The following is a 57671-nucleotide window of genomic DNA, read 5'->3' on the forward strand; positions in this document are numbered from 1 at the left end:
CAGGAAGGCCGACCGGCCGCAGCCGTTCGCTCGGGTGATTATAAACTGGTGGAACTGTATGAAACCGGTAAACTCGAATTGTACAACCTGAAACAGGATATTTCCGAGCAAAAAGACCTCGCAGCCACTTTGCCGGACAAGACCAACGAACTGGCCGCTTTGCTCAGAAAATGGCGGTCGGAGGTAAAGGCTAACATGCCCGAACCCAATCCGGCTTTCAAAAAACCGTAAAATACCCCCAACCCCTGAATGGGGCTAATGCTTCAGTCAAAAGCCCTATTCAGGGGGTTGGGGCAAAAAACCGAATATGAAAAAAGTAATTTGTTTGTTATTTTCCTTAAGTCCATTTGTTCTATGGGCTCAGCAGGTACCGGATTTCGACTACGATCCCCACATCGACCGGCCTACCTACCCGAAAGCGCAGGGGCCGCTGGTGCTGGTGGACGAAGCGCATCACAACTTCCACACCATCGCGGGCCGCTATAACGCTTTTGCCAAGGTGCTCCAACGCGACGGTTATGCGGTGAAACCCAATACGCAGCCGTTCACGAAAGCCGGTTTGCAGGGCGTAGCGATTCTGGTGATCGCCAACGCGTTGCACGAACGCAACGTCACCGACTGGGCCAAACCCAACCCGTCGGCGTTTACGGCGGACGAAATCCGGGTGCTGAATGAGTGGGTCAAATCCGGTGGTTCGCTGTTTCTGATCGCCGACCACATGCCCATTGCCGGAGCCAACGAAGACCTCGCCAAGTCCTTTGGGTTTACGTTTTACAACGGCTTTGCTACCGACACGACGAGCGGTCTTTTTCCGGGTACCAAAAAGGAACTGGATATTTTCCGCAAAACAGACAACACGCTGGCGACTCATCCGATTACGCAGCGTATTACCGAAGTGGCCACCTTTACCGGGCAGGCTTTTACGATTCCGCCCAAAGCCATTTCTCTATTGACGTTCGACGCGAAGTATCAGGTCTTGCTGCCCGATACCGCCTGGAAATTTCACCAAACTACTCCGCGTGTCCCGATCAAAGGCTTTTCGCAGGGAGCGGTGTCTGCGTACGGCAAAGGGCGACTGGCGGTTTTCGGGGAAGCCGCGATGTTTTCCTCCCAACTCAAAGGCAGGGACAAAATACCGTTTGGCCTGAAATCGCCGGATGCGACTCAGAATCAGTCTTTTCTGCTCAATCTCATTCACTGGCTCGACCAGCGACAACCGCGTTTATAACCAACTTCCATGAAACGAATTCTGCTGAGTTTTACTTTTCTGACGTTGAGCCTGGGCCTATCGCTGGGCCAGTCCAAAAACCGTTCGTCAACTCAAAAACCGAATATCATTCTGGTGATGGTCGATGATCTGGGGTACTCGGATTTCGGCGCCTACGGGTCGGAAATCCTGACGCCTACCATCGACAAACTGGCCGCTGAGGGTCTGCGGTTGCGGGAATTTTACAATAATTCCATTTGCGCACCCACGCGGGCGTCGCTCATCACCGGCCAATACCACCACAAGGCCGGGGTCGGTTATTTCAACGTCAATCTGGGTGTACCGGCCTACCAGGGTTGGCTCAATAAAGAATCGTTGACGTTCGGGGAGGTGCTGAAACAGGCGGGTTACAACACGTATCTGTCGGGCAAATGGCACGTGGGCAACGACAGTTTGTACTGGCCCAACCAGCGCGGTTTCGACCGGTTTTACGGGTTCATCGGCGGAGCCAGCAACTTCTACGACATCAGTCCGTACAAGGACAGAGTGCCGCCCGTCGAACTGGTCGAAAACAACCGGCGCATCAACCTGGAGCCCGGCAAATACCTGACCGACGAAATCACCAGCCACGCCATTTCGTACATCAACGAGTCGAAAAACAAACTGTTTTTCCTCTATCTGGCGTACAACGCGCCCCACTGGCCGTTGCAGGCTCCCGCCGAAGACATTGCCAAGTATAAAAACCGTTACGCCATCGGCTGGGATTCGCTGCGGAAAGAACGGCTGGCGAAGCAGGTCAAGCTCGGGATTGCCAACCCGAAACAGACCGTGGCCGCCCACGACCCGGAAGTGATTGACTGGCAGAGTTTAACGTTCGACGAACAGCAACTCTGGCAGCGAAAAATGGAAGTTTATGCCGCGATGGTCGACCGCGTCGATCAGAATCTGGCGCGGCTGCTGGCGGAATTGAAACGGCTCAAAAAAGACGATAATACGCTGATTGTGCTGATTTCGGACAACGGCGCGCAGGGCGGTTTGATCCCGACCGGTCGGAAACGTCCCCGGAGTTCGGGGCCGATTGGTTCGGCGGGCTCGTACGATTACCAGGAACAGAACTGGGCGTACGTATCGAATACACCGTTCCGCAATTACAAAGCCACGCCCTACGAAGGCGGCATCAGCTCGCCGTTCATTGCCTGGTTTCCGAAGAAAATCAAGGCAGGAACCCTGGCCAAAGGAACCGGCCACCTCATCGACCTCGCCCCTACTTTTTATGAACTGGCGGGTGCTGCGTATCCGGCCACGTTCAACGGTGTCAAAACCAATCCGCTGCCGGGTGTTAGTCTGACAAACCTGTTGTTTCAGCAAACCGAACTACCCGCTGACCGGGCGCTTTTCTGGGAACGCGCGGGCAATCGGGCGGTGCGTAAAGGCAAATGGAAAGGGGTATCCATTTTTCCGCAAAATAAGTGGCAACTCTTCGATCTGGAAACCGACCGGGGCGAAACCGTCGACGTGGCGGCTCAAAATCCCGACGTGGTCAAGGCGTTGAACGCTGACTACGAAGCCTGGGCCAAACGAACGGACGTCGAACCGTACGAAAAACTGCGCCCGGTCGTTCAGGGCGGCAACCCTATCAACAACCCGAACGCACCAACGCAAAACCGCCCGGCTTCCCGGATCGAGTAATCCCTGAAATTCCATGAAAACGAATCTGTTACAAAAAATAGCCGTACTCGCGCTAACCGGCAGTATACTCACATACACCGGTTTTGCCCAAAGCCCCAAGCCCGCTGCCAAACCCAACATCGTCTTGATCATGGTCGACGACATGGGTTATTCCGATCTGGGGTCTTACGGGTCGGAGATCCAGACGCCGAACCTCGATCGGCTGGCCAACGAAGGCTTGCGGCTGCGCGAGTTTTACAACAACGCGATTTGCGCCCCAACCCGCGCATCGCTGATCACGGGCCAATATCCGCACAAAGCCGGGATCGGTTATTTCAACGTCAACCTGGGTACCCCGGCGTATCAGGGTTATCTGAACAAACAATCGCTGACCTTCGGCGAAGTGCTGAAACAGGCCGGATACAGCACTTTGCTGTCGGGCAAATGGCACGTTGGGAATGACAGTCTGGTATGGCCAAAGCAACGCGGTTTCGACCGGTTTTACGGGATTCTGGGGGGCGGATCGAACTACTTCGACGCGGGACCGATGCCGACGGGCCGCAACTCGCCGGTGGTGATTCTGGAAGACAACCAGCGCCAATACCCGAAACCCAACTCCTATTACTTCACCGACGAAATTACGAACCACGCCCTGACGTACCTGGACGAGCAGAATCGGGAAACCAAACCGTTCTTTTTGTACCTGGCCTACACCGCTCCGCACTGGCCGCTGCAAGCCTTGCCGGAAGACATTGCCAAATACCGGGGCAAATACGACGCCGGTTGGGATGAAATCCGGAAAGAGCGCCTGGCCCGGCAGGTGAAATTGGGCATCATCACCCCAAAACAGGCCGACGCAGCCGCCATCCGCGATGCAGAAATTCCGGATTGGGACGCCCTGACGTTCGAGGAAAAACAGCTCTGGAAGGCCAAAATGGAGGTTTATGCCGCCATGCTCGACCGGGCCGATCAGGGCGTCGGGAAGCTGTTGGCAAAGCTGAAGGAACTCAAAAAAGACGATAACACGCTGATTATTTTCATTTCCGACAACGGCGCACCCGCCGAGGATGTGGCCCACTGGGGGCCAAAAGCCGGGCGCAACAGCGGACCGGTCGGCACAGCGGGTTCGTTTGAGTCGCAGGGCAAAAACTGGTCGTACGTGTCGAATACGCCGTTTCGGTCGTTCAAGGCCTTTTCCTACGAGGGCGGCATCAGTTCGCCCTTCATTGCCTGGTTTCCGGGAAAAATCAAACCGGGACGGCTCGAAAAAGGAACGGGCCATCTCATCGACATTGCCCCCACGCTGTACGAAGTGGCACAGGCACCCTACCCGACTTCTTACAACGGAACTACAACGCACCCACTACCCGGTGTGAGTCTGGCGAAGCTGTTGTTTAACGAAAAACCGCTCGACCCAAACCGCCCGATTTTCTGGGAATGGGCCGGCAACCGGGCGGTTCGGCAAGGCAAGTGGAAACTGGTTTCCATCTATCCGAGCTACCAGTGGGAGCTCTACGACCTCGAAGCCGATCGGGGCGAAACCCAGAATGTGGCCGCCCGGAATCCGAATCGGGTCGATGCGCTTTCCGTGCTGTATTTTGACTGGGCCAAACGCAACGATGTCGTCGATTACGACAAGATCAAACCGCAGCAACCGTTGTTGCCCACACCCAGAAAACCGTCGGTGGGAAACCGGAATTTTTAACCATTCAGGCTCCTTTCAATACCCATTCAATCATCTTCAGTGCTCTACCTTTCCATAGAATCAATTCAATAAGTACGTTCAACACTAACTTTACACAACTATGAAAACCTTGCGCTTTCTATTCATCTTCGGCTTGTTTCTACAGGTAAACAACTACTTGCACGCTCAAAATGCTGAATCGAATTCATTAGTATCTTTCGATGCTTTCGAAGCCAAACTGGTGCAGGCGGGTCAACGCGCCCAGATTCTCGACGCCCGTTCGGAAGAAGAATTCCGGCAAAACCACCTGAAAGGCGCAACCAGTTTTAACGTAGCCGACGAAGCCGATTTTCAGAAGAAGATCAAAAATCTGAACCGGGAGAACCCGGTTTTTATCTACTCGATTGCCAACGGGCGCAGCGGGCAACTGGCCAAACGGTTGCGCGAAGTCGGTTTTAAAGATGTGACCGAACTGCCCGGTGGTTTGAGCAAGTGGATCGGCTCGGGCCGGGCGGTCGAATCCACCGTCGGGCCGGGGCTGACGCTGGCGGCTTATCAGGCCCAACTCAAATCCGACAAGCTGGTGCTAGTCGATTTCGGCTCACGGTACTGCGGTTCCTGCAAAAAACTGGCGCCGACGGTCGATGAAATCGAAAAAGAACAGGCTGCAAATGTGAAAGTAATCCGGATTGAAGCCTACGAAAACAAGAGCCTGGTGAAAGAGCTGGGCATTACGTCGCTCCCGACGCTGGTGCTGTACAAAGGTGATCAGGCGGTTTGGAAAAAGGCCGGAGTGACGCCGAAAAGTGAAATTCAAGCCAGTATTTCCGAATCCCTCTAGGTATTCCGCTGTCGCGTGTCATAAGGGCTATGGGTCCTTATGACACGCGGTAGATCCGTATAGACTGTATTCTCCCACACTACTGCCCCTTTGGCAGCACTTCCTGTAATTTCAGGGCAAGCTTTTCGGGCTGTTCGCGCATGGAGTAATGCCCGCCTTCAAATTCATAAATCTTCCAGCGTCGCTCCCGTGCTTTGTTTAAGCCCATTTGGTCGTTCAGGCGGTTGCTTTTTCCGTTCTTTGTCATCACGATAAACGCGGTTGGGATTCTTTTGACAAGGGGATTATTAATTTTCACAGGAATTGAAGGCACTGGAAGAGAATAAACTGATCACGCGCACACTTTATGACAGCATGCCCGTTACCGTAGAGTATGCTTTGATGCCCCTTGGCATGTCCTTGCGCGAGTTGCTGAACGAACTGCGAAACTGGGGTAAGTATTTCAGAAACGAGATTATTGGACACTTGTAAAAAGCGCGGTTGATCTCCGCTACATGACTCCTATAACTACGCGACATTAATCTATTTGAAATATAGACATTGTCAATTAGTTTTCAGTAGTTTGCGCTTTGTAACCATTGATTAGGAAATCCATCGTATCGATACCTCCACCCGGACGGTTGGCGTCTGGGGTCAAAGACTAAAACGCAACTTTTCAGTGTCCAGGCTGACCTTCCTAAACTCGACCATTTTTTACCTGGTAGTACTTCTCATCCTGATCTTTGGAACGGGTAACCTCTTGGCGCAATCGCCAGATACCGTGCGCCGGGAGGTTACCATCGACTTTGAGGTAAGACCCCGGGCCGAATACCGGGATAATTTTAGGTGGACTGCCGCAGATTCGGTTATGCCTGAGCTCTTTGCCACGCAGCGAAACCGGTTCAGCATTACGTATCGATCTACTAAACTGCGCTTGCATGCATCCCTTCAGGAAATCCACGTCTGGGGAAAATCGGGGCAATTTTCCCGCGTAGGTACTGTAAATTTTTTTGAACTGTATGCCGAGCCTACCATCGGCAATTACCTTTCTATCAGAATTGGCAGACAAGCGTTGTCGCTCGACAATGGCAGGATATTTTCGGCTGCACCGTGGGGCCAGCAAAGCCGCGCGCACGAGGGTATTCGACTCTTTTACAGGAAAAAACTGGAAACGGATCTAACCCTTTTTTTTACCAGACCCTATGACAAACAGTTTGATCCTGCTTATTCGCCAGTGGCTGCCCATACCTACAAATTTCTTTTTGTCCATCATCTCAAACACAAACTCAGTAATCTCATTACGTTGACGACTATCAATGCAATGGACGTGTTCCGGAGAACGACCGGAAGCAGGCCATTCTACCAGCGAATAACCAATGGCGGACGGCTGGAATTTTCCCGGAACTGGCTTTACGGCACGGTGAATGCGTATTATCAGTACGGGCAAAATGCCGCTTCGAAGGCAATTCGCGCGTATTATATTCAACCTGAAATCAGTGCCAATACCGGCAGAACCCTATTTCGGCTAGGTGCCGAAATCCTGAGTGGTGACAAGAATGCGGTCTCAAAAAATGTATCCAATTCCTTCGTACCGCTCTATGGCGTAGCCTGGAAGTTTATGGGCAACATGAATTTATTCACTCGGTTCCCGGCGGATGTGAATGACAAAGGGTTGGTTAATCCTTATCTGTTCATTATTTACCAGGCTGGTAAAAAGCTTTTTCTGCGAAGCGATGCCCACCTGTTTTATTCACAATATCTCTTGTTGAGTGAAGGCCGGGAAATCAGAGGTAAATACCTGGGCTTTGAAAGCGACTTGTCTCTGACCTATAGACCGGTTAAAGCCCTAGAAATCATCTACGGATTTTCGTTCACTTTTGCTGACAAACGTATGGAGTTATTCAACAAGGTCAACGATGCAGGAAAAATTCCCGTATGGAGCTATCTGATGGTTTCCTATGCGCCCCGTTTAATGAGTCGGAAGTGGTTGAAGTTTTAATTCGTATGAGGAGTTTAAGGTGGTACGTCCCAAAATCAAGAGAAAGCAAAAATTGACGCAAGGAGAGCCATAAGCGAAAGTCCTGTATCAATTGGCGTTACCACCCTTTAATAGCCCCTCCTTTAAAAATTTCTTCGGCGGCTTTAACGACCTCATCGGATTGGTACGCCTTGACATACTTCTTTACCTTGTCCTCATTCTTGTTATCTTCCCGGGCCACAATCAGGTTGACATAGGGTGAATCTTTCTCCTCGATCAGCAAACCGTCGCGGGTTGAAATAAGACCAATCTGGGCCGCGAAATTGTTGTTGATAATGGCCAGCGTAACGTTTGGGTCGTCCAGAATTCGGGGTAGTTGGGGCGCTTCCAGTTCCAGAATCTTGAGTTTTTTCGGATTTTCTGCAATGTCAATGACCTTGGGCAGCAGGCCAACCCCGGGTTTGAGTTTGATTAATCCGTATTTCTGAAGCAGCAGCAGGGACCGGCCACCGTTGGTTGGGTCGTTGGGAATGGCGATGGTAGCTTCCGGTTTTAACGCAGCCAGGCTTTTGATTTTCTTCGAATAACCCGCAATCGGATACACGAACGTACGGCCGACGATAGCCAGTTTATAACCCCGTTGTTTACTCTGTGTGTCCAGGTACGGCTTGTGCTGAAAGGCATTGACATCCACATCGCCATGAGCGAGGGCTTCATTGGGAACCACGTAGTCATTGAAGGAAATTAACTCAACCTCAAGTCCATAGCGCTCTTTGGCAACCTTCTGCGCTACCTTCGCCACTTCGTATTCCGGTCCAACGGCAATACCAACTTTAATATGATTCGGTTCGGAATCCTGCGTTGATTGCTGGCTGCAATTCCACAGAATAATTGGGAAAATAATAAGAAATAACGATAAAAGAAGTTTGTCTGTTTTCATGGAGGATGTATGGTTGGTGATCGACGGGTATCGCTATAACTCGAATGGAAAGATCAGGTGTTTGATTAGCGGTGATCCACGCGTTTGGCCAGGTAGTTACCGGTAATCTGGATGATAAATACCAGCAAAACCAGCAGGATCAATACCGTATTCATAATAAAAGCATCGTAGCCGATATACCCATATTGGTACCCAATCTGTCCTAATCCCCCCGCTCCGACCGCTCCCCCCATGGCCGAATACCCAACCAACGTAATCAGGGTAATCGTGGCGCTGTTGATCAGGGATGGAAGTGCTTCGGGCAAAAGAACTTTATAGACGATTTGAAAGGGAGTTGCCCCCATGGCACGGGCGGCTTCAACCACCCCGCCCGGAACTTCGATCAGGCTGTTTTCTACCAGACGGGCAATGAAGGGGGCCGCTCCGACACTCAAAGGAACCAGTGCCGCACTAATGCCGATGGACGTGCCGATGAGCGAACGGGTGAATGGAATCATCCAGACCAGCAATATGATAAAAGGAATTGAGCGAAATGTGTTGACCAGACCGGAGAAAAAGTAATGGAAACCCCGGTGCTGCAGGAGTTGACCATTTCGGGTCAGGAAAAGCGAAATGCCGACCGGAAGGCCGAGCAGAAAGCCGAAAAAGCAGGAAGCCAGGGACATCAAAATGGTTTCGCCGGTGCCTATCAGAAGAAGGGATACGATGGGATCAGACATAGCCGAGTAGGTTAACCGTGACGTGGTTGTTACGCAGGAACTCCAGGGCGGCCGGGTAATTTTTCCGATTGCCCGAGAGTTCCGTCAGAATAAATCCTATGTTCTGTCCGCCAACCTGATCGATTTGGGCACTAATAATTTTGGTGTCGATGCCGTATAAGCGCGCGACCTGTGACAGGAGCGGTTCGCTGGCAGACCGTCCCGTAAATTCCAGCTTCAGAAGGGCCGTTTGGCTAGTATCGTCATTCGGCCTCAGCCGGTATTGATACGATTCCGGAAGTTCGAAGTGTAAGGCCGAGCGAATAAAAGTCTGGGCAAGTTCCGTCCGGGGGTTGGCAAAGATGGCTTCAACCGATCCCTGCTCCACGAGTTTCCCCTGACTGATCAGGGCCACTTCATCACAGATGGATTTAACGACGGCCATTTCATGAGTAATGAGCAGGATCGTCATCTTAAATTGCTGATTGATCGTTTTTAACAATTTCAGGATGGAGCGGCTGGTGGCGGGGTCCAGCGCACTGGTCGCTTCATCGCAAAGTAAAACCTTCGGATTACTGGCCAGCGTACGGGCAATGGCTACGCGTTGCTTCTGCCCACCCGAAAGAGTAGCCGGGTACTGGTTCACTTTTTCCTCCAGTCCGGTTAGCTTCAACAATTCGTTAACCCGCTGGCGAATGAAATCTTTCGGACGCTGGTCTAATTCGAGCGGAAAAGCCACGTTTTCGTAAACCGTCCGGGAGGCCATCAGATTAAAGTGCTGAAAAATCATTCCGATCTCTCTTCGCTCCCGGGCCAGTTGGGTCGCAGTCAAGGCCGTGAGGGTCTTATTACCAACAATCACTTCCCCCTGAGTGGGACGTTCCAAAAGATTGACGCAGCGAATCAAGGTACTTTTCCCGGCTCCCGAAGGGCCGATCACCCCAAATGTCTTACCGGGCGCCACCTTGAGAGAAATACCGGATAAGGCAACAACCGTTCGGCCTTGCTGATGAAATTCTTTAGTAACGTTGTTTAATTCAATCATTCGGGTAATGTAAAAATCAAAAGACCGGAGCGGTGTCAAATGTTCTGGAACGTAGTTAAGAAAAAGGAATGGGAGTAGTAGAATTGAATAAAGCAGCGAAAAGGACCACGCGAATGAAAAGTCACACCCGCGTTGAAAAACAGGGAGTTAATAACCAGTAAATCCATATATAAACACCGCATAACTGGCCGCAATTCTAACCATAAATATACTCTAGTAATTCCTTAGACAAAGTAAAGTACAGAAAGGATAAATTCCTAATGACGATTTGATGAATAACATTTCTTTCTCAACACGCCACGACTAGATTAAGAAGGTGTGAGTCATACCCCTCTCGCCTATTTCTTAGTCTAAAGCTGCCTTAGAACGGTTTGGGCTTTGCGGTTTTCTTCAGGGAGGTGAATGAGCTTTTGAATAAACGAGAAAGAGCCTCACAGAGAACCGCTTGATGACCAGCACCTTTACTTTTGTATTGACAAAAAATGGAGGAATTAACCAGTTAAACCTATTGAAATCTATGGATACCAGCAGATCTCCTTTTATACTGGTAGTGGGAGGAACAGGAACTCAGGGTGGTAACGTTGCGCGGGAACTTTTGGCCTATGGTCACCAGGTGCGGGTCCTCTCAAGGAATCCGGAATCGTTTGCTGCTCAACAAATAGCAGCGAAGGGAGCAAATGTCGTGAAAGGTGATTTGGGTGATTTTAATGCCCTTTTACCGGTGATGAAAGATGTTACCGCCATTTTTTCAGCACAATACGCCGATCCTTTTGACCCATCCATTGAGCCGCGCAATGCCAGGAATCTGGTGCAGGCGGCTCAGGAAATGGGTGTTCAGCAGGTCGTGCATACTTCGATATCAGGCACCACCGTCTTTCCAAGGTGGGACAAGCATCCTTCGCTGGCCAGTCTCTTTGATCAAAAGTATGCCATAGAAGAACTGGTCCGCAACGGCGGTTTTCATCACTGGACCATTTTACATCCTTGCTGGTTCATGGAAAATTTTGTTGAACCTTTAGCGACTCTCATGGCCCCTGGGTTAAAATACGGAAAGCTTTTTGGCATCATGCATCCCGACACGCCCTTGAAGATGAATTCTGGGGCAGACACGGCCCTTTTTGCACGATCTGCCTTCGAAGAGCCCGACCGTTTCCATGCCAAAGATATAAACATAGCCGCTGAAGAATGTTCATGGAACCAGATTGCTGCTACCCTAAGTAATGCACTCGGTAAAGAAGTTACATACGAACAGGTAACGCGGCAACAAGCCATTGACCGGGGGCTGCTAAAAGAGATCGTTAACGGAATCGAATGGTTTGACGAAACTGGTTTCGGATTTGATTTGCGTGAAACCTTGCACTATGGCATTCCACTAAAAACATTCAGGCAATGGGTAGATGAAAATAAGAATCGTATTGTTGTTGATTAAACTTGTCTTTAATGGACACAGAAACGAAAAGACCCGCAGAACTGATAAACTTTGCGGGTCTTTCTTAGGTCCACACGATAAATGATAACGATAGTTCCGTCCAGAAACGAACAACTCACATTCAGTTATTCAGGGGTTGCGTCCTGTCACTATTTAACCGAAGCTGAGTCGTGCATCCATCACATCCAGAAAGACCATATTCTGGCCTACATCTATTCCGGAGAATTATCGGTTCACGATGGTATAAACGAACATACTTTCCACGAAAGAACCTGTGTTTTTATCCGCAAGAACCACCGCATCAAATTTTCGATTTCGGGCGGTTTGAATAAACACATAAGAATCGCGTTTCTGGTTTTTAACCGCAATTTCCTGCTGAATTTTTACCAGCGCATTGACAAGGCATGCCAATCCGACTCTAATGCTGGTTTCGCCGACAGTTTTCTATCAATTCCCTCCGGACTCGATATCGAAAGCCTGTTCTATTCGTTGACCCCTTACTTCAATACCGCTGTACCGCCATCGATACAGGTCATGAGGCTTAAGCTAACCGAGGGAATATATGCCCTGTTAAACGCTGATAAACGTGCTGCAGCCGCCTTATTCGATTTTATTGACCCGTGGAAAATTGACATTCTTGATTTTCTTAATGAGAATTTCATGTATGATCTTTCACTGGAAGAAATTGCATTGTATACCGGAAGAAGCCTTGCCGCCTTTAAACGGGATTTTAAAAAAATAAGCGATCTTCCCGCAATGAAGTGGATAATCAACAAACGGCTTGAAGTTGCCCATCAGCAACTAAAAGAAGAAGCCAGGGAAGTTTCAGATATCTACCTGAACCTGGGCTTTAAAAGCCTCTCCCATTTTTCAACCGCATTTAAGAAAAAATTCGGAAATTCGCCGACAAAATAACCTCTGGCCTGGCGCCATTCTGATGACCATTTACTTGCTGGATGCAACGGCTAATCCAGCGCGTATTTAGCTTGAAGTTTTCGTACTTTGGCCCACTCGCTATAAAGATGATTATATAACTCAGATTGTAACCATCAGCACACACGATCATTCATGTCTGATAACACCCCATCGCCTGCTTCACAACTTTCACCTGACGAGCAAGACAAGCTCCGGGAATTAACCACGCAGAGCTGGAACCTCGAATTAGCCATTTCCGGCGTTGCGATGTTCGCCATCCTGCAATTGCCCGATCTGCTGGAGTCGGCCTTCAGCTACCTCCGGTATAATTTCATGACCCACACCGATGGCGCAGCGGCTATGTTGCCGTCGCTGGCCTACAGCCTGATTCGGGCCACCTGTCACGTTTTGTTTGCGGCTTTTCTGGCCAATTTTGTGATGCGGGCTTTTTGGGTGGGTCTGGTAGGTCTGCTGGCCGTTTTTCCTTCAGGCATCCAATACGACCGTATTCCGTTCTCTACGCCTTATGCGCAGCGACGCCTGGCCGACGAGCTTGGCCCACTGGACCGCTATATTCTCTGGCTCGACAAACGCTGTAACATCGTGTTTGCCCTCGCTTTTCAATTCGTGTTCCTGCTGGTGGTGGTAGCCCTACTCTACGTGCTGGGCTTACTGATCTACCTCGTTGTTCAACCCAACGTACCTGCCAACGTCTGGTTTGGGGTCAAAATGGCTTTAGGCACGCTGGTTGCCGTGTTCTACATCGCCATTATCTTGTTGAATCAGAAGAAGGTTAAACAAACCCCCAGGGGCATGCAACTCAACTACCGGCTGATGAAGATGGGGCAACTGATGCTGATGGGCATGTACAAACATACCTCCTATGTTACCAATACGTTTTACAGCAATATCCGGCCCGGCAGGTTATTTCAGACGGCAGCGATTTTCATGCTGGTATTTTTTGTAGTGTTCTTCCTCGAATACTTTAACGATATCTCACGGACCAACGGACGGGTGTCGTTTTTTAACAGCCGACATCTTTACTCGGCCCGAATCGATAGTCTCTACATCGAACCGACGGCCTATGACAACCAGCGCCCCGAGGGTGCGTTTATTGGTGTGGCTTCCATCCAGTCCGACGTGATTCGGGAACCGTACTTACGCTTGTTCATTGCCTATCCCAAATCGCTCGACAAGCTGTTCAGGCAGGTTGCGCCCGAACCAGTCTGGAGCGATACGCTGTCGAGGCAAGCGCGTCGGCAGCAGTATGCTTCCTGGAGCAACCAGCAGATCAACAGGCTGATTCGCATCACCATCAACGATTCAGTCTGCGCCCGGCCCAACCTGCTGTTTACCCAGGCCGGGAGCCAGGAGCAACGCGGCTGGCAAACGGTATTGGTGCCGGGCAATCTTAAAACAGGCCGCAACCTGCTGCGCGTGGCCCTGCAAGATCCCCGAAAAAAAGAAGCCGATGAACTGGTGATGATTCCATTCTGGTATGTACCTGAACCCTAACCTACCCGCCCTTCATTAGCCAGACCGATCTGCTTCGAACGCAAATAGCCCATCCTTACTGAACAAGAGCTATTTATGGGGAAAATGCGGTGGCTCGTTTACACTTCGAACGTATTGCCTTCAGCGACCCCTTATTGAGGGGCACAACCATTGAATTGGACACTTTATTCAGCCCGCAGTCTGTCGGCGGGGTTGGTCAGCGCGGCCCGGTAGGTGCGCCAGCCGACGGTCGCTCCGCCCAGCACCAGCAACACGGCTACACACACCCAGAGTTTCCAGAGCGCCATCGAAACCGAAAATTATCTAAAACGATCGGGTTTGACGTACATGATCCTTAAAAATACACTCTATACCGAGCGTGGCAGGTTACGATCTGTTTAACAAGAAAGAAACCATACGGGTTGTTTTTGCTCCGTAATAATCGGTTATTAAGAAAAATTATCCACGAACCAAGTGAATTCACCGGCTGAACAGGACCAGAAGGGCTTCATCCGCGTACGCGGGGCCCGGCAGCATAATCTTAAAAATATCGAGGTGGCCATTCCCCGGGATGTGCTGGTGGTGTTTACCGGCATCTCTGGTTCCGGCAAATCATCCCTGGCGTTCGGTACGCTTTACGCCGAAGCGCAACGCCGGTATCTGGAATCGGTATCTCCCTACACCCGGCGACTTTTTAACCAGATGGCGGTTCCCGAAGTCGACGCCATCGAAGGCTTACCCCCGGCCGTGGCCCTGCAACAGCAGCGCGGTACGCCAACCATCCGCTCGTCGGTAGGCAGTGTCACGACGCTCAGTAACCTGGTGCGGATGCTGTATTCCCGGGCCGGCGATTACCCGCCGGGCCAGGGAATTCTGTACGCCGAATCCTTTTCCGCCAATACGACGGAGGGGGCTTGCCCGACCTGTCACGGGCTGGGCAGCCTCTACGAGGTGACCGAGGAATCGATGGTGCCTGATCCGTCGCTCACCATCCGGGAGCGGGCTGTAGCGGCCTGGCCGCAGGCCTGGGGCGGTCAGAACCTGCGCGATATCCTGGTGTCGCTGGGCTACGATGTCGACAAACCCTGGCGGGAGCTTCCTCAAAAGCAACGCGACTGGATTTTGTTCACCGAGGAGCAACCCGTTGTTCCGGTTTACCCTGGTTATATCCCCGAGCAGACCCGACGGGCCATTGCACGCCAGGAGCCACCCAATTATATGGGCACCTTTAGCAGCGCCCGGCGGCACGTGCTGCACACGTTCGCCAATACGCAAAGTCAGTTGATGAAAAAGCGGGTATCGGCGTTTATGCTCCAAACCCGTTGCCCAACCTGCCAGGGGAAACGGTTGCGGCCTGAATCGCTGAGCGTCACCTTTGCGGGACTGGATATCATGGACCTGTCCAAATTACCCCTTAAGCACCTGGCGACGCTGCTTCAACCCTATACCACTGACCCGAATGAATCCCAGCCCGAGCGGGCGGAAGTGATTCGGCGCATCACCACCGATCTGGAAGCCCGTCTCCAGGTGTTGCTGCAACTGGGGTTGGGGTATTTGTCCCTGGAACGGAGCACCCCGACGCTATCGCCGGGTGAACTGCAACGGCTGCGGTTGGCCACACAGCTGTACTCGAATCTGTTTGGAGTGGTGTATGTGCTGGATGAGCCTTCGGCAGGCCTGCACCCTTCCGACACCGAAGCGCTGCTAGCTGCACTGTCGGGTTTGAAACAGGCCGGTAATTCCCTGTTCGTTGTCGAGCATAACCTGGATGTAATCCGGCAGGCCGATTGGCTGGTCGATGTCGGACCGGGAGCTGGTGAGCAAGGGGGGCAAATTCTGTACAGCGGCCCACCGGCGGGCTTAGCGGAAGTTAACGCATCGCAGACCCGACCCTATTTGTTTGATTCGAAAAAAGACGCCCTGGCGCCCCCCCTTCGCCCTTCGGACTGGCTTCAGTTGGCCGGGGTAAACCGCAATAACTTACAGGGGTTGGACGTAGCCATTCCCCTGGGCGTGCTGACGGCGGTGACCGGCGTGTCGGGCTCGGGCAAGTCCACCCTGATTAGTCAGGTGCTGGTCGAACTCGTCGCAGCCCATCTGGGGCAGTCATTGACCGATGAGGAAGAAGGCGATTCGATGGAGGAGGAAAGACCTGTCACGACTGGCGGTCAAATCATCAGCGGCCTGGAGCGCATCAAGCGCCTGGTCCGGGTCGATCAAAAGCCCATTGGTCGAACACCCCGCTCGAACATGGCGACCTATACGGGCCTTTTTGACACCGTCCGGAAACTGTTTGCCGCCACCCCGACGGCCCGCGAGCGCGGCTACGATGCCGGCCAGTTTTCGTTCAACGTGGCGAAAGGGCGATGTCCACACTGCCAGGGAGAAGGGTTTGTGATGGTCGAACTTTTGTTTCTACCCAGTGTCTATAGACCCTGCCCGGTTTGCCACGGTGCCCGCTACAATGACCAGACCCTGGAGGTCCGTTACCGGGACAAAACCATCGCTGACGTGCTGGCCATCACGGTTGATGAAGCACTCGCTTTTTTTCAGGAAGAACCGATGGTTTTACGCTCGCTGAGAACACTGGGCGAAGTGGGACTAGGGTACCTGCGACTGGGCCAGCCTGCCACGGAGTTATCCGGCGGAGAAGCCCAGCGGATCAAGCTGGCGACCGAATTGCAACGCATCACGAACGGCTCTACGCTTTATATCCTCGATGAACCCACCACCGGTCTGCATCCGGCCGATGTGGACAAACTCCTGGGGCAGCTTCGCAAGCTGGTGACGGGTGGCAATACCGTCATTGTGGTGGAGCATAGCATGCGGGTCGTTCGGGCCAGCGATTGGGTCATCGACATGGGACCAGGGGCGGGCGATGAAGGTGGTCAGGTGGTGGCTCAAGGAACGCCGATGGACGTAGCACAGCAGCCCGGTAGCCGAACCGCACCGTATTTAAAGCCGTATCTGTAACTGCGGTTAATTGGTAAAAGGACCGAATGGGTAACGGCGGCTAAATTTCATCGATCTGACCGGGTTGAAAAGTGCTCTTATTTTTCTTAAAGTTCTGTACTTTATAGCTACATACGCTTATCCTATCCATTTCAGCAAATGCCGTCGAAGCGGCAACTTTTACGTTTCGTTAACATTCTTTTACCAGCCCTTAAACGCATCTCAGCACAAAGATTGGTAGGTTTGTTGAAACAGGGTTTTACTTTAAATTATAGAAAAATGAAAAAAATAGTTGTATTTATTCCGGCTATCCTGCTGGTATCATTTCTACTAAATTCTTTTGTGCTAAAAGAAAAGGAGGTAAAAAAGAAACCGCTAAAAGAGGAGAAATCAGTGGGGATTGTCAACATCCTTTTCAAATCTACGGATGGCGGACAAACCTGGCAGGACATTAGCAAAGGGCTGCCTGAAAAATTGCAGCGAGAAGGTGTACGGGGCGATGGTTTCTTCGCCAATGACCGTGGGATCTATTTACGTGCCGGAAATGGGGTTTATCACAGTGAACCAAATGCCACCACTTCTTTTTGGACCAAAGAGACGTTCCCCAGTCATCAACGTAACATTGTCCCTGGCAAGAATGGAATCGTTGCCTATAATTTCAAGGGTCAATTTTTACAAAAAATAAACGGAACGAGTGATTGGTCAGCCGTATATACGGATTTTCAAGAGCAAGCCTTACGTCTAGACAGAACGATCGATTATTATTACACAAACTATAAAGTAAAATTTGTACGCACCGTTTTTGAAACGGACGGAGGCACCGTTTTCATCGTTTCCAGTAACAGCCTTTTTAGATCAACGAACCAGGGAAAAACCTGGAAACAAGTGCATGCTGGGGGTGGGGCCATGCAATTGGTAGAGTCAAACGGTGTACTGTTGGCTACCTACCGAGAGGGAATAGTAAGGTCTACCGATGATGGTCAAACCTGGGATCGGGTGCTCAGTGAAGGGGGTGTTGGCATCGCTGCGGAGCGTATCGATGGCGGATTTGCTGCTATCGTAAACAACCCAATAACCCAAACAAACAGCCTGCACATTTCGCGGGATAATGGAAAAACCTGGAAGGCCTTTGGTGAAGGCCTTCAACCTTCCTTGAGTAGTTTATTCATGAAAAAAGTAGGCTTACTTGAATTTTCACCGGAAATTTTATCCATCAAACAAATGGGTAAGTATTTACTGTGTGGTCGCTCAGATGGTATATTTCGGTCATCAGACAGGGGCAAAACATGGCAACAACTCATCCTTCCTCCTACCGAAAATTATGGCTTCAATGTATCTGTTTCGGGCAACGTGATTTATGTTATCCCCAATAAAGGATGTTGAAAAAATCTAAACTCAGAGATAAGGTGTATATTGTCTCTTCAGTCGCAAAAATTCAACCACTTGCTTACTCCTTACCCGCACTCGCTTCGTCAAAAAGTCGCATCGCCATCAGCCCGTTTCCGACAGCACCGCCGGCACGAATCGCGGCTGCAATGAATACGGTTTCGGCAATTTCTTCGCGCGTGGCACCGGCCTCCACGGCATTCTGGATGTGGGATTCAATACAGTAGGCACACTGGGTGGTCAGCGCGACGGCCACCGACATCAGTTCCCGGTACTTGACGGGAATGACGCCATCGCTGCGTTCCGCCGTGTATTTCAGGTTCAGGAAGGCAGCAGACTCTTTGGGAGCAGACGAAAGGAGCGTGTTCGTATACGCACGGTCTTTCGGGGTTTGGTATTCAGCCATAGTAGTTTAGGAAAATAGTAGTATCACGGCAAGCGCTAAAACAAGAGCTTGAGAGTGTGAAGGCAAGGTAAAAAAAACAAACGAATTCTCATATATAGGTAATATCAATATAAACCCTGACGGCTCTCATTCCGTCAGGGGGGCCGTGCGAATCGTGTCCCGAAACCGCTCGATCCGGCCGAGGTCGATCTGGTTCAGCCCCCATTTTGCCAGGACGTCGGGTTTGCCTTTCAGTTCGTTCACCAGCCGGGTGAGCGTCGTCTGAATAATCTCTATTTCTTTAGGAGTCGTTTCAATCGTTACTTTCATCGTTTCGTTGATTAGTCGATCAAAAATGGTCAAAAATTTTGTCAGTATACGCCGAATACCGCCCGGAATTTTCCTTTTTGGCAGATTAAGACCAAACGTTAGTTTACGGTATGGTTCCCACGATCGGCAGGTCAGTATGAAAACCAGCACCTTGTCTTTTGTAGACATCCCGCCGGAAAATGCGGGCAAAAAAGGCCCTGTTCCTGACTCCTAAAACCCGACCCCGTGAAAAAACGAACCTTTCTCAAACTGTCGTCGTCTCTCCTGGCGACACCCTCACTTTCAACCCTGGCAAACTGGATGGCGGATGAAAAACTTAGGAACTGGGCGGGCAATCTGCACTACAGCACCACCCGGCTCGATCAGGCTAAATCGCTGCAACAGGTGCAGAAACTGGTCAAAGGCTACGAAAAAATGAAGGTACTGGGCACGCGCCACTGCTTCAATGGCATTGCCGACAGCACCACCCAGTTTGTCTCGCTGGTAGAAATGAGCCAGGTGCTTTCGCTGGATGCCAAAGCCAAAACCGTCACCGTCGATGCCAATATCAAATACGGCGACCTGGCTACCTACCTGGATGCCAAAGGATTTGCCCTGCACAACCTGGCTTCGCTGCCGCATATCTCCATTGCCGGGGCCTGCGCAACGGCCACACACGGTTCGGGCGCGAAAAACGGCAATTTGTCGACGGCCGTGGCGGCAATGGAACTGGTTTTGGCCAATGGCGAAGTTCGAACGTTGTCGCGGGCGAAAGACGGCGAAGCGTTTCGGGCGGCCGTGGTGCATCTGGGCGGTTTGGGAGTCGTCACCAAAATCACCCTCGACATTCAGCCAACGTTCCAGATGCGGCAATATGTTTACGAGAATCTGCCGATGACGCAGTTAAAAGAGCATTTTGACGCCATTGAAGCGAGTGCCTACAGCGTGAGTCTGTTTACGGACTGGCAAAAAAACCGGGTGAATGAAGTCTGGCTGAAAGAACGCGTCGAAAAAGGAAAACCGGCAGCCGCCAAACCGGAGTTTTACGGAGCCAAACAGGCGACGAAAAACCTCCACCCCATCGCCGAACTGTCGGCCGTCAACTGCACCGCGCAGATGGGCGTGGCCGGTCCCTGGTACGAACGACTTCCCCACTTCCGGATGGGATTCACGCCCAGCAGCGGCAAAGAGCTGCAATCGGAATATTTTGTTCCCGCCCGCAATGCCGTCGAAGCCATTCTGGCAGTCGAGCGGCTGCGCGACCACATCAGCCCGCACCTGATGATTTCGGAAATCCGCACCATCGACGCGGATTCATTCTGGATGAGTCCGTGCTATAAACAGGCTTCCGTAGCCATTCACTTTACCTGGAAACAGGATTGGGCGTCGGTAAAAAAGGTGTTGCCGATGATCGAAAAAGAACTGGCGCCTTTCAAGGCGCGTCCTCACTGGGGAAAACTCTTCACCCTCGCTCCTGCTACCCTGCAATCCCGTTACGAAAAACTCCCCGAGTTCAAAAAACGAATGGCCGACTACGACCCGAAAGGCAAATTCCGCAATGCGTTTCTGGATATGAATTTGTTCGGGAAATAAGGTTACGGTTTACGGTATTCAGTTTACGGTTTACGGTGGCTGACGCATTCATAAATAACGAATATTAAATAGCGAATAACGAACACTGAATGCGTCAGTCAACCGTAAACTGAATACCGTAAACTGGTCAAGCTGCCGCCGGATCGTTCACGGTCCATTTCCGGGAAACCGCCAGGAGGCCGAGGAAGGTGATCAAACCGTTGAGAACCAGGCGCTCGAAGCCGAATTTATAACCATTGAACCACTCGACTGAATGGTTGTTGATGAACAATGTCAACAGCGGAGACGCGATGCAGATTAGCGGTACCAGGCCATCGCGGACGGGGCGGTTCGTGAATAATCCGAAGGCATACAACCCCAGCAAAGGGCCGTAGGTGTAGCCCGCCAGATCGAAAACCGCCGTTACCACATCCTGGCTGTTCAGGCGGTTGAAAATGATGATGACTACAAAAAACAGCACCGAAAAACCGATGTGAACCCAGTGTTTGATGCGCGCCCGCTCGGTTTCCGGACGACCTTCCACGTTCATGAAGTCGATGCAGAACGAAGTTGTCAGGGCGGTTAGCGCGGAGTCGGAACTGGCGTAGGTGGCGGCCGTGATGCCCAGCAGAAAGGTGATGCCGACCACCATCCCGAAATGGTTGAGAGCCAGCATCGGGTAGAGATCATCGGTTTTGGCCGGAATCGCAATGCCTTTGGTGGTGGCGTAGATATACAGCAAAGCGCCCAGCGACAGGAATAGAAACACGACGACGGAGAACGTTCCCGTAAACCAGTACATGTTTTTTTGCGCTTCGCCGATGTTCTTGCAGGTCAGGTTTTTCTGCATCAGGTCCTGATCCAGACCGGTCATGACAATGGCGATGAAAATACCGGAAATGAACTGCTTGAAGAAGTTTTTCGGGTCGTTGGCGTCCCAGAAAAAGATTTGGGAATAATCACTTTTCGTAATCGTCGACATCATCTCGCCAAAGCCCATCCCCAGATCGCTTGAAATCAGGATGATGGTCAGAATAACCGCCGTGACCAGAAACGTGGTCTGGAGTGTGTCCGTGACGATGATGGTTTTCACCCCCCCTTTGAAGGTATAGAGCCAGATCAGCAGGATGGTGATGGCTACCGACACTTCGAACGGAATCCCAAAGCTGTCGAAGATGGCAATCTGCAACACGCCAGCCGCGATGTACAACCGAATGGCCGACCCGACCGTCCGGGCCAGCAGAAAGAAACCCGCCCCGGTTTTGTACGACCAGAAACCAAACCGCTTTTCCAGGTACCCGTAAATCGAAATCAGGTTCATCCGGTAATACAAGGGCATCAACACCGTCGCAATGATGTAGTAACCGACGACGTTCCCCAGTATCACCTGGAAATACGAAAACGCCTTACTGCCAACCGCGCCCGGCACCGAAATGAACGTGACGCCCGAGAGCGACGTGCCAATCATGGCGAAGGCGACTAAATACCAGGGTGTCTGACGGTTAGCGGTGAAAAAAGTATTGGTATCGGCTCCTCGGGAAGTGTACCAGGAAACCGTGATCAACATGGCAAAGTAAGCAATCAGAATCGTTAACGCGATGTTGGGATTCATACCGTGTGGGGCAACTTTTTAAGTAAACAATGGGTTATAATTCTGGAGGTTTTGTTATTCCACGGATGAATAAAGCGTGGCAAAAGCGGCCAAATTTTCGTAAATTTGCTAAACAAACAAGAAAATTCGTGTAATGCAACCGTTCGAAGAAAATGACGTCGAGGTATTGGAAGAAGTTGTTGATACCGACCTGTATAATCTGGTGGTCTTCAATGACGATGTGAATACGTTCGATCACGTCATCGACACGCTGATCGATGTCTGCGATCACACGCCCGAACAGGCCGAGCAGTGTACCGTTATCATCCATCACAAAGGAAAGTGCCGGGTCAAAAATGGCTCGTGGGAAGAACTGGTCCCCAAACGAAACGAAATCTGCCGGAGAGGCATTTCCGCCGAAGTATTGAAATAATATTGAATTGCGAACGCTGATTTGCTTATCCTGACTTCGCTATTCGATATTCATTATTCATTATTCGTTATTCATTTAAAACGCACTCAACTTGGAGTTTCCTTCCAAATTAATAGAAGACGCGGTCAACGAGGTATCTAAATTGCCGGGAATTGGCAAAAAAACCGCCCTCCGGCTGGTTTTGCACTTGTTGAAGCGGGATGAAGAACAAACGAAAAGTCTGGCGGAAACCCTGATCGCCATGCGGTCGAAGGTGAAGCACTGCCGAAAGTGTCACAACCTCTCCGACCACGACCTGTGCGGTATTTGCGCCAGCCACAAACGCGACCGTTCGCTGATCTGCGTCGTGGAAGACACCCGCGACGTGCTCGCTATCGAAAACACGGCGCAATACAAAGGCATGTACCACGTGCTGGGCGGCATCATCTCGCCCGTCGAGGGCGTTGGTCCCAGCGACTTAAAAATCGAATCGCTGGTCGAGCGGCTCCGGAACCCCGACAGCGATGCGGTCAAGGAAATCATTCTGGCCCTCAGCCCAACGATGGAGGGCGACACCACGGCATTTTACCTGCAAAAGAAACTCAAAGGGTTTTCCGTAAAAATCTCGACCATTGCCCGCGGAGTCCCGATTGGCGGTGATCTCGAATACGCCGATGAAGTGACGCTGGGCCGGAGTATTCTGAGCCGGATTACCTACGAGTAAAAACGTCCACTTTGTTCTTTACCGGTTTTACGGTTTTCAGGTAGTCGTAAATCGCTCCCAGATCCTGCTCCGACATCCCGGCATACATCGACCACGGCATGACGGTATTGAATCCATTCCCCACGTCGGGTGCTTTGAACGTCGTTGGGTCGTAGGTTTTAAACCGGGCGATGAATGCAGCTTTTGTCCAGGTTCCGATACCGGTTTCCGAATCGGGGGTGATGTTGGCCGTGCGAAGAATGCCATTCGCCAGTTTGATTTCCGTGCCTCCCGCAAAAGCGGCTTTTTTCGTCATTCCGCCCATCCCCCGGCGTGTGTGGCAGTCGGCGCAACCGGCCATCGTAACCAGATACTTTCCGTATTCCGCCCCGGTTTTTTCAACGGGCATCGTCTGAAACCGGGCTTTGTGCGGCATCATTTTCATCGCCAGTTTGATCGGTGCAGCGGGTTTTGATTCGGGTACGGCATTTTCCACCGGCTCCAGCGTTCGCACATAAGCCAGAATCGACCGGGCATCGCTCTCATCCATTTTCCCGTAATTGGCGTAGGGCATCAACGGAAACAGCGGTTTTCCGTTTTTCGAAACGCCCGCCGTCATCGCCAGCAATAGCTCTGTATCGCTCCAGTTTTTCAGCGCAAAGGGTGTGATGTTTTTGGCGTAATACGTTCCCGGCAACCCGTAGTTTTTGCCGAATTCTGCCCCTGCGCCACCCAGCGTTCCCGACACAACCGGCCCTGTCAGCCGGGAATAATCCCGTTTGGAATGGCAATCCATACAAACCGCCACGTGGTTGGCGAGATAACGACCGCGCTCGATCTGGGCCGTTGCGGTAGGGAGCGTGACGGTCCGAATGCGACCGCTGGCCGGCGAGTAGGCCTTGGGATTCACGCAGCAACTGATGGCAACCGAAAAGGCCGCCAGAAGCAGGAACGAAAAACGATTCATTTCAGGAGTTGTTTACTGTGCCGCAATACTACGAAACTTCCCCTTTTTCATCCGCATCGGATTCTCACTCTTGAGCGAACGGAAACCGAATTCCGTGACGTTTGTTGCAAAAAAGTCGCTTTCTTTGCGAATCATGAAAACATTGCCGTTTCGGGCGTGTTTTCCAACAAACCGGGTATCTCACCTCAAACTATTTAGATATGAATCGCAGTGAGTTTTTAAAAGTAGCCTTTGGAAGCGTCCTCACCCTGAAAGCCCTCCAGTCGTCGGCCTTTGCCGGGTCGTTCCAGGCCGAAGGGCCCTTCAAACTGGCTCCGCTCCCCTTTGACTCGGGTGCGCTGGAACCGCACATCGACAAACAGACGATGGAAATCCACCACGGCAAACACCATAAAGCGTATGTCGATAACCTGAACAAAGCCGTAGCCGGTTCTGCGATGGCGTCAATGTCCATTGACGAACTGGTGAAAAAGATAGACAGCAGCACCCCCGCGGCCATTCGGAACAACGGGGGCGGCCACTGGAATCACACGTTTTTCTGGAACATTCTCGGTGCCAATGGCGGCAAACAGCCTTCCGGCAATCTGGCCGAAGCCATCACCAAAAAGTATGGTTCCTTCGATAAGTTCAAGGAAGAATGGGCCAAAGCGGCAACGGGCCGTTTTGGTTCCGGCTGGGCGTGGCTGATTGTCAACGGACAAAACATCGACATCGTTTCAACCCCCAACCAGGACAACCCGCTGATGGCGCTGGCCGAGAAGAAAGGTACGCCGATCCTGGGCCTCGACGTGTGGGAACATGCTTACTACCTGAAATACCAAAACCGCCGTCCCGATTACATTGCTGCGTTCTGGAACGTGGTCAACTGGGCGAAAGTCAATGAGTTGTATAATGCTGCCATGAAAGCCTGACAGGGCAAATCCATTATTTGAGCCTACCGGTTTGGGAATGTATACGGTATACATTGCCAAAAACCGGTAGGCTCAACTGCGTTTTTTACTACCTTTGCGCATTGACTAAACGGAGGGCATCAACAACATGAGCGACATTCTTTATGACCAGATTCCGTCGTTGGATCTGGCCGATTTCAAGTCCGGAGATCAAGAGCGGAAGGCGAAATTTGTCCGGGATTTGGGAGCGGCTTTTAACAACATCGGTTTTGTCTCCATCCGAAACCACGGTTTAACCGACGAATTGACGGACAATCTTTATAGCTCGGTGAAAGATTTTTTTTCGGCCGGCGAAGAAACCAAGAAGAAATACGAATTCCCGGAACTACACGGCCAGCGTGGGTATGTGGGCAAGAATAAAGAAACGGCGAAAGGTTTTAAAGTAGCCGATTTGAAGGAATTCTACCACGTCGGACAACCGGAACCGATCAACGGGATGCCGGAGAATGTATTTCCGGACGAATTCCCGGATTTCAAAGAAAATACCGTCGTTGCTTACCAGACCCTCGAACAGGCGGGTCGGACGCTGCTGCGGGCCATTGCCCTGTATCTCGAACTGCCGGAAGATTATTTTGAGGACAAAGTGGACCACGGCGACAGCATTCTGCGCGCCATTCACTATTTCCCGCTAAACCCCGATCTCGTTCAGGAAGGGGCCGTTCGGGCCGCTGCACATGGCGACATCAACCTCATTACGCTCCTGATGGGTGCCAGCGCCGAGGGGCTGGAAGTGTTGCGTCGCGACGGTAAATGGATTCCGATTACGGCTCTCCCTGATCAGGTGATTGTCAACGTCGGCGACATGCTCGACCGCCTGACAAACCACAAACTGAAATCGACCATCCATCGCGTGGTGAATCCGCCCCGCGAAAAAATGAACAGCCCCCGGTATTCGATTCCGTTTTTCATGCACCCCCGGGGCGATATGGACCTGACCTCACTGGAAAGCTGCATTTCGACCGAAAACCCCAAGATTTACGAAGATATGACCGCCGGTGCTTTCCTCGATGAGCGTTTACGCGAACTGGGTTTGAAGAAGAGTTAAATTCTGGTATCTTTCGTTCGAGTTACCCGCTTGTTTTTGTCGTACCGTGACCAGCCCCATGCCGGTAGTCTTCCGGTTCACGGTACGACAGAATAACGATCTTCGTGTATGGCCTCTTACCTTTCAACGCTCTCTCCTATCGCTCCGGTAAGGCGCATACGCTATATTATTTTCCTGAAAGACGTCCTGATTCTGGCCTGTACGACCTTTGGTGGCCCCCAGATTCACCTGGCGATGATGCTCGACCGGTTTGTGGTGAAACGGCGTTACCTGACCGAAGCCGAATTGATGGAGTTGAACGCCCTTTGTCAGATCCTGCCCGGCCCGACTTCCACGCAAACCGTTACGGCCCTGGGGTTCAAAATCGGCGGTCCCAACCTGGCGTATTTGACATTGATTGTCTGGGCGTTTCCGGGTGTGATGGTCATGACGCTGGTGGCCATTGGCATTTATTACGTTCAGCAAAACTCCATCTCGCTGAATTTCACCCGGTTTATTCAGCCTATGGCCGTCGGTTTTCTGATCGTGGCCGGTTACCGAATTGCCAAAAAGGTGATTCTCAACCAGATGGGAATGGTATTGGCCATCATCTCGGCCCTCACAGCCTATGCCTTTCCGTCGCCGTATATCACGCCCGTTGTTCTCGTAGCAGGCGGTTTTGCCACGGCTTTTGCCTACAAGAAACACGAGAAGATGGAAAAAGCGCCATTCAATATTCAATGGGCCAACTTTTTTCTCTGGATTGGTGTCCTGCTGGCTGCCGCTACGCTGGGGGCCATCACCAAATCGCTCCCCCTCCGCCTGTTCGAAAACTTTTACCGCAACGGTAGTCTGGTCTTCGGCGGGGGGCAGGTGTTGACACCCATGCTCTACAACGAGTTCGTCGAATTCAAGCACTACCTGAGTCGGCAGGAATTTCTGTCGGGTTTAGCCATCGTGCAGGTTACACCGGGGCCGGTTTTTTCGTTTGCGTCCTACATCGGGGTACTGTCCATGCGGGATGACGGGTTGAGCGGTCAACTGCTGGGCGGTTTTTCGGCCACCGCCGGTATTTTCCTGCCCGGCACCTTCCTGATATTCTTCGTGTACCGGTTTTGGAATCAACTGAAACGCTACCGCGCCGTTCGGGCTTCGCTGGAAGGAATCAATGCCGCCAGCACGGGGCTCACTGCATCGGCGGCCATTTCTCTGTTTCAACCCATGGCCGAAAACGGGCTGTCGGTCATTGTGGTTGTTGTCACGATTTTACTGCTGGAATACACCAAAATACCGCCCTACCTGCTGATTGTTACGGGACTTTTCGCCGGTTTTCTGGTTTAAACCACTTGCTCCCGACCTGCCTCCGGCCTGGTTTCTCAAAAGTAACAGGGACTGACTCATTTGTGACAGCCTTTTCGGGCGTTGAAGCCGACCTTTGATCTATCCAAAACGGATAACCAAACCAAAACTTCACACGCCATGAAAACGCTTATCAAATCCCTGCTCGTCGCCTTTACCCTGACGTTGATTACCGTCTCTGCTTCTCTGGCTGAAACTCATAAACCCATCGGCCGGCCCAAAAATGTAGCTTCTTTTAAAAGTAGTATTTATACCACCCGTGAAGGAAAAGTTCAAATTGCTTTAAACAAAGAAAGCGGTGGCTCTGTGATGGTTCGGCTCACCAATAAGGCCGGAGCCGAATTCTTCGTCCAGCAGTTTGGCAAACGTCACCAGGCTTCCCGGCTACGGCTGGACGTCAGTTCATTGCCCGACGGAATCTACCAGATCGCCATCACCAATGGCGTCGAAACCACCACCTACGGACTGACCCTGGGCAGCCAACAACAAACGGGTCCGGTTTCCCGCCTGGTGGCTTTCAACTAAATCGCATTGCCCCAACCTACAAATGACTGATTATATCCACCCGGAACGGCTGACTCTGCAAAGCGTTGGCCTTTTTTCATTTGTAAAAGTTTTCGATAACGCATGAGAGCTGCCGACCAGCAACCGGGCCGCTATTGCTCCAATGCTAGATAACGGCTTCCCTCGCAAACTTCGCCCGGTACTCCAGCGCTTTCATTTCCAATAATCGTACTGCATATACCGGGCCGTCTCGTCGGCGACGGTTTTGCCCAATAGCCTTCCGACGACGTACAGCGACATGTCGATGCCGGCTGAAATCCCTGCCGAAGTAATGATTTTTCCGTTATCGACAAACCGCTCAGAAAGGCGTAGTTCGGTATTCGGGGCGGCTTTTTGCATGCCATCGACCGCCAGGAAATGCGTTGTAGCGGCCAGACCGTCCAGCAAACCGGCTTTGCCGAGGATAAACGATCCGGTACAAACCGACAGGACCAGTTCGGCGGTTGCGGCCGTCCGGCGAACCCAGTTGAGCACCGCCGAATTGTCCATTTCCCGCCGGGAGCCGTAGGGCGTTCCGTCCGCGTGCTGACCACCTCCGCCCGGTACAATGATGATATCGGCCTTTGGATGATCATTGAGCAGATAGGTTGGGTTCAGACTGAGACCATTGCGGGCATAAACCGGTCCGCGTTCAGCCACCGTAACAACCCGGAAAGGTTTGGGGTCGTGGTGCCGACCGGCCACACCAAAAACTTCGAAGGGTCCGGCAAAATCGAGCACTTCGATTTCATTGAAGAGAAAAATGGCAACCGTGCGCATGAGCAGAAAAAGCGTTCAGGTAAAATTAGAGTTCCTGCGGGATGGTTCCAAATTTCCGAAAGCAATACATTCCTGTATTCCCCGGCTGATCCCTGTCATCTGGCTGTCCGCCACGTTACTAATCCAATGCAACAAAACCCTGCAAGCAATAAACCAGTTATTTACAAAAGAATGTAATAACCCCGTCTATTGAGTACATTACGGGGACTGGCTTCTGAAACATAAAAACTGGAAATGATGAACGAGAAAAATGGACGGAAAGCAGCCCGAATTTTATTAGGGGGTAGTTTGCTATTTGCCGGTATCAGTCACCTGACTTTTGCCCGGAAAGAATTCAAGGCGCAGGTTCCGGATTGGGTGCCTCTAAAAAAAGACGATACGGTTCTGTATTCCGGTTTGGCCGAAATCGCATTGGGCAGCAGTCTGGTATTTACGGGACAAAAGCACGAACAAAGTATCGGAAAAGCTGCAGCCTCATTTTTTACGGCTATTTTTCCCGGTAACATCTCCCAATACGCCAATAAACGCAGTGCTTTTGGCCTGAATACGGATAAAAAGCGGTTTTTACGGTTATTTTTCCAGCCTGTACTGGTTTATTGGGCTTTAAAAAGCACGAATAACCTTTAATTTCGAATGATAAATGTAAAATGAGGAATGTTGAATGTAAAAGTGCAAGGTCTAACGATACTTTTACATTGAAAATTCTCCATTTTACATTTGAAATTCCCTTAATAGCCCGCCCTTACGATGAAGACCAAAATACTCCTGGTGGATGATGAAGCCGATCTGGAAACCCTTTTTCGGCAACGTTTTCGCCAGGCTATTCAAAATGGAACCTACGAGTTTGTGTTTGCCCGGGACGGCCGACAGGCCCTCCTGATTCTGGAACAGCAACCGGACATCGACCTGATCCTGACCGATCTCAACATGCCCGGCATGGACGGCCTAACACTGTTGAACCGTCTTCAGGAAATGAATTCTCTGGTGCCCGCAGTAGTCCTCACAGCCTACGGCGACATGACCAAAATCCGAACTGCCATGAACCGGGGTGCCTTCGACTTTCTAACAAAACCCATTGATTTCGAGGACCTTACAATCACCATCGAAAAGAGTAGCCGGTACATTCATCAGTTGCGCGAAACCCATGAATCGAAGGCTGTCGACGCCATGAAAACGCGGTTTTTCACCAACATTACCCACGAATTGCGTACCCCGCTTTCGTTGATCATTTCTCCGGTCGATAAACTGCTGGAAACCGGCGATTTGCCGGAACACCTTCACCCGCCCCTGGTCACCGTCCGCCGGAACGCCCGGCAAATCCTGCGGCTCATCAACCAGTTGATGACACTCAACCAGCTCGAAGCCCGGCAAATGGAACTGGTCGAGCAGGTGGGCGATTTGCCCGGTTTTGTGAGCCAACTGGTGGATTTGTTTCGCCCCTCGACGGACGTCAAGAACCTTACTCTGGCCTATGAAACGGATTTACCCGCTGGTAATTACCGCTTCGATGCAGGCAAGTGGGAGACGATTCTGTTCAATTTGCTGACCAACGCCATCCGGTTTACGTCCGTCGGTGGCATCACGGTTTCACTCCACCAGACACCTACCGGGGGGCGTCTGGCCGTACGCGATACCGGCATCGGCATAACCGCCCATAAATTGCCGCACGTCTTCGATCGCTACTATCAGGGTGATAATCAGCGTATTCGGGCCAACGACACCACCGGAGTCAGTTTGGCACTGGTGCGCGAACTCACCCTGCGGCTGGGCGGCACCATTGAGGTCGAGAGCCAGATTGAAGGGGGCGTTGAACCGTCGGGAACGGTTTTCGTGCTGGAATTGCCCATTCACCGTACGAATGGCGAGGAAGGAATCCCGCCGGTGGAAGCTCCTTCGGTAGCGATCGATCTGCCCGCCCGTGCCGGGGATTCGCCCGGTAAAAATCAGACCGGCATTGCGGATCTACCTCCTCTCGTGTTGGTGGTTGAAGACAACGCCGAACTGCGGGAATTTATGGTGGCCGAACTGGCCACGACCTACCGGGTTCGGTCGGCAGCCAATGGCTACGAAGGCTGGATTCTGGCGAAAGAAGAACTTCCCGCTATCATTATCACGGATTTGATGATGCCGCGCCTGGACGGACACGGCCTGATTGAGAAATTAAAGGCCGATCCGGCCACCGACCACATTGCCATTGTCTTGCTCTCGTCGAGTGCCGACGAAACGCATCGTCTTCGGGGGCTGACGCTGGGGGCCAATGATTACCTGACCAAGCCTTTTCACCTGGGCGAACTGCGGCTGCGGCTGCGTAATTTGCTCATTCACCAGCAACGGTTGCAGGAATATTACCGCCAGCAACTCGCCCAACCCGACAGCGCCACCCCGCTCCTGAGCGTTGGGGACGAGTTTTTGCGCCGTTTGTACACCCTCATCGAGCAGCACCTGGATGATTCGACGCTGAGTGTTGAATGGCTGGCCGACGAACTGGCGATGAGTCGAAAAGCCCTGTACTTGAAGGTACACAACCTGACCCATCTGTCGCCGGTGGAGCTGATCCGGCAATACCGCCTTCGCAAAGCCATTGATTTGCTTCGCCTGGGACACAGTGCGGCCGAAACCGCTTATCTGGTGGGTTTTGAAACACCCTCTTATTTTACCAAAGTCTTTCGGGAGTTTTACCACCAAACCCCAACTTCGTACCGTAAAGGCTGACGGTTTTCGACGCAGTTAAATATACTGAAACTTTAGTTATTGATACCCACGCGCCTGTAAGTGAAACAGTTCAGCATACCGACCCGCTTTCGCCAATAACTCCGTATGGCTGCCGATTTCCAGTAACTGCCCACTTTCCAGCACCAGAATCCGGTCGGCCATTCGGACGGTCGAAAAACGGTGGGAGATGATCACCGCCGTCTTGCCTTCCGTCAGGCGGGCAAACCGCTGGAAGACTTCGTATTCGGCGCGAGCGTCCAGTGCCGCCGTGGGTTCATCCAGAATCAGGACTTCCGCATCCCGCATGTAGGCCCGACCCAGCGCGACTTTCTGCCACTCGCCCCCCGACAGCTCCACGCCTTTTCCGAAACTGCGGCCCAGTTGTTGTTCGTAACCGCCCGGTAATTTGGCAATGACGGTATCGGCCAGGCTGCGTTGTGCGGAGTTTTCGATCCGGGGCTGGTTGGTTCGTTCGTCGATGTCGCCCACAGCAATGTTGACACCTGCCGACATTTTGAAGCGGACATAATCCTGAAAAATCACGCTGATGTTCCGGCGCAGGTCGAGCAGATCATAGTCACGCAGGTCGTGCCCGTCGAGCAAAATCCGCCCTTCTGCCGGATCGTAAAGCCGCGCCAGGAGTTTCACCAGCGTCGTTTTTCCGGCTCCATTTTCGCCAACCAGCGCCAGTTTTTCGCCGGGTGTCAACGTAAAACTCAGGTTACGAAGCGCCCAGCGATCCGAGTTGGTGTACTTAAAACCGACGTTTTCAAACACAAACCCTTTCTGGATTTTCGACGGAAAAGCCAGCGGTTTTTCCGTCGAATGAATGAGCGGTTTGATCTCAAAGAAATCAAAGAGATCCTGCAAATACACGGCCTCCTGGGTTAAACTACTGAATTGCAATAAAATACCTTCCATCGATCCACGAAGTTGCCGGAACGAACCCGCCAGAAATGTCAGGTCACCAATGGAAATACCACCATTTACTGCCCGCGCCACAATCCAAATGTAAGCACTGTAATACCCCACGGTTCCGATGATGGTCAGACCCGTTCCCCAGCCCGCCCGCCGAATGGACAAATCCCGGTTTTTCAGGTAATATTGCCCCGACAGGCTCCGAAACCGGTCGATCAGGAAGTTCGACAGGCCAAAGATTTTGACCTCTTTCGCCGTTTCATCGCTGGCTCCCACAAAACGCAGATAGTCGAGTTCGCGCCGTTCGGGCGTCCAGCTTCGTGACAGCGAGTAGCTTTTCTGGTTAAAATAATTGTCGCCAATGAAAGCCGGAATAACCGCCAGGAGTAGCAAAAGCAACAGCCACGGATTATAAACCGCCAGGCCTGCCGCCAGAAAACCCACCGAAATCAGTTCCTGCACCTGCCCAAACACGCCGGAAAGCAGGAAAGAACGGCCCGTGGTTTGTCGCCGGGCGCGTTCGAGTTTATCGTAAAACGTAGCATCTTCAAACTGTTCCAGATCGAGCGTAGCCGCGTGTTCCATAAGCCGGACGGATGTTCGATTGGTGACCAGATCACCCAGCAAACCGTCGAGCAGACTGGTCAGCCGCCCCAATGCCGTCGAAAGAATGGCCAGGCCAAACTCCGCTCCAACCAGCATCCAGAGCCATTCAGCATCGCCACCGGTTTGGCCCGACAACCGGATCACTTCGTCAATGATGAGTTTTCCAATGTATAACGTCAGGGCGGGCATGGCCGCCCGAACCAGCCGCACGGCCGCATTGCCCAAAAACAGGGCGGGTGACGCCTGCCAGATCATGCGAAAAAAGGCCGGCAAATTACGGAGTGCCGCAAAACGGTCTTTCCAGGAAAGTTCAGCCTGACCTTTTTCGCCGGTGACGCGGCCGGGAAAGTCCGGGGTGGGAGTTTTTGCCATAGTAAACATACATTACCCGAACCAAATTGGTTCTTCGTACAGCCGGAGTTAGTACCTTACGGTTTTTCCGGCCGTCTGGCAGTCCGGATTACCAAAAATCATATCAAAATACCCCAGCTAACCATGAACAAAAAAGGATTTGTGGCCGTATTTGAACACTTCGCTACCGCGGTTACGAAGGCCACGGGCAGTTCAACCGCCTTTCTACTCGCCTTGTTAAGCATTATTGTCTGGCTCATTACCGGGCCGCTTTTTGACTATTCCGATACCTGGCAACTGGTGATCAATACCAGTACCACGATCATCACTTTTTTGATGGTTTTTTTGATCCAGAAGTCGCAGAACAAGGATTCAATGGCTATTCAACTCAAACTGAATGAACTGATTGCTTCACACCACAAAGCCAGCAACCGGCTGCTCAACATTGAGGATTTGTCGGAAGATGAACTGGTTACCCTGCATCGTTTTTACGGAGTTCTGGTTGAAAAAGCGAAAAAGGAGAATACCGTAACCGAGTCGCATTCGGTGGAGGAAGCGGAAGAATTGCATCAGGAAAAAATGCAAAACCAGGGAAAGGACAAAACCAGAAAGAAAAACGCGTAGACTTACACTAGCGTATAATTTCGGTATTCGCCTATTCGCCAGCCGGTCAGGTTTTCGACGGCTTTCAGGAAGCGGTTTTTTAATGAGAGTTTCTTCTGCCGGATGTCGAAGTCGAACTGCCAGTTCATTCGCTCGATCCGGGCCTGCATGACTGCCGGGTGCGTGCCTTCAAACAAGGCCAGGGAGTCTACCCCCCGGTAGTCAAATCCTGCTAGCTCTTTGCGGGTCTGGGCCATGTGCTCGTCGTTGTGCCAGTATCGCCCGAAGTTGCTGAGTTTGTCAGCTTGCCGGTCGGGCGGTTTTACCCAGCCGTAGTGATACACCGTAGCATCAACAGGCTTTACGTTGAGCTTCCGGTTGTCGCGGGTCCGAAAACCCTGCGCATCCCGGTAAGCCACCACGTTACCGTTGTTGCGAATAATGCGAACCTCCCGGCGATACCAACGGCGCGAATCCCCCACATACCGATAAGAACCGTAGAAGTGCTGGTAGTTAAGCAACAACCCTTCCACCTGTGCATCTTCTTTGTACGTTTTCATCGCATCCCGGATAGCTGGCAGGTATTTTTCGTGTACTACTTCGTCACCCTGGATGTAAAACGCCCAGTCAGCATCCGGGGCAATTGCGGCCAGTGCCTTGTCGGTTTCGACCGCCAGCACGCGTCCTCCTTCGCGCAGTGAATCGTCCCACACGGTTTCAATGATCCGAATTTTATCGGATTGAATCGACTGTATCAGGCTTAGCGTTTGATCTTCGGAGCGACCGACGGCAACCACAAACTCGTCGCATAGCGGGAGAATGGACTGGATGGCTTCCACAATCGGGTAATCGTATTGCAGGGCATTGCGGATGAAACTAAAACCGGAAACCTTCATTGCCATCCGCTTACTGGTATCTGAATTTAGTCGGACTCGGCGTAAAACGAAACATAATTTCGTGAACACTTTTCTGAACGTAGAAAGGGTTTTCGACCTGTTTGCTGCTCAGGGAATAGCCGACGCGAATGCTCTTCGATAGCTCGTACTCTGCCAGGGCCACAATATAGTTCAGCGTCGCAAACTGAGAACTGTTGTTAGCCCGGTAAGATACCCCCAGACCCAGTTTTTCTTCGATCCAGACTCGGGCGTTCAGGTCGATTCCGAGGGGATAGCCGGTTTGCTGGGTCAGTAGAATGGAGGGCAGAAAATCAACCCCTGGGCTTGCAGCAATGCGTCCGCCGAAATTAACGAACAAGGGACGCTGATACCGAATGGCGGCACTCTGACCACCGGCCAGTGAAATCGGGCGGTTCACCAGTTCGGGCATCGACACACCGGCCCAAAACCGTTCGGCTTCGTAATAGACCCCGGCACCAACGCTCGGCATGGCTTTGTTGATTCCCGTGCTACTGGCCGGATCGTAAATGGGAATGACGTTGATTCCGCCCGAAGCGCCAAAAGACAGTTTCGCCATGGACGGCAACGTGATCCGGTAGGCCAGGCTACCATAAAAACCGGTGGCTGAATAAAGCCCCATCCGGTCATTCAACGCCTGAAAGCCAATGGCCACTTTTCCACCCGACAGCGCGCCGTCGGCTCCGAACGACTGCGTGATGCGGTTGAAACCCTGTCCCTGAAGTCCAAACCACTTCCGTCGAAAAATGGCCGACATCGTCAGATCTTCCCGGCTCCCGGCGTAGGCAGGGTTGATCGTCAGCGGGTTACTCAGATATTGGGCGTAAAGAACTTCGCGTTGCGCCAAAACCGTCTGGCTTCCGGCCGTAACAAGGGCGATGAGGAGGATTAATTTCAAGACGAGCGGTCGAATCATTCACAGGGCGTGTTGGGTGTACGAAAGTACAAAGTAAAGCTATTCAACCTGAAGTATCTTAATTTCTGTTCGCCGATTGCGCTGATGTTCGGCTTCCGTACACTTCACGCCGTCTTTGCAAGTATTCAGCAACACGCCTTCGCCGTAGCCGGTCGCTTTCATTCGGCGGGATGCAATGCCTTTTTTCCGTAAATAGGTCACCGCCCCCATCGCCCGGTTCATCGACAGCGTGATATTATATACTGCCGAACCCCGGCTATCGGTATGTGACCGCATCTCGATTCGCATCGCCGGGTATTTTTTCATCAAAGCGACCAGCTTATCCATTTCGAGCGCAGCATCCGGCCGAATATCCCAATGATCGAGGTCGTAATAGATGTTATCGATTTCAATAATATCACCCTGACGAAACATGGTCAATTCTGTGGTGGCATGGGCAGCGGGAGAAATGCGGGCTCCGGTGGTACCCATGCAATCTTTCAGGGCCTCAACGATGTATTCACAACCGGGATCGACCAAAAATTCATAGCTGCCATCCGGCCCGGTTACCATTTCCAGAACCGTGCTGTCGCACAGGTTTCGCAAAATCACTTCGACGCCATCGATGGGCAGCCGTTCCGTATGGGTCAAAATCCGTCCCCGCACCTTCGATTTCAACGGTTGTTTAGACTGTATTGGAACCGTGTCCAGCGGTATTTCCAGTCGCAGGGGCTGATCGTCGGATAATCCTTTGGTCGAAAACCCCAGCAGGCTGGACTGATAACCCGTCATGGCTGTAGTGATCCGAAAATCACTTTCCGGGTCCAGGCAAATCCGGATGTTGCCTTCGCTGTCGGTCTGGGTTTGCCGCTTCCCATCCGGAACGTCTTTCTGATCCAGATCAAGCCGGGTATTTCCGAGGGGCTGTTTGGTCTGATTGTCAAACACATGGATGGTCAATTCACGACAAGCATACAGGGAGCCTTCCCGCTTAAAGCGATAAATATCATCGTCGCTCCCGCCCCGCAACCGGTTGCTGCTGAGATACCCCAACATTCGGGCACCATCCGTGACGATACCGAAGTCGTCTTTCGAAGAATTGAGTGGTTCGCCGATGTTCTGCACCGATTTCACCGCCGTTTGGTCGGTCAACTGGGCATAAAAAATATCGAGATCGCCCAAACCGGGATGACCGTCGGACGAGAAGTACAAGTTGCCCCGGTCGTCGACAAACGGGAACATTTCGTTTCCTTTGGTGTTGATGTCTTTGCCTAAATTGAGCGGCTCCGACCATTTTCCGTCCTTTAGGCTGGAGACGTACAAATCCGTTCCCCCAAAACCGCCGGGTCGGTCCGACGCAAAAAACAGCATTTTATCGTTCGGGCTCAAAGCCGGATGCCCGGTTGAATAGTCGTCGTTGTTAAAGGGTAATTCCTGCGCTTCTCCCCAGGAACCTTTCTGTTCTTCAGCCACATACAGCTTTAGTTTGTTGATCCCGTCGGCGCTCTCGCGGTATTTCCCCTTGTTATAGTTGTTGCGGGTAAAGAATACTTTCGACCCATCTTTCGTAAACGCCACGGGGCCTTCGTGGTATTTGGTATTCAGTGTCCCCCCAAACCGTTTGGTTTCCGATGAATTCTCCGTTGCGTATGGCCCTGCGGCTCCCGTGCTGAAACCCACTGTCCGGCTGTCATTGGCCGTGGGATCGGTATAGTCATCTTCGCCCAGCATTCGCGGATTCTTCGCCCGTTTTTTTCGCTGACTGGCCGACGCCCCGCCCAGGCTGGCCACGGTTTCACCCTTAAAAGCCGCTTCCGGCATATAATACAGATCCAGGAAAGCCGAATGATCCCAGCTAAAAACGCGCTTCAAGGCATTTCCCGGCCTTTTGGACGTCACAAAAACCAGCCCTTCCTTGTAATACATCGGGCTAAATTCCGCCTGGGTGGTGTTGATTTCCAGAAATTCTATCTTATAATTCCCGGGATTACGGGACAGAATACTAACGTCATGGTAGAGTTTGGAAAACTGTTTTCCCCGCTGGTCATCCTGCTGGAGTTTGCTGTAGCGGTCATACATTTCCTGCGACTCCTGGTATTTGCCATTGCTGGCCAATGCCTGTGCGTAGTAAAGGTAACAGGGCACATATTCGTTCTGGTATTGCTTCAGTTGACCAATCAGAATCCGGTACACCCGTTCGGCGTTTTGGGTATCCCGAACCTGCCGGTAACTGTAACCCAGTTTCGATAGCGTAGCCAGTCGCACCTCTTCCGACAATTCGGAACGGTTCAGCGTTTGCTCATACAGGTCGATGGCCGTACTATAAGACAGATTATCGAATTGGCGATCCGCCTGCCTGAGCAACGCCTGCGCCCTTACTGACCCGGCAACGCAAGCGACCAGACAACATAGCAGGTAAAAACAGCGCATGGTTTGGGGGAATTTGGCAGCGGTTCCGGTCGGTTCTAGAAATACCGGGGCGTTAAAATTTTGTTTTTACCAAAGCCGAGTTCATACCGAATCATGATTTCGTGGGAAGGCAGCTTGAAGGTTTTCAGTTTATTCAGCATCTGATCATACGCGTAGCCCAGACGCAACTGGTCTGACAATTGCACTTCGACAATACCGACAATCGCATCCTGATTATAGACTTCGCCCTTGTCCAGGGCACTTTCGTAGCTGTTAAACTGATTCCGGCGGTAGGACGTACCAATAGAAATGCGATCTGCAATCCAGAGGTTCAGGTTTCCGTCGATGCCCAGGGGAGCGCCTTCCACGTATTTCACCAGGGTGGAAGGCTTCAATTTCAATACCGGACTCAGGCGAACGACAAAACCGGCCACGGCGTAGGCATGACGACGCTGCGTGGCTTTTTGTAAGCCAGAATTATAATCCGTCAGTCGGTTTTTAATCAACTGCGGTACCGAAACGCCAATGTACGATTTGTCATTGCTCAGGTAAATACCGGTACCAAAGTTGGGTAGAATTTTAGAGATGTTCTGGGCAAAAGCCGGATCATCTCCCCGATCGGTTACGACTTTAGAAAGATCCGCCTGAAAGCTGCTCGCGCCCGCCTGAATTCCCAGCCCCAGGGTTGAACGGCTCCCCACTTTGATCCGAAATGCGTACGAGGCATAGGCACCGGTGGTGCTGTATTCGCCAATCCGATCGTTGAACAATTGCAAACCCAGGCCAATCCGCTCCCGGTTGACAGGCATATCGATGGTGAAGGTGGTGGTCTGCGGGGCACCTTCAATACCACCCCACTGGTTCCGATACAACGCGGTCATACTCAACACATCGCGGCTCCCGGCATAGGCGGGGTTCATGGCCATCATGTTGAACATATACTGCGAAAACATGTGGTCCTGCTGTGCCTGAACCTGGCTACCACCGGCTATACCAACCAGCAGTAGTGTTACTTTTCCGAGCTTTCTGGTAAAATTGCGTATCATTGTTTTTAGCGATTAATCGTCATGTATCGTATAAACTTGCGGCCATCGCTCAACTCAACGATGTAGAAATAAGTACCATCCGGTAATCCTTTGGAACTTGAGCCAATCCGCACCCCGGTATTGGTCGATCCGTCCCAGTCGTTCTTGTAATCGTGGTTCCGATACACCGTGTTCCCCCAGCGGTTGAACACTTCCAGTATAACCGTGGCTCCACCCGTATTTCGGATGACAAACAGGTCATTGATGTTATCTCCGTTGGGCGAGAATCCTTCCGGAATCATCACTTCGTTGGTATTCGGATTGAAAGTCAAGGGCGTTGCCACACGCTCATCGGCCTCCGTCGGATCATTATTTCCATTCAAATCCGGTTCAAAACCATCGGTCGAAGTGTCGCTGACGGTATCGGCTCCCGCCATGGCTTTCGCATACACGGTGTTGAGATACGGTGTTGTCCGGCCGTCGGTTTTCACATTCAGCGTCAGCAACAGGGTGTCGCTCTTCCCAGCCGCCAGGTTGCTTCCTGACGCCAAAAGGGTAGCGTCAGCATCGCCGTTGAAACTGCTGTTACTTTGCAAACCGCTTCCCGCTGAAATAACCGGTGTACCAACCACGCTGTAGGTAGCTCCGGTGGTGGCATTGAACACCTCCGACAGTTGATCGCTCACCTGCACGTCCGTGAAGTCCGTCGATCCGTAGTTCTTCACAATAATCTGGTACGTCACGTTATAGCTGCCATCGGTTTGCCGCGTCGTGTCCTTCACGGCCATCGCTACCCCAATATTCGGTGTCACCGGCAAGCCGAGCAGGGTCACGGCGGTTGGCGTGTTGTTATTTCTCGGATCAAGGTCATTGTCCGGATCAGCATTGGAACCAGCCGTCGAGGTGTCGGTCAGCATCGTACTGCCATTGAGCGTAACCGCATTGGCAATGGCGCTATTGTGGTAGATATTTTTGGGGCTGTTGCGGACATCGACCCGTACGGTCAGGTTGACACTGCGGGAAGCTCCTCTCGGCAACGTACTCAGGGAGTCGACCAGCAGGTGGGTCAACATTCCTTGTCCCGTATACGTCGAGTCCACTGTCAGACCAGCCTCTGCCGTCAGGGTTGGCTTGCCGGGACCGATCAAAACATCGTTGCCGAAGGTTTCGGTCAGGTTGTCGACGACCTGAACATTCTTCAGATCATCCGAGCCGAGGTTCGTCAGCTTAATGGTATAGGTGACGTTGTAGACTCCCGATCCCAAATCTTCCAGTTTGCTGACCGATTTGGCTACGCCCAGCAGCGAAGGCGGCAGATCGAACCGGAATCCGGTAGGCACGCTTCCAATGGGTGCCGGGTTAAACCCGTTGTTCGACAAATCCGTCACGAGAGAATCCGCATGAACACCTGACCCAACGACCTGCGTATAGAACGGCCCCATCTCACCGGTGGGCTTAACATTGATCGTCACCAGAACCGTGTCGGAAGCACCAGCCGCCAGGCTGCTATGGGCGCCATCCAGGAGTGATGACAAATCACTGCCGTTGTAATTGACGTTCGGTTTCAGCGTGCTTCCGGCACCAACCACCGGCGGACTCACCACACTGTAGGAAACCGGGGCAGTAAAGCCAGACACCAGACTATCAGCCAGTTGCACCTGTTTCAGGTCAACCGTACCGTAATTTTTAACGGTTACTTTCAGTGTGACGTTATAACTGCTGTCGGCTTGCTGAACGATGTTCGTTACGGCCAGGGCAACACCGATCGGCGACGGTGGTGCCGAGTCAAATTTACCCGGAGTCGATTCGCTGTTGTTATTCGGGTTGCCGTCATGGTCAGGATCGGCGCTGGCTCCGTTTGTCGAAGCGTCGTTGACCTCCAGGTCGTTGAGCTTCGCCAACAAGTAGGCTTTGTTCAGGAACGTTTTCGTCAGGCTGCCATCCGGGTGAAGCCGGACATTAACCTTCAACAGAATATGCTCCGTTGCCCCGGCCTTGACGACACTTCCGCTGTTCAGAAGTTGCGTATTTCCAACCCAGCCCGAATAGCCTAAGTTCAATTTGAGCGACGAAGCCGGATCGACGGAGGCCGCGACGGATTCGATGACATGAGGATCGAAGACCGACTGAACGTCATCCGTTACCTGAACCTGCGTGGCATCCTGATCACTGTAGTTGGTGATGGCCAGGTCGTAGGTAAACTCAAACAAAGTCTCCTCTTTCTGTTGAACACCTTTGAGTGCTTTCGCCAGCCCCACCTTCATCGACAGCGTCGGTGTAGAGTCCTCAATGGTAATGGAGGCTTTATTATTGGCCAGATTCGGATCCAACTGGTCGAGGTACGTAATTTCTACCAGATTGGCAATCGGCCCTTTGGTCAGAACGCGAACGGAATAGTAGTACGTGATTTCTTCATTCGCCGAAAGAACCGGAATCCAGGCCCCGAGGTGGCCGTGGGCATCAACCACCAGATTACCCGGCGATACCAGTTCCAGGCCAGTCGGCAGAATAATCCGGATGTCGCTGTGCGTGGCCGGACATGCTCCTTTGTTGCCCAGTTTGACGGCAAACGTCACCACCTCGCCTACTTTAGGATGCTCCTTGTCGACCGTGTAGGTAACGTATAGATCGGACCGGCAAGTGTCTGTCGTGCAGTCAAAGATGGCCACATCGATCATGGTCGACGCACTGTAACAGCCTGCATTGCTGCGCTCGAAAGCATAGAACACCCCGCGACCGACCGAATCCGGGCGCATCACAACCGGTGAGGACGGATCATCCGCAATGTGGAATTCGAACTCACCACCGGGCGTAAATGGTTCGTTTTCAACCAGTTTAACCAGATCCACGGTGGATCCCGGACACGTATTCCGGGCCATCATCGGCGCAATCGGCGATTCGATCGGTGCTTTAACCGTTACCGCCACCCCTTCGGAAGAGATTGACGTGCAGCCCTTGCTATCGACCAACTGGACGGAGTAGGTACCACTGGCTTTTACGAAAATACTTTGCGTTGTCGCCATCGTATTCCAGCTGTATTTATACCCGTCGGGCAAAGCACGTAAAAAGACGGAATCTCCGTGGCACACGACCGCGTTCACAGGCTCAATGGTTGGCTGAACTTTTAGTCCTTCAATCGTCAGTTTCAGTGATGACTGGGCCGCCTTACAGGAACCGGTTCCATCGGGGTCGTTCGTGGTGAACGTCAGGTTAACAAACCCGGCATTGACGTCTGCCAGAGACGGTTTATAGGTTGCGTCCAGTAAAGAAGCGTTGTCAAACGTACCCGTCCCGCTGCTGGTCCAAACCGCGCTGGTAGCAGCCCCGCCAATAACGCCATTCAGCTTGTATTCTTTGGCGGAACAGATGGTTGCATCCGGACCTGCCGATGCCGTAGCCGGATTGGTCTTACAAAGATCAACGTCGTTGCAATTGATAATCACCACCATAACCGGACTTGCCACACTGTAGCACCCGGTTGTCGTTTTCTCGACAACATAATAGGTGCCGGCCTCAACCGACTTCGGATTCGATACCCTACTGGCCTGATCGGATGTAGCACTGGTATAGAACTCAAATACGCTTCCTGCGAGCGACACCGAACTGCTGGTGGCTTTCGTTAAATCGGCCGTAGCAAAGGGGCATTGGTTCGTTAGGTTAATGACCTGCGGTTTTGCCACTTTCGGGTTGACCGAAACTGCCACCTCATTCGATTTCCCGCTTTTGCAGGCATTCGATGTCGTACAGATAGCCGAGTAGGTAGCCGATGCTTCGGGAGTAAGGAGTAGTACAGAACCGACCTGATTATTAGACCAGACTACCGTTCCATCCGGACAACCGGCAGCGGTCAGCGTTACGGCCTCGCCAAAGCATACATTTGTCGTGCTGGCTGTAATGGTTGGCGAAACCGGAGCACCTACTTTTACCGTACTCAGCGGTGATTTTTCACTCACACAACTGCCCAGCGAACACGTCACCCAGTAGTTGGTTGTCGTTTCCGGCTGAATATCGATGCTGATTCCCGTTCCGCCCGTCGACCAGGTTACCGTACCAACACAACCAACGGCGGTCAATTTCGCGCTTTCTCCCGGACAGAGGGTTTCCCTATTGGTAGCAATAGTTGGCGGATTGAGCGTGACGACCGATACACTAATGGCATTTGAAACCACACTTTTACATTCCTCATTCACTTGACAGATGGCGGTGAAGGGGCGGTTTCCGGTAATATTATTGATGGTTATGCTGTTCCCCGTTTCACCATTCGACCAGATAACCGTACCATTCGTACACCCGGTAGCCGTCAGCGTGACGGAACCACCGTAGCAAACTGCGGGCGTCGACGCGGAAATCTGCGGAACCGGAACGTCGCACTCCCCTTTAATTTTAACAATGACCGGAGTTGGTTCGCTCAAACAACTCTTGATCTTGCAGTGGGCGTAATAACTGGTCGTTGTCGTAGGATTCACTTCGATGCTGCTACCCGTCGCCCCTGTCGACCAGATAATCTGACCACCGGCGCAACCGGTAGCGGATAATACAACCGTTTCGCCCGGTTCGATATCCGTTTTAGAAGCCCAGACGACCGGAGAAGCGGGCGTGTTGACGACCACGGTGTAAGCTTCGGAAGGAGGACTCGTGCAGGGATGGTTCTGGCAAACTACCGTGTAAACCGTTGTCTCGGTCGGAGAAACCAGAATGCTGGTGGTCGTTGCGCCATTCGACCAAAGGGGAACTCCGCTGCAACCTTCAACGGTCAAACGGATTTCGTCGCCGGGACAAATGTGTCCATCCGTACATTTACAAACCCGGATGGTTGGTTTGGCGGGGGTATTGACCTGCACCGTCACTTTCGCGGGCGTTCCATTACAACCGGTATTCATTTTACAGGCCGCATAATATTCGGTTGTCTGCGCTGGATTCACCACCAGGCTGTTACCCGTCGCATTCGTCGACCAGATTACCGTTCCGCCCTCACAACCCGAGGCTGTCAATGTAACCGGCTGACCCTGGCAAATGAGCGTTGCAGATGCCGTAACCGTTGGCGTTGGCGCATTGCTGTTGGTAACATTGATCGTGATCGCATTTGACGCGACACTGCTGCAAGTGTATTCTTTACACTGAGCGGTGTAGTTGGTGGTCGCTCCCGGCATCAACGTAAGGCTATTGCCCGTCGAACCATTTGACCAAACAACCTGTCCACCCCGACAACCTTCTGCCGTCAGGGTAACGACTTCACCCGCACAGATCAGTGTCTTGTCAGACTTGATAATGGGAGCCGCCGGATTGACAACCGTCACCGAAAGGGGCTGAGACGGATCGCTCGAACAATTTCCTACTTTGCAGGTAGCCCGATACGTTACATTACTGGTTGGTATGACGCTGACACTGGAACCGGTTGCATTGTGAGACCAGATTACCGTACCTGAGCATCCCATGGCGGTCAATTGTACCGAACCGCCCAGACAAACCACGTCAGCGCTGATGTCGACCTGCGGAGGCTGTGGTTTCACAACTGTAATGGTATAGACATCCGATACCTGACTGATACAGGAACCCTGCTTACAGACCACCGTGTAGGAAGTGGTTTCATTGGGTGCCACAGCAATCGTTCCTGTTGTCTCACCCGTCGACCACATCGGAATACCGCTACAACCTGAAACCGACAGGATTGTGTTTTCTCCTGGACATACAGTATTGATACTGCTGCTTATGTGCGGTCTCGGCATTGGCCCTGTTCGGATCGTTATGCCCGGCGAGGGTCCGCTGATGCAATTGTGAATGCGGCAATTGGCGTAATAGGTCGTTGGCCCATCCGGCGTAACGGTTAGCACCGATCCGGTAGCTCCTGTTGACCAGATTACTTTCCCTTCACAGCCGGTTGCGGTCAGACTCACTGTTCCTCCGACACAAACATCAACCGCATTGGCCGTAATCGTTGGTGGTTGGGGGTCAGAAACCCGGATTACAATCGCTTTAGAAGGACCACTGATGCAGTTGGGCAATTTACACTGAGCGGTGTAGGTCGTTGATGTAAAGGGAGATACAATAAGACTTTGTCCCGTAGCCCCTGTCGACCAAATAATAATTCCGGCACAATCAGATGCGTGCAACTCAACGGCATCGCCCGGACAAATATCCGTAGTCGTACACGTGATGGTCGGAGTTGGTGCTACGCAGGTTGTACACTCAACTCCGGTTATGGTTACACTTTCCGATGCCGGACTTTGGCAGCCATTTATGGTTTGTGTTACGGTATAAACCTGACTCCCGACAACCGACGGAGTAACGGTTACTACAGAACCCGTTGACGACGACAACCCGGAGCCTGTCCACTGGAAGCTAGTCCCGTTAACACCGGTGGCCGTTAGGGTTACGGATCCACCCAAACAAGTGGTTACCGAGGGCGAAACCGATATCTGCGGTTTTTCCGGTAGGTCTGGATTCACCACCACCGTGACGGTTCTGGTCACACTGCACCCCGCTCCGTCGGTGATCACCACCGTATACGTACTGGTCGTCGTCAGGTTCGACACGCTCACACTGCTGCCGCTGCCCAAGCCGCCACTCCAGGCATAGCTCACACTGCCGGTTTGACCCGTGGCCGAAGCCGTCAGTACCACACTGCCCCCCGAACACACTGCCGTCTGAGAGGACACGACCGTACCCGACAGACTACAGGGGGGTGTGGGACACGTCCCTACTACCACCGGGGTGCTGCCCACCGCCGTACAACCACTGCCGCTGGTTACCGTCACGCTGTAAGTGCCACCGTGGGCACTCGTCGCATTGGCGATCACCGGGTTCTGCTGAGTGCTGCTATAACCGTTGGGGCCTTTCCAAACGTAGGAAACACCACCCGAGGCCGTTAGACTCAGCGAGGCCACCGTCCCCACGCAGGTAGTGGACGAAGAAGCCGATACCACCGGCAAAGGATTCACCACCACCGTGACGGTTTTAGTTACACTGCAACCCGCTCCGTCGGTGATCACCACCGTATAGGTGCTGGTCGTCGTCAGGTTCGACACCGTCACACTGCTGCCGCTGCCTAAACCACCACTCCAGGCATAACTCACCGAGCCGGTTTGACCCGTGGCACTGGCCATCAGCACCACACTGCCCCCCGAACACACTGCCGTCTGCGAGGACACGACTGTCCCCGACAGACTGCAGGGCACTGTCGAACAACTGCCCACCACCACCGGGGTGCTGCCCACCGCCGTACAACCACTGCCGCTGGTCACCGTCACACTGTAAGTGCCATTGTGGGCACCCGTCGCATTGGCGATCACCGGGTTCTGCTGAGTGCTACTGTAGCCGTTGGGGCCTTTCCAAACGTAGGAAACACCGCCCGAGGCCGTTAGGCTCAGCGACACCTGCACCGAATTGTTCACGCAGCCCGTCGTAGATGAGACCTGGCTCACCACCGGCAAAGGATTCACCACCACCGTGACGGTTCTGGTTACACTGCACCCCGAACCGTCGGTGATCACCACGGTATACGTGCTGGTCGTCGTCAGGTTCGACACGCTCACACTGCTGCCACTGCCCAAACCGCCACTCCAGGCATAGCTCACCGAGCCGGTTTGACCCGTAGCACTGGCCGTCAGCACCACACTGCCCCCCGAACACACTGCCGTCTGCGAGGACACAACCGTTCCCGACAAACTGCAGGGGGGATTGGGACACGTCCCTACCACCACCGGGGTGCTGCCCACCGCCGTACAACCGCTGCCGCTGGTCACCGTCACACTGTAGGTGCCATTGTGGGCACCCGTCGCATTATTGATCACCGGGTTCTGCTGAGTGCTGCTATAACCGTTGGGGCCTTTCCAAACGTAGGAAACACCGCCCGAGGCCGTTAGGCTCAGCGAGGCCACCGTCCCCACGCAGGTGGTGGACGAAGAAGCCGATACCACCGGCAAAGGATTCACCACCACCGTGACGGTTCTGGTTACACTGCAACCCGAACCGTCGGTGATCACCACTGTATACGTACTGGTCGTCGTCAGGTTCGACACGCTCACACTGCTGCCGCTGCCCAAGCCGCCACTCCAGGCATAGCTCACACTGCCGGTTTGACCCGTGGCCGAAGCCGTCAGTACCACACTTCCCCCCGAACACACTGCCGTCTGAGAGGACACGACCGTACCCGACAGACTACAGGGCACTGTCGAACAACTGCCCACCACCACCGGGGTGCTGCCCACCGCCGTACAACCACTGCCGCTGGTCACCGTCACGCTGTAGGTGCCATTGTGGGCACCCGTCGCATTGGCAATCACCGGGTTCTGCTGAGTGCTACTGTAGCCGTTGGGGCCGCGCCAAACGTAGGAAACACCGCCCGAGGCCGTTAGGCTCAGCGAGGCCACCGTCCCCACGCAGGTAGTGGACGAAGAAGCCGATACCACCGGCAAAGGATTCACGGTGACGGTCACCGTCCGGGTGATACTGCACCCCGAACCGTCGGTGATCACCACCGTATACGTGCTGGTCGTCGTCAGGTTCGACACGCTCACACTGCTGCCGCTGCCCAAGCCGCCACTCCATTGATAACTTACACTCCCTACCGCATTGCTGGCACTGGCCGTCAGCACCACACTGCCCCCCGAACACACTGCCGTCTGGGAGGACACGACCGTGCCCGACAGACTACAGGGGGGTGTGGGACACGTGCCTACCACCACCGGGGTGCTGCCCACCGCCGTACAACCACTGCCGCTGGTCACCGTCACGCTGTAGGTGCCACTGTGGGCACCCGTCGCATTGGCAATCACCGGGTTCTGCTGAGTACTCGAATAACCATTGGGGCCGCGCCACAGATACGACACCCCGCCCGAGGCCGTTAACGACAGCGACACCTGCACCGAATTGTTCACGCAGTTCGTCGTAGACGAGACCTGGCTCACCACCGGCAAAGGATTCACGGTGACGGTCACCGTCCGGGTGATACTGCACCCCGAACCGTCGGTGATCACCACGGTATACGTACTGGTCGTCGTCAGGTTCGACACGCTCACACTGCTACCGCTGCCCAAGCCGCCACTCCATTGATAACTTACACTCCCTACCGCATTGCTGGCACTGGCCGTCAGCACCACACTGCCCCCCGAACACACCGCCGTCTGTGAGGACACGACCGTGCCCGACAGACTACAGGGGGGTGTGGGACACGTCCCTACCACCACCGGGGTGCTGCCCACCGCCGTACAACCACTGCCGCTGGTCACCGTCACGCTGTAGGTGCCATTGTGGGCACCCGTCGCATTGGCAATCACCGGGTTCTGCTGAGTGCTACTGTAGCCGTTGGGGCCGCGCCAAACGTAGGAAACACCGCCCGAGGCCGTTAGGCTCAGCGAGGCCACCGTCCCCACGCAGGTAGTGGACGAAGAAGCCGATACCACCGGCAAAGGATTCACGGTGACCGTCACCGTGCGGGTGATACTGCACCCCGAACCGTCGGTGATCACCACTGTATACGTACTGGTCGTCGTCAGGTTCGACACGCTCACACTGCTGCCACTGCCCAAGCCACCACTCCATTGATAACTTACACTCCCTACCGCATTGCTGGCACTGGCCGTCAGCACCACACTGCCCCCCGAACACACCGCCGTCTGTGAGGACACGACCGTGCCCGACAGACTGCAGGGGGGATTGGGACACGTGCCTACCACCACCGGGGTGCTGCCCACCGCCGTACAGCCACTGCCGCTGGTCACCGTCACACTGTAGGTGCCATTGTGGGCCGTGGTTGCATTCACACTGCTGCCGCTGCCCAAGCCGCCACTCCATTGATAACTTACACTCCCTACCGCATTGCTGGCACTGGCCGTCAGCACCACACTGCCCCCCGAACACACCGCCGTCTGTGAGGACACGACCGTGCCCGACAGACTGCAGGGGGGTGTGGGACAACTGCCCACCACCACCGGGGTGCTGCCCACCGCCGTACAACCACTGCCGCTGGTCACCGTCACACTGTAGGTGCCACTGTGGGCACCCGTCGCATTGGCGATCACCGGGTTCTGCTGGGTGCTCGAATAACTATTGGGGCCGCGCCAAACGTAGGAAACACCGCCCGAGGCCGTTAGGCTCAGCGACACCTGCACCGAATTGTTCACGCAGCCCGTCGTAGATGAGACCTGGCTTACCACCGGCAAAGGATTTACGGTGACGGTCACCGTCCGGGTGATACTGCAACCCGCCCCGTCGGTGATCACCACCGTATAGGTGCTGGTCGTCGTCAGGTTCGACACGCTCACACTGCTGCCACTGCCCAAACCGCCACTCCAGGCATAGCTCACCGAGCCGGTTTGACCCGTGGCCGAAGCCGTCAACACCACACTGCCCCCCGAACACACCGCCGTCTGGGAGGACACGACCGTACCCGACAGACTACAGGGCACTGTCGAACAACTGCCCACCACCACCGGGGTGCTGCCCACCGCCGTACAACCACTGCCGCTGGTCACCGTCACACTGTAGGTGCCACTGTGGGCACCCGTCGCATTGGCGATCACCGGGTTCTGCTGAGTGCTCGAATAGCCATTCGGGCCGCGCCACAGATACGACACTCCGCCCGAGGCACCCAGATTCAAAGACACACTCACCGATGTTCCATTCACACAGGCTGTCGTGGCCGACACCTGGCTCACCACCGGCAAAGGATTCACGGTGACGGTCACCGTGCGGGTGATACTGCACCCCGAACCGTCGTCGGTGATCACCACCGTATACGTACTGGTCGTCGTCAGGTTCGACACGCTCACACTGCTGCCGCTGCCTAAGCCGCCACTCCACTGATAACTTACACTCCCTACCGCATTGCTGGCACTGGCCGTCAGCACCACACTGCCCCCCGAACACACTGCCGTCTGAGAGGACACGACCGTGCCCGACAGACTGCAGGGCACCGTCGGACAACTGCCCACCACCACCGGGGTGCTGCCCACCGCCGTACAACCACTGCCGCTGGTTACCGTCACGCTGTAAGTGCCACCGTGGGCACTCGTCGCATTGGCGATCACCGGGTTCTGCTGATTGCTCGAATAGCCATTCGGGCCGCGCCACAGATACGACACTCCGCCCGAGGCACCCAGATTCAAAGACACACTCACCGATGTTCCATTCACACAGGCTGTCGTGGCCGACACCTGGCTCACCACCGGCAAAGGATTCACGGTGACGGTCACCGTGCGGGTGATACTGCACCCCGAACCGTCGTCGGTGATCACCACCGTATACGTGCTCGTTGACGTCAGGTTCGACACCGTTACACTGCTGCCACTGCCCAAACCGCCACTCCATTGATAACTTACACTCCCTACCGCATTGCTGGCACTGGCCGTCAGCATCACACTGCCCCCCGAACACACTGCTGTCTGTGAGGACACGACCGTGCCCGACAGACTGCAGGGGGGTGTGGGACAACTGCCCACCACCACCGGGGTGCTGCCCACCGCCGTACAACCGCTGCCGCTGGTCACCGTCACACTGTAGGTGCCATTGTGGGCACCCGTCGCATTGGCGATCACCGGGTTCTGCTGAGTGCTACTGTAGCCGTTGGGGCCGCGCCACAGATACGACACCCCGCCCGAGGCCGTTAGGCTCAGCGAGGCCACCGTCCCCACGCAGGTGGTGGACGAAGAAGCCGATACCACCGGCAAAGGATTCACCACCACCGTGACGGTTCTGGTTACACTGCAACCCGCTCCGTCGGTGATCACCACCGTATACGTACTGGTCGTCGTCAGGTTCGACACCGTCACACTGCTGCCGCTGCCTAAGCCGCCACTCCAGGCGTAGCTCACCGAGCCGGTTTGACCCGTGGCACTGGCCGTCAGCACCACACTGCCCCCCGAACACACCGCCGTCTGGGAGGACACAACCGTGCCCGACAGACTACAGGGGGGATTGGGACACGTGCCTACCACCACCGGGGTGCTGCCCACCGCCGTACAACCGCTGCCGCTGGTTACCGTCACACTGTAGGTGCCACTGTGGGCACCCGTCGCATTGGCGATCACCGGGTTCTGCTGGGTGCTCGAATAACTATTGGGGCCGCGCCACAGATATGACACCCCGCCCGAAGCCGTTAACGAAAGCGACACCTGCACCGAATTGTTCACGCAGTTCGTCGTAGATGAGACCTGGCTTACCACCGGCAAAGGATTCACCACCACCGTGACGGTTCTCGTTACACTGCAACCCGCTCCGTCGGTGATCACCACCGTATACGTACTGGTCGTCGTCAGGTTCGACACCGTCACACTGCTGCCGCTGCCTAAGCCGCCACTCCAGGCGTAGCTCACCGAGCCGGTTTGACCCGTGGCACTGGCCGTCAGCACCACACTGCCCCCCGAACACACCGCCGTCTGGGAGGACACAACCGTGCCCGACAGACTACAGGGCACTGTCGAACAACTGCCCACCACCACCGGGGTGCTGCCCACCGCCGTACAACCACTGCCGCTGGTTACCGTCACACTGTAGGTGCCACTGTGGGCACCCGTCGCATTGGCGATCACCGGGTTCTGCTGGGTGCTCGAATAGCCATTCGGGCCGCGCCACAGATATGACACCCCGCCCGAAGCCGTTAACGAAAGCGACACCTGCACCGAATTGTTCACGCAGTTCGTCGTAGATGAGACCTGGCTTACCACCGGCAAAGGATTCACCACCACCGTGACGGTTCTCGTTACACTGCAACCCGCTCCGTCGGTGATCACCACCGTATAGGTGCTGGTCGTCGTCAGGTTCGACACGCTCACACTGCTGCCGCTGCCCAAGCCGCCACTCCACTGATAACTCACCGAGCCGGTTTGACCCGTGGCACTGGCCGTCAGCACCACACTGCCCCCCGAACACACTGCCGTCTGGGAGGACACGACCGTACCCGACAGACTGCAGGGGGAATTGGGACACGTCCCCACCACCACCGGGGTGCTGCCCACCGCCGTACAACCGCTGCCGCTGGTCACCGTCACACTGTAGGTGCCATTGTGGGCACCCGTCGCATTGGCGATCACCGGGTTCTGCTGAGTGCTACTGTAGCCGTTGGGGCCGCGCCACAGATACGACACCCCGCCCGAGGCCGTTAGGCTCAGCGAGGCCACCGTCCCCACGCAGGTGGTGGACGAAGAAGCCGATACCACCGGCAGAGGATTCACCACCACCGTGACGGTTCTGGTTACACTGCAACCCGCTCCGTCGGTGATCACCACCGTATACGTACTGGTCGTCGTCAGGTTCGACACCGTCACACTGCTGCCGCTGCCTAAGCCGCCACTCCAGGCGTAGCTCACCGAGCCGGTTTGACCCGTGGCACTGGCCGTCAGCACCACACTGCCCCCCGAACACACCGCCGTCTGGGAGGACACAACCGTGCCCGACAGACTACAGGGCACTGTCGAACAACTGCCCACCACCACCGGGGTGCTGCCCACCGCCGTACAACCACTGCCGCTGGTTACCGTCACACTGTAGGTGCCACTGTGGGCACCCGTCGCATTGGCGATCACCGGGTTCTGCTGGGTGCTCGAATAGCCATTCGGGCCGCGCCACAGATATGACACCCCGCCCGAAGCCGTTAACGAAAGCGACACCTGCACCGAATTGTTCACGCAGTTCGTCGTAGATGAGACCTGGCTTACCACCGGCAAAGGATTCACCACCACCGTGACGGTTCTCGTTACACTGCAACCCGCTCCGTCGGTGATCACCACCGTATAGGTGCTGGTCGTCGTCAGGTTCGACACGCTCACACTGCTGCCGCTGCCCAAGCCGCCACTCCACTGATAACTCACCGAGCCGGTTTGACCCGTGGCCGAAGCCGTCAGCACCACACTGCCCCCCGAACACACCACCGTCTGAGAGGACACGACCGTGCCCGACAGACTGCAGGGCACCGTCGGACAACTGCCCACCACCACCGGGGTGCTGCCCACCGCCGTACAACCACTGCCGCTGGTTACCGTCACACTGTAAGTGCCACTGTGGGCACCCGTCGCATTGGCGATCACCGGGTTCTGCTGGGTGCTCGAATAGCCATTCGGGCCGCGCCACAGATATGACACCCCGCCCGAAGCCGTTAACGAAAGCGACACCTGCACCGAATTGTTCACGCAGCCCGTCGTAGATGAGACCTGGCTTACCACCGGCAGAGGATTCACCACCACCGTGACGGTTCTGGTTACACTGCAACCCGCTCCGTCGGTGATCACCACCGTATACGTACTGGTCGTCGTCAGGTTCGACACCGTTACACTGCTGCCACTGCCCAAACCGCCACTCCAGGCATAACTCACCGAGCCGGTTTGACCCGTGGCACTGGCCATCAGCACCACACTGCCCCCCGAACACACTGCCGTCTGGGAGGACACGACCGTACCCGACAGACTGCAGGGGGAATTGGGACACGTCCCCACCACCACCGGGGTGCTGCCCACCGCCGTACAACCGCTGCCGCTGGTCACCGTCACACTGTAGGTGCCATTGTGGGCACCCGTCGCATTGGCGATCACCGGGTTCTGCTGAGTGCTACTGTAGCCGTTGGGGCCGCGCCACAGATACGACACCCCGCCCGAGGCCGTTAGGCTCAGCGAGGCCACCGTCCCCACGCAGGTGGTGGACGAAGAAGCCGATACCACCGGCAAAGGATTCACCACCACCGTGACGGTTCTGGTTACACTGCACCCCGCTCCGTCGGTGATCACCACCGTATACGTACTGGTCGTCGTCAGGTTCGACACCGTTACACTGCTGCCACTGCCCAAACCGCCACTCCAGGCATAACTCACCGAGCCGGTTTGACCCGTGGCACTGGCCATCAGCACCACACTGCCCCCCGAACACACTGCCGTCTGGGAGGACACGACCGTACCCGACAGACTGCAGGGGGGATTGGGACACGTCCCCACCACCACCGGGGTGCTGCCCACCGCCGTACAACCGCTGCCGCTGGTCACCGTCACACTGTAGGTGCCATTGTGGGCACCCGTCGCATTATTGATCACCGGGTTCTGCTGGGTGCTCGAATAACCATTGGGGCCGCGCCACAGATATGAATTACCACCTGCTGATGTCAATAGAATCGTTACAGTCGTGCCTACACAGGCTGTAGACGAAGACACCTGTGGGAATGGCACGCCTTGAACGGTCACATTGACAGTAGCAGTACCCGTACAATTAGAACCCGCTACCGTCAGCGTATAACTGCCGTTATGGGTCAATTGTGCGTTGGTAATCACCGGATTTTGAACGGACGAACTAAAGCCGTTTGGACCTTTCCAACTATACGAATTAAAGCCACTCGTTGCTGTTAGACTAACCATATCGCCCACACAAACGGTAGCAGGTAAAGCCCCCGCCAATGGATTACAAATACAGGCTTTGACTGTTACCGGTTGTGTTACCGCCTGATTACTGCAACCGTTTTGACTGTATACCGCCAGCGTGTAACTACCGGAATGGCTTACCTGAGCATTATTCACCACCACCGTTTGCCCGGTCTCATAAAAACCATTGGGTCCGGTCCAAATATATTGGTAGGGTTGCGTTCCCCCACTCGCGGTTGCTGACAGACTAAAACTACCCCCTAAACAGGTGCTCGCGCTTACCGATGCAGTAACCGTTGGTTTTGGCAGAATCTTCAGGCTGGTTATGGCGGTTCCTGAACAAACGGATGTTCCCGTGATCACAACGGTATAACTACCAGTATTGGCGGTCGTTGCGTTGGGAATCGTCGGGCTTTGCAGGGAACTTGTAAAACCGTTGGGGCCGTACCATTTATAGGTGGCTCCTCCATCGGTTGCCGACAAGGTAATGGTTCCTCCTTCGCAAACCGGAGAGTTACAAATGGCAATTGGTAAAGTGCCAATTAAAGCGGTTGTACTGGACAAGGCCGTGCAACCGGTTGCATCGGTTATTTTCACCGTATACACCCCCGCATTCGCGGTCGTCGACACAGGAATGGTCTGGTTTTGACCGGTTTTCGAAAAACCATTAGGCCCAGTCCAGGCATATTGGTACGGTGCGGTTCCTCCCTGGGCAGTTGCACTCAACACCAATGGGCTGGCTTCACACGTTGGATTGGCACTGGCCGTGGCAAGAATCTGGCACTCCGGCCCCGGGATGACTTCTATAGCACAACAGCCACCCACCGGGCAGCTTCCGAACATTCCCGTAAAAGAATAGGTACCAATCGATTTGATGACCAATGTACTCCCCGTCGCCACGGCCTGATCTGCCGAAAACTGGCTTAGCCCATTTCGGGTCCATTGAACATTCGTTAGCGGTATTGGAATGGAAACCGTAAATTCATCTCCGGCGTACCATTGAATCGGTACGGAAAAACAGGTCAGTGCAATGTCGTCTTCCGATAAATCATGATTATTGGGCACCGAGTTGGGATCCGTACCCTGCATTTCCGTCACCTCGGCGGTATTGAACCAAACGCCCCGCTCCAGTACTTTCGCCTTTAATTCCAGTATAACCGAATCACCCGCAGCCAGAACGCCAATGTTCCAGTTACCACTGGCCGGCGTAAACAACCCGGAACCCCGTAAAACCGTGTGCGTACTGTATTGAGCACCAGTTGACAGGTCGTCTTTTACCACAACGCCATTCGCCGGGCCGCTTCCGTCATTTCCCACCACAATGGTGTATGAAACGATCTCATTTAAAGCTGGGTGGGCATTATCGATTTTCTTGTGAACATATACATTGGGGTTCTGAGCAACCACCACTCCGACGCTGACCAACAGTACAAGAATCGTTTGCCACAGACGATGGGACGCCATGATTGATTGTTTAGAAAACAATCCATTTAATTGTTTTGACAACCAATTATTGTTTACTAATGTATGACGCCGAGTTGCTTCCGGGGCAAATGAAGCACGCAGGACTACCGGAATCGTGTAGTGGTTGCACTTCGTATTTGTCTGCCCATTTCTGTCTGCACGCAAAGTAGATGTTCTTTTCATCTGATGACCTTTTAGTTCTGTTTCCGACAGACTTCGCCAGCAAACAGCGTGTACCTCTATTTCAGACTTATGTTGACGATAAAAGTCACTTCCAATCCAAAGGATTTCCGTCAAAATCGTATAGTATCCTGATAACTAAAACATTGCTAAACCAACTGTTTAAAGTACACTTCACATTCCTAAGCATCCTATCCACACGGGTCTATGAAAAAGCATATTAAGATTTGTTTTTGTACACACAATTAATAGCTAAAATTATGCCACAGGTGATTACACAAACGAAACAAATGAAGCTAAAACGCAAAAAACCTGCCGGATGACAGGTTTTTTAAACAGAAAGGACGAGGATGATTAAAAATCATAGCCCAGCGTCAAATAAGCCACCGGTTTCCCGACCACATTATTTTCAACCCCCCAGGCATAATCAAACTTGACGTAGTAACCAAAGAGCATCGTTCGGGCACCGGCACCGTATCCCAGTAAAAAAGGATTTTTAAAATTGGTGACAGTGGCCTGGAAGGGATCGCCCGCTCCTCCCACGATCTCGGTATTCAGGCTATTCTGACGACTAAACGGGCCCTTTCCCGCCCAGGCCGTACCGATGTCGCTAAAAGCAACCAACTGAAAATTCCGGAGGAAATTGGATGTCACCGGCCCCCGGTGCAAATACCGGATGACGGGCAGACGCAGTTCGGCGTTGGCCAGCATGTGACTATTACCCGTCAGCTTGCCCAGGCGGAAACCGCGCAACGGAGCCGCCAGATCCAGGAAAAACACATCCCGGTTATCCCGATTGGGTGATAGCAACAAGGGGTTACTCGCCTTGTCTTCTTTAATACCTTCCGAAATGCCGATCCAGTTTTCCATCCCGCCCAGTGTACTCTTTTTGGGTGCAGCACCGGCCGAATGGCTACCGGACAACCGCAGAGCCAGAATGATGTCGCGGTGAATTTTTTGGTAATGCCGCAAATCAACCGTGATCCGGTCAAAGCTGCCCGCTCCTCTTCGAACGCCACTTTCTACTTTTTCCGTCAAACCGATGTAATTCTCGTACCGGATTTTAAACCGGGTTCCCTCAATCATATTCATTCCGTTGAGGGTTGTGTTATCAAAAACGTATTCCGCTTTGGCCCCGGTATAATCGGAAGAACTGCCGCCCACCTGCAATAGATCCAGGTAGCGGGTTACGATGTAAAATGGTGCTACCGTAAACCGGCTGTTGACCGAAATGGGGTATGAAGCCGACAGGGTTACTTTGTTAAACCGGTACTTCTGGTATTGACCCGCATCGGAGAAAATCGTCTTCCGGTCAAAACGGGCGCTGTAATCAATTCGGTTCACCAGCTTATGGTATTCGGTAAACAGATCACTGTTCCGGAGGTTGGTGGTGATGAACAAACCGGCCCGGATGATGTGGTTTTCCAGCAGATCGTTCATGGTGAGCG

39 protein-coding genes (2 of these 39 running past the window's edge) are annotated in these 57671 nt (G+C 53.4%); 22 read left to right on the plus strand and 17 right to left on the minus strand.

Annotated elements, in window-relative coordinates; translation table 11 throughout:
• The 5 genes from ACO064_RS01925 to ACO064_RS01945 form a co-directional block, all read left to right on the plus strand.
• Positions 1-231, plus strand: the final stretch of a protein-coding gene (locus ACO064_RS01925) for a sulfatase-like hydrolase/transferase (protein WP_421825736.1). 1263 nt of this gene lie to the left of the window's left edge; 231 of the gene's 1494 nt are visible here — the last part of the coding sequence; its start codon lies beyond the left edge, outside the window; it ends in the stop codon at positions 229-231.
• Positions 232-307: 76 nt separating this feature from the next.
• On the plus strand, positions 308-1228 hold the full coding sequence (locus ACO064_RS01930) for a hypothetical protein (RefSeq protein WP_421825737.1): 921 nt from the start codon (positions 308-310) through the stop codon (positions 1226-1228).
• 9 nt (positions 1229-1237) lie between these two features.
• Positions 1238-2896, plus strand: a complete 1659-nt coding sequence (locus ACO064_RS01935; protein WP_421825738.1) for an arylsulfatase — start codon at positions 1238-1240, stop codon at positions 2894-2896.
• 13 nt (positions 2897-2909) lie between these two features.
• Positions 2910-4580, plus strand: coding sequence for an arylsulfatase (locus ACO064_RS01940; protein WP_421825739.1), 1671 nt, complete (start codon positions 2910-2912; stop codon positions 4578-4580).
• Between the two features lie 100 nt (positions 4581-4680).
• A complete protein-coding gene (locus ACO064_RS01945; protein WP_421825740.1) occupies positions 4681-5400 on the plus strand; it encodes a thioredoxin domain-containing protein in 720 nt (239 codons plus the stop codon).
• Positions 5401-5479: 79 nt separating this feature from the next.
• Here ACO064_RS01945 and ACO064_RS01950 read toward each other — a convergent pair whose 3' ends face one another.
• Positions 5480-5647, minus strand: coding sequence for a hypothetical protein (locus tag ACO064_RS01950; protein ID WP_421825741.1), 168 nt, complete (start codon positions 5645-5647; stop codon positions 5480-5482).
• Positions 5648-5703: 56 nt separating this feature from the next.
• On the opposite strand from ACO064_RS01950, the gene ACO064_RS01955 reads away from it, so the two are divergent.
• Together ACO064_RS01955 and ACO064_RS01960 are read left to right on the plus strand one after the other, a co-directional pair.
• Positions 5704-5871, plus strand: coding sequence for a winged helix-turn-helix transcriptional regulator (locus ACO064_RS01955; RefSeq protein ID WP_421825742.1), 168 nt, complete (start codon positions 5704-5706; stop codon positions 5869-5871).
• Positions 5872-6058: 187 nt separating this feature from the next.
• Entirely contained in the window at positions 6059-7378 is a 1320-nt protein-coding gene (locus tag ACO064_RS01960) for an alginate export family protein (RefSeq protein WP_421825743.1), read from the plus strand.
• A 97-nt stretch (positions 7379-7475) separates the two neighbouring features.
• Here the strand turns inward: ACO064_RS01960 and metQ are convergent, their stop codons facing one another.
• From metQ to metN, 3 genes are all read right to left on the minus strand, one after another.
• Positions 7476-8297 (minus strand): methionine ABC transporter substrate-binding lipoprotein MetQ, encoded by an 822-nt coding sequence (metQ, locus tag ACO064_RS01965; RefSeq protein WP_421825744.1) that lies wholly within the window; start codon positions 8295-8297, stop codon positions 7476-7478.
• Between the two features lie 65 nt (positions 8298-8362).
• Positions 8363-9016: a methionine ABC transporter permease MetI gene (metI, locus tag ACO064_RS01970; RefSeq protein ID WP_421825745.1), complete on the minus strand. Its 654-nt coding sequence runs from the start codon at positions 9014-9016 to the stop codon at positions 8363-8365.
• Entirely contained in the window at positions 9009-10040 is a 1032-nt protein-coding gene (gene metN / locus ACO064_RS01975; RefSeq protein WP_421825746.1) for a methionine ABC transporter ATP-binding protein MetN, read from the minus strand. Before metN ends, metI begins: the two co-directional genes overlap by 8 nt.
• 448 nt (positions 10041-10488) lie before the next feature.
• Between metN and ACO064_RS01980 the strand changes: the two genes are divergently transcribed.
• From ACO064_RS01980 to ACO064_RS01990, 3 genes are all read left to right on the plus strand, one after another.
• Positions 10489-11469: an NmrA family NAD(P)-binding protein gene (locus tag ACO064_RS01980; RefSeq protein ID WP_421830976.1), complete on the plus strand. Its 981-nt coding sequence runs from the start codon at positions 10489-10491 to the stop codon at positions 11467-11469.
• 81 nt (positions 11470-11550) lie between these two features.
• A complete protein-coding gene (locus ACO064_RS01985) occupies positions 11551-12384 on the plus strand; it encodes a helix-turn-helix domain-containing protein (RefSeq protein ID WP_421825747.1) in 834 nt (277 codons plus the stop codon).
• 153 nt (positions 12385-12537) lie between these two features.
• Entirely contained in the window at positions 12538-13899 is a 1362-nt protein-coding gene (locus ACO064_RS01990) for a hypothetical protein (protein WP_421825748.1), read from the plus strand.
• A gap of 164 nt (positions 13900-14063) precedes the next feature.
• Here ACO064_RS01990 and ACO064_RS01995 read toward each other — a convergent pair whose 3' ends face one another.
• Positions 14064-14186: a hypothetical protein gene (locus ACO064_RS01995; RefSeq protein ID WP_421825749.1), complete on the minus strand. Its 123-nt coding sequence runs from the start codon at positions 14184-14186 to the stop codon at positions 14064-14066.
• 166 nt (positions 14187-14352) lie between these two features.
• Here ACO064_RS01995 and uvrA point away from each other — a divergent pair, with 166 nt between their 5' ends.
• The gene (gene uvrA, locus ACO064_RS02000) at positions 14353-16851 is read left to right on the plus strand and encodes an excinuclease ABC subunit UvrA (RefSeq protein WP_421825750.1); all 2499 of its coding nucleotides are present in this window, start codon (positions 14353-14355) and stop codon (positions 16849-16851) included.
• 258 nt (positions 16852-17109) lie between these two features.
• Complete coding sequence (locus ACO064_RS02005; RefSeq protein WP_421825751.1) at positions 17110-18213, plus strand: exo-alpha-sialidase; 1104 nt, start codon at positions 17110-17112, stop codon at positions 18211-18213.
• 64 nt (positions 18214-18277) lie between these two features.
• Here the strand turns inward: ACO064_RS02005 and ACO064_RS02010 are convergent, their stop codons facing one another.
• Both ACO064_RS02010 and ACO064_RS02015 read right to left on the minus strand, forming a co-directional pair.
• Positions 18278-18622 (minus strand): carboxymuconolactone decarboxylase family protein, encoded by a 345-nt coding sequence (locus tag ACO064_RS02010; protein WP_421825752.1) that lies wholly within the window; start codon positions 18620-18622, stop codon positions 18278-18280.
• Between the two features lie 126 nt (positions 18623-18748).
• The gene (locus tag ACO064_RS02015; RefSeq protein ID WP_421825753.1) at positions 18749-18931 is read right to left on the minus strand and encodes a hypothetical protein; all 183 of its coding nucleotides are present in this window, start codon (positions 18929-18931) and stop codon (positions 18749-18751) included.
• Positions 18932-19156: 225 nt separating this feature from the next.
• On the opposite strand from ACO064_RS02015, the gene ACO064_RS02020 reads away from it, so the two are divergent.
• A complete protein-coding gene (locus ACO064_RS02020; protein ID WP_421825754.1) occupies positions 19157-20503 on the plus strand; it encodes a D-arabinono-1,4-lactone oxidase in 1347 nt (448 codons plus the stop codon).
• A gap of 127 nt (positions 20504-20630) precedes the next feature.
• Here ACO064_RS02020 and ACO064_RS02025 read toward each other — a convergent pair whose 3' ends face one another.
• Positions 20631-22094: a sodium:solute symporter gene (locus ACO064_RS02025; protein WP_421825755.1), complete on the minus strand. Its 1464-nt coding sequence runs from the start codon at positions 22092-22094 to the stop codon at positions 20631-20633.
• A 133-nt stretch (positions 22095-22227) separates the two neighbouring features.
• Between ACO064_RS02025 and ACO064_RS02030 the strand changes: the two genes are divergently transcribed.
• Positions 22228-22506, plus strand: a complete 279-nt coding sequence (locus ACO064_RS02030; RefSeq protein ID WP_114409755.1) for an ATP-dependent Clp protease adaptor ClpS — start codon at positions 22228-22230, stop codon at positions 22504-22506.
• Positions 22507-22597: 91 nt separating this feature from the next.
• Positions 22598-23209: a recombination mediator RecR gene (gene recR / locus ACO064_RS02035; protein WP_114409753.1), complete on the plus strand. Its 612-nt coding sequence runs from the start codon at positions 22598-22600 to the stop codon at positions 23207-23209.
• On the opposite strand, the gene ACO064_RS02040 is transcribed toward recR, so the two are convergent.
• Positions 23196-24155 carry a c-type cytochrome gene (locus ACO064_RS02040; RefSeq protein ID WP_421825756.1) on the minus strand — a complete coding sequence of 320 codons (960 nt, stop codon included), beginning with the start codon at positions 24153-24155 and terminating at the stop codon, positions 23196-23198. The genes recR and ACO064_RS02040 overlap by 14 nt on opposite strands.
• Before the next feature lie 200 nt (positions 24156-24355).
• Here ACO064_RS02040 and ACO064_RS02045 point away from each other — a divergent pair, with 200 nt between their 5' ends.
• From ACO064_RS02045 to ACO064_RS02060, 4 genes are all read left to right on the plus strand, one after another.
• Entirely contained in the window at positions 24356-25066 is a 711-nt protein-coding gene (locus ACO064_RS02045) for a superoxide dismutase (protein WP_421825757.1), read from the plus strand.
• Between the two features lie 127 nt (positions 25067-25193).
• Positions 25194-26150 carry an isopenicillin N synthase family dioxygenase gene (locus tag ACO064_RS02050; protein ID WP_421825758.1) on the plus strand — a complete coding sequence of 319 codons (957 nt, stop codon included), beginning with the start codon at positions 25194-25196 and terminating at the stop codon, positions 26148-26150.
• 108 nt (positions 26151-26258) lie between these two features.
• Positions 26259-27470 carry a chromate efflux transporter gene (gene chrA, locus ACO064_RS02055; protein WP_421825759.1) on the plus strand — a complete coding sequence of 404 codons (1212 nt, stop codon included), beginning with the start codon at positions 26259-26261 and terminating at the stop codon, positions 27468-27470.
• A 138-nt stretch (positions 27471-27608) separates the two neighbouring features.
• The gene (locus tag ACO064_RS02060) at positions 27609-28013 is read left to right on the plus strand and encodes a hypothetical protein (protein WP_421825760.1); all 405 of its coding nucleotides are present in this window, start codon (positions 27609-27611) and stop codon (positions 28011-28013) included.
• 192 nt (positions 28014-28205) lie between these two features.
• Here ACO064_RS02060 and ACO064_RS02065 read toward each other — a convergent pair whose 3' ends face one another.
• On the minus strand, positions 28206-28811 hold the full coding sequence (locus ACO064_RS02065; protein ID WP_421825761.1) for a DJ-1/PfpI family protein: 606 nt from the start codon (positions 28809-28811) through the stop codon (positions 28206-28208).
• Positions 28812-29048: 237 nt separating this feature from the next.
• Between ACO064_RS02065 and ACO064_RS02070 the strand changes: the two genes are divergently transcribed.
• On the plus strand, positions 29049-29438 hold the full coding sequence (locus ACO064_RS02070) for a hypothetical protein (protein WP_421830977.1): 390 nt from the start codon (positions 29049-29051) through the stop codon (positions 29436-29438).
• 120 nt (positions 29439-29558) lie between these two features.
• A complete protein-coding gene (locus ACO064_RS02075; RefSeq protein WP_421825762.1) occupies positions 29559-31523 on the plus strand; it encodes a response regulator in 1965 nt (654 codons plus the stop codon).
• A 36-nt stretch (positions 31524-31559) separates the two neighbouring features.
• Here the strand turns inward: ACO064_RS02075 and ACO064_RS02080 are convergent, their stop codons facing one another.
• Positions 31560-33419 carry an ABC transporter ATP-binding protein gene (locus ACO064_RS02080; RefSeq protein WP_421825763.1) on the minus strand — a complete coding sequence of 620 codons (1860 nt, stop codon included), beginning with the start codon at positions 33417-33419 and terminating at the stop codon, positions 31560-31562.
• 123 nt (positions 33420-33542) lie between these two features.
• Between ACO064_RS02080 and ACO064_RS02085 the strand changes: the two genes are divergently transcribed.
• Positions 33543-34022 carry a low affinity iron permease family protein gene (locus ACO064_RS02085; RefSeq protein WP_421825764.1) on the plus strand — a complete coding sequence of 160 codons (480 nt, stop codon included), beginning with the start codon at positions 33543-33545 and terminating at the stop codon, positions 34020-34022.
• 2 nt (positions 34023-34024) lie between these two features.
• Here ACO064_RS02085 and ACO064_RS02090 read toward each other — a convergent pair whose 3' ends face one another.
• From ACO064_RS02090 to ACO064_RS02115, 6 genes are all read right to left on the minus strand, one after another.
• The gene (locus ACO064_RS02090) at positions 34025-34897 is read right to left on the minus strand and encodes a glycosyltransferase family 2 protein (RefSeq protein WP_421830978.1); all 873 of its coding nucleotides are present in this window, start codon (positions 34895-34897) and stop codon (positions 34025-34027) included.
• 10 nt (positions 34898-34907) lie between these two features.
• Positions 34908-35831: a PorP/SprF family type IX secretion system membrane protein gene (locus tag ACO064_RS02095; RefSeq protein ID WP_421825765.1), complete on the minus strand. Its 924-nt coding sequence runs from the start codon at positions 35829-35831 to the stop codon at positions 34908-34910.
• A 39-nt stretch (positions 35832-35870) separates the two neighbouring features.
• Positions 35871-38240 carry an OmpA family protein gene (locus ACO064_RS02100; protein WP_421825766.1) on the minus strand — a complete coding sequence of 790 codons (2370 nt, stop codon included), beginning with the start codon at positions 38238-38240 and terminating at the stop codon, positions 35871-35873.
• A 35-nt stretch (positions 38241-38275) separates the two neighbouring features.
• Positions 38276-39265, minus strand: coding sequence for a type IX secretion system membrane protein PorP/SprF (locus tag ACO064_RS02105; RefSeq protein WP_421825767.1), 990 nt, complete (start codon positions 39263-39265; stop codon positions 38276-38278).
• Between the two features lie 5 nt (positions 39266-39270).
• Positions 39271-56043, minus strand: a complete 16773-nt coding sequence (locus tag ACO064_RS02110) for a gliding motility-associated C-terminal domain-containing protein (RefSeq protein ID WP_421825768.1) — start codon at positions 56041-56043, stop codon at positions 39271-39273.
• Positions 56044-56577: 534 nt separating this feature from the next.
• Positions 56578-57671, minus strand: partial view of a hypothetical protein gene (locus ACO064_RS02115; RefSeq protein ID WP_421825770.1) — the final stretch only. Its footprint extends 2119 nt past the window's final position; only the last 1094 of its 3213 coding nucleotides appear in the window; its start codon lies off the right edge, out of view; its stop codon occupies positions 56578-56580.

The sequence above is a fragment of the Larkinella sp. genome, assembly GCF_965227735.1.
Classification (GTDB): Bacteria; Bacteroidota; Bacteroidia; order Cytophagales; family Spirosomataceae; genus Larkinella.

Bases quoted from the DNA above. Each gene is read 5' to 3' on its own strand.
- ACO064_RS01930 (WP_421825737.1), top strand. From the start codon at position 308: ATGAAAAAAGTAATTTGTTTGTTATTTTCCTTAAGTCCATTTGTTCTA.
- ACO064_RS01935 (WP_421825738.1), top strand. From the start codon at position 1,238: ATGAAACGAATTCTGCTGAGTTTTACTTTTCTGACGTTGAGCCTGGGC.
- ACO064_RS01940 (WP_421825739.1), top strand. From the start codon at position 2,910: ATGAAAACGAATCTGTTACAAAAAATAGCCGTACTCGCGCTAACCGGC.
- ACO064_RS01945 (WP_421825740.1), top strand. From the start codon at position 4,681: ATGAAAACCTTGCGCTTTCTATTCATCTTCGGCTTGTTTCTACAGGTA.
- ACO064_RS01950 (WP_421825741.1), bottom strand. From the start codon at position 5,647: ATGACAAAGAACGGAAAAAGCAACCGCCTGAACGACCAAATGGGCTTA.
- metQ (WP_421825744.1), bottom strand. From the start codon at position 8,297: ATGAAAACAGACAAACTTCTTTTATCGTTATTTCTTATTATTTTCCCA.
- metI (WP_421825745.1), bottom strand. From the start codon at position 9,016: ATGTCTGATCCCATCGTATCCCTTCTTCTGATAGGCACCGGCGAAACC.
- metN (WP_421825746.1), bottom strand. From the start codon at position 10,040: ATGATTGAATTAAACAACGTTACTAAAGAATTTCATCAGCAAGGCCGA.
- ACO064_RS01980 (WP_421830976.1), top strand. From the start codon at position 10,489: ATGACCAGCACCTTTACTTTTGTATTGACAAAAAATGGAGGAATTAAC.
- ACO064_RS01985 (WP_421825747.1), top strand. From the start codon at position 11,551: ATGATAACGATAGTTCCGTCCAGAAACGAACAACTCACATTCAGTTAT.
- ACO064_RS01990 (WP_421825748.1), top strand. From the start codon at position 12,538: ATGTCTGATAACACCCCATCGCCTGCTTCACAACTTTCACCTGACGAG.
- ACO064_RS01995 (WP_421825749.1), bottom strand. From the start codon at position 14,186: ATGGCGCTCTGGAAACTCTGGGTGTGTGTAGCCGTGTTGCTGGTGCTG.
- ACO064_RS02005 (WP_421825751.1), top strand. From the start codon at position 17,110: ATGAAAAAAATAGTTGTATTTATTCCGGCTATCCTGCTGGTATCATTT.
- ACO064_RS02010 (WP_421825752.1), bottom strand. From the start codon at position 18,622: ATGGCTGAATACCAAACCCCGAAAGACCGTGCGTATACGAACACGCTC.
- ACO064_RS02015 (WP_421825753.1), bottom strand. From the start codon at position 18,931: ATGAAAGTAACGATTGAAACGACTCCTAAAGAAATAGAGATTATTCAG.
- ACO064_RS02025 (WP_421825755.1), bottom strand. From the start codon at position 22,094: ATGAATCCCAACATCGCGTTAACGATTCTGATTGCTTACTTTGCCATG.
- ACO064_RS02030 (WP_114409755.1), top strand. From the start codon at position 22,228: ATGCAACCGTTCGAAGAAAATGACGTCGAGGTATTGGAAGAAGTTGTT.
- ACO064_RS02040 (WP_421825756.1), bottom strand. From the start codon at position 24,155: ATGAATCGTTTTTCGTTCCTGCTTCTGGCGGCCTTTTCGGTTGCCATC.
- ACO064_RS02045 (WP_421825757.1), top strand. From the start codon at position 24,356: ATGAATCGCAGTGAGTTTTTAAAAGTAGCCTTTGGAAGCGTCCTCACC.
- ACO064_RS02050 (WP_421825758.1), top strand. From the start codon at position 25,194: ATGAGCGACATTCTTTATGACCAGATTCCGTCGTTGGATCTGGCCGAT.
- chrA (WP_421825759.1), top strand. From the start codon at position 26,259: ATGGCCTCTTACCTTTCAACGCTCTCTCCTATCGCTCCGGTAAGGCGC.
- ACO064_RS02060 (WP_421825760.1), top strand. From the start codon at position 27,609: ATGAAAACGCTTATCAAATCCCTGCTCGTCGCCTTTACCCTGACGTTG.
- ACO064_RS02065 (WP_421825761.1), bottom strand. From the start codon at position 28,811: ATGCGCACGGTTGCCATTTTTCTCTTCAATGAAATCGAAGTGCTCGAT.
- ACO064_RS02070 (WP_421830977.1), top strand. From the start codon at position 29,049: ATGAACGAGAAAAATGGACGGAAAGCAGCCCGAATTTTATTAGGGGGT.
- ACO064_RS02075 (WP_421825762.1), top strand. From the start codon at position 29,559: ATGAAGACCAAAATACTCCTGGTGGATGATGAAGCCGATCTGGAAACC.
- ACO064_RS02080 (WP_421825763.1), bottom strand. From the start codon at position 33,419: ATGGCAAAAACTCCCACCCCGGACTTTCCCGGCCGCGTCACCGGCGAA.
- ACO064_RS02085 (WP_421825764.1), top strand. From the start codon at position 33,543: ATGAACAAAAAAGGATTTGTGGCCGTATTTGAACACTTCGCTACCGCG.
- ACO064_RS02090 (WP_421830978.1), bottom strand. From the start codon at position 34,897: ATGAAGGTTTCCGGTTTTAGTTTCATCCGCAATGCCCTGCAATACGAT.
- ACO064_RS02095 (WP_421825765.1), bottom strand. From the start codon at position 35,831: ATGATTCGACCGCTCGTCTTGAAATTAATCCTCCTCATCGCCCTTGTT.
- ACO064_RS02100 (WP_421825766.1), bottom strand. From the start codon at position 38,240: ATGCGCTGTTTTTACCTGCTATGTTGTCTGGTCGCTTGCGTTGCCGGG.
- ACO064_RS02105 (WP_421825767.1), bottom strand. From the start codon at position 39,265: ATGATACGCAATTTTACCAGAAAGCTCGGAAAAGTAACACTACTGCTG.
- ACO064_RS02110 (WP_421825768.1), bottom strand. From the start codon at position 56,043: ATGGCGTCCCATCGTCTGTGGCAAACGATTCTTGTACTGTTGGTCAGC.